Source organism: Allotamlana fucoidanivorans (assembly GCF_006265225.1).
GTDB classification, from domain to species: Bacteria; Bacteroidota; Bacteroidia; order Flavobacteriales; family Flavobacteriaceae; genus Allotamlana; species Allotamlana fucoidanivorans.
The window spans coordinates 1-57,671 of record NZ_VDCS01000008.1; the positions used below are offsets into that span (position 1 = coordinate 1).

General features: G+C 35.0%; 51 protein-coding genes and 1 tRNA gene (1 of these 52 running past the window's edge). 30 read left to right on the forward strand and 22 right to left on the reverse strand.

Annotated elements, in window-relative coordinates:
* Nucleotides 1-577 precede the first annotated feature (577 nt).
* Nucleotides 578-659: transfer RNA gene (locus FGF67_RS08840), tRNA-Leu, on the reverse strand.
* 144 nt (nucleotides 660-803) lie between these two features.
* Between FGF67_RS08840 and FGF67_RS08845 the strand changes: the two genes are divergently transcribed.
* The 3 genes from FGF67_RS08845 to pth all read left to right on the forward strand — a co-directional run bounded on the left by FGF67_RS08845 (nucleotide 804) and on the right by pth (nucleotide 3,108).
* Nucleotides 804-1,745: a ribose-phosphate pyrophosphokinase gene (locus FGF67_RS08845; RefSeq protein ID WP_139696870.1), complete on the forward strand. Its 942-nt coding sequence runs from the start codon at nucleotides 804-806 to the stop codon at nucleotides 1,743-1,745.
* A 39-nt stretch (nucleotides 1,746-1,784) separates the two neighbouring features.
* On the forward strand, nucleotides 1,785-2,405 hold the full coding sequence (locus FGF67_RS08850) for a 50S ribosomal protein L25/general stress protein Ctc (RefSeq protein WP_139696872.1): 621 nt from the start codon (nucleotides 1,785-1,787) through the stop codon (nucleotides 2,403-2,405).
* Nucleotides 2,406-2,541: 136 nt separating this feature from the next.
* Complete coding sequence (pth, locus tag FGF67_RS08855) at nucleotides 2,542-3,108, forward strand: aminoacyl-tRNA hydrolase (RefSeq protein WP_139696874.1); 567 nt, start codon at nucleotides 2,542-2,544, stop codon at nucleotides 3,106-3,108.
* A 9-nt stretch (nucleotides 3,109-3,117) separates the two neighbouring features.
* Here pth and FGF67_RS08860 read toward each other — a convergent pair whose 3' ends face one another.
* On the reverse strand, nucleotides 3,118-5,811 hold the full coding sequence (locus FGF67_RS08860; protein ID WP_139696876.1) for a zinc-dependent metalloprotease: 2,694 nt from the start codon (nucleotides 5,809-5,811) through the stop codon (nucleotides 3,118-3,120).
* A gap of 84 nt (nucleotides 5,812-5,895) precedes the next feature.
* Here FGF67_RS08860 and FGF67_RS08865 point away from each other — a divergent pair, with 84 nt between their 5' ends.
* From FGF67_RS08865 to FGF67_RS08925, 13 genes are all read left to right on the forward strand, one after another.
* Nucleotides 5,896-6,834: a bifunctional riboflavin kinase/FAD synthetase gene (locus FGF67_RS08865; protein WP_139696878.1), complete on the forward strand. Its 939-nt coding sequence runs from the start codon at nucleotides 5,896-5,898 to the stop codon at nucleotides 6,832-6,834.
* Nucleotides 6,835-6,907: 73 nt separating this feature from the next.
* Entirely contained in the window at nucleotides 6,908-8,179 is a 1,272-nt protein-coding gene (serS, locus tag FGF67_RS08870; RefSeq protein ID WP_139696880.1) for a serine--tRNA ligase, read from the forward strand.
* Nucleotides 8,180-8,732: 553 nt separating this feature from the next.
* Nucleotides 8,733-9,161 (forward strand): hypothetical protein, encoded by a 429-nt coding sequence (locus FGF67_RS08875; RefSeq protein WP_139696882.1) that lies wholly within the window; start codon nucleotides 8,733-8,735, stop codon nucleotides 9,159-9,161.
* Between the two features lie 35 nt (nucleotides 9,162-9,196).
* Complete coding sequence (locus FGF67_RS08880) at nucleotides 9,197-10,975, forward strand: tetratricopeptide repeat protein (RefSeq protein ID WP_139696884.1); 1,779 nt, start codon at nucleotides 9,197-9,199, stop codon at nucleotides 10,973-10,975.
* A 10-nt stretch (nucleotides 10,976-10,985) separates the two neighbouring features.
* The gene (locus FGF67_RS08885; protein ID WP_139696886.1) at nucleotides 10,986-11,309 is read left to right on the forward strand and encodes a DUF4286 family protein; all 324 of its coding nucleotides are present in this window, start codon (nucleotides 10,986-10,988) and stop codon (nucleotides 11,307-11,309) included.
* A gap of 86 nt (nucleotides 11,310-11,395) precedes the next feature.
* Nucleotides 11,396-12,169, forward strand: a complete 774-nt coding sequence (rsmA, locus tag FGF67_RS08890) for a 16S rRNA (adenine(1518)-N(6)/adenine(1519)-N(6))-dimethyltransferase RsmA (protein ID WP_139696888.1) — start codon at nucleotides 11,396-11,398, stop codon at nucleotides 12,167-12,169.
* A 50-nt stretch (nucleotides 12,170-12,219) separates the two neighbouring features.
* Complete coding sequence (mgtE, locus tag FGF67_RS08895; protein ID WP_199240676.1) at nucleotides 12,220-13,596, forward strand: magnesium transporter; 1,377 nt, start codon at nucleotides 12,220-12,222, stop codon at nucleotides 13,594-13,596.
* Between the two features lie 92 nt (nucleotides 13,597-13,688).
* A complete protein-coding gene (locus tag FGF67_RS08900; RefSeq protein WP_139696890.1) occupies nucleotides 13,689-14,624 on the forward strand; it encodes a 2-hydroxyacid dehydrogenase in 936 nt (311 codons plus the stop codon).
* A 24-nt stretch (nucleotides 14,625-14,648) separates the two neighbouring features.
* The gene (locus tag FGF67_RS08905; RefSeq protein ID WP_139696892.1) at nucleotides 14,649-15,107 is read left to right on the forward strand and encodes a DUF1801 domain-containing protein; all 459 of its coding nucleotides are present in this window, start codon (nucleotides 14,649-14,651) and stop codon (nucleotides 15,105-15,107) included.
* Nucleotides 15,108-15,127: 20 nt separating this feature from the next.
* Nucleotides 15,128-15,499 (forward strand): VOC family protein, encoded by a 372-nt coding sequence (locus FGF67_RS08910; RefSeq protein WP_139696893.1) that lies wholly within the window; start codon nucleotides 15,128-15,130, stop codon nucleotides 15,497-15,499.
* Nucleotides 15,500-15,507: 8 nt separating this feature from the next.
* Entirely contained in the window at nucleotides 15,508-15,894 is a 387-nt protein-coding gene (locus tag FGF67_RS08915; protein ID WP_139696896.1) for a VOC family protein, read from the forward strand.
* 29 nt (nucleotides 15,895-15,923) lie between these two features.
* Nucleotides 15,924-16,688, forward strand: coding sequence for a sulfite exporter TauE/SafE family protein (locus tag FGF67_RS08920; protein ID WP_139696898.1), 765 nt, complete (start codon nucleotides 15,924-15,926; stop codon nucleotides 16,686-16,688).
* Nucleotides 16,689-16,743: 55 nt separating this feature from the next.
* Entirely contained in the window at nucleotides 16,744-17,091 is a 348-nt protein-coding gene (locus FGF67_RS08925) for a TM2 domain-containing protein (protein WP_139696900.1), read from the forward strand.
* 55 nt (nucleotides 17,092-17,146) lie between these two features.
* Here the strand turns inward: FGF67_RS08925 and bglX are convergent, their stop codons facing one another.
* A complete protein-coding gene (gene bglX / locus FGF67_RS08930; protein ID WP_139696902.1) occupies nucleotides 17,147-19,411 on the reverse strand; it encodes a beta-glucosidase BglX in 2,265 nt (754 codons plus the stop codon).
* Nucleotides 19,412-19,567: 156 nt separating this feature from the next.
* Here bglX and FGF67_RS08935 point away from each other — a divergent pair, with 156 nt between their 5' ends.
* The 3 genes from FGF67_RS08935 to FGF67_RS08945 are packed head-to-tail and all read left to right on the forward strand — an operon-like array spanning nucleotide 19,568 to nucleotide 21,051.
* On the forward strand, nucleotides 19,568-19,891 hold the full coding sequence (locus FGF67_RS08935) for an ArsR/SmtB family transcription factor (protein WP_139696904.1): 324 nt from the start codon (nucleotides 19,568-19,570) through the stop codon (nucleotides 19,889-19,891).
* Between the two features lie 49 nt (nucleotides 19,892-19,940).
* Nucleotides 19,941-20,432 carry a DUF6428 family protein gene (locus FGF67_RS08940; RefSeq protein WP_139696906.1) on the forward strand — a complete coding sequence of 164 codons (492 nt, stop codon included), beginning with the start codon at nucleotides 19,941-19,943 and terminating at the stop codon, nucleotides 20,430-20,432.
* 13 nt (nucleotides 20,433-20,445) lie between these two features.
* The gene (locus tag FGF67_RS08945) at nucleotides 20,446-21,051 is read left to right on the forward strand and encodes an arsenate-mycothiol transferase ArsC (protein WP_139696908.1); all 606 of its coding nucleotides are present in this window, start codon (nucleotides 20,446-20,448) and stop codon (nucleotides 21,049-21,051) included.
* A gap of 27 nt (nucleotides 21,052-21,078) precedes the next feature.
* Here the strand turns inward: FGF67_RS08945 and FGF67_RS08950 are convergent, their stop codons facing one another.
* Genes FGF67_RS08950 through FGF67_RS08960 form a run of 3 tightly spaced genes read right to left on the reverse strand, consistent with a single transcriptional unit; the run spans nucleotide 21,079 to nucleotide 24,657 of the window.
* Nucleotides 21,079-22,902 (reverse strand): GNAT family N-acyltransferase, encoded by a 1,824-nt coding sequence (locus FGF67_RS08950; RefSeq protein WP_139696910.1) that lies wholly within the window; start codon nucleotides 22,900-22,902, stop codon nucleotides 21,079-21,081.
* Nucleotides 22,903-22,925: 23 nt separating this feature from the next.
* The gene (locus FGF67_RS08955; RefSeq protein WP_139696911.1) at nucleotides 22,926-24,176 is read right to left on the reverse strand and encodes an aspartate kinase; all 1,251 of its coding nucleotides are present in this window, start codon (nucleotides 24,174-24,176) and stop codon (nucleotides 22,926-22,928) included.
* A gap of 1 nt (nucleotide 24,177) precedes the next feature.
* Nucleotides 24,178-24,657: a GNAT family N-acetyltransferase gene (locus FGF67_RS08960; RefSeq protein WP_139696913.1), complete on the reverse strand. Its 480-nt coding sequence runs from the start codon at nucleotides 24,655-24,657 to the stop codon at nucleotides 24,178-24,180.
* Between the two features lie 117 nt (nucleotides 24,658-24,774).
* On the opposite strand from FGF67_RS08960, the gene fbp reads away from it, so the two are divergent.
* Nucleotides 24,775-25,782 carry a class 1 fructose-bisphosphatase gene (fbp, locus tag FGF67_RS08965; protein ID WP_139696916.1) on the forward strand — a complete coding sequence of 336 codons (1,008 nt, stop codon included), beginning with the start codon at nucleotides 24,775-24,777 and terminating at the stop codon, nucleotides 25,780-25,782.
* Between the two features lie 74 nt (nucleotides 25,783-25,856).
* On the opposite strand, the gene FGF67_RS08970 is transcribed toward fbp, so the two are convergent.
* The 7 genes from FGF67_RS08970 to FGF67_RS09000 form a co-directional block, all read right to left on the reverse strand.
* The gene (locus tag FGF67_RS08970) at nucleotides 25,857-26,942 is read right to left on the reverse strand and encodes a zinc metalloprotease (RefSeq protein ID WP_139696917.1); all 1,086 of its coding nucleotides are present in this window, start codon (nucleotides 26,940-26,942) and stop codon (nucleotides 25,857-25,859) included.
* A gap of 148 nt (nucleotides 26,943-27,090) precedes the next feature.
* Nucleotides 27,091-28,305: an aminotransferase class V-fold PLP-dependent enzyme gene (locus FGF67_RS08975; protein WP_139697268.1), complete on the reverse strand. Its 1,215-nt coding sequence runs from the start codon at nucleotides 28,303-28,305 to the stop codon at nucleotides 27,091-27,093.
* A 93-nt stretch (nucleotides 28,306-28,398) separates the two neighbouring features.
* Nucleotides 28,399-29,712 carry a Fe-S cluster assembly protein SufD gene (gene sufD, locus FGF67_RS08980; RefSeq protein ID WP_139696919.1) on the reverse strand — a complete coding sequence of 438 codons (1,314 nt, stop codon included), beginning with the start codon at nucleotides 29,710-29,712 and terminating at the stop codon, nucleotides 28,399-28,401.
* Nucleotides 29,713-29,722: 10 nt separating this feature from the next.
* The gene (gene sufC / locus FGF67_RS08985) at nucleotides 29,723-30,475 is read right to left on the reverse strand and encodes a Fe-S cluster assembly ATPase SufC (RefSeq protein ID WP_139696921.1); all 753 of its coding nucleotides are present in this window, start codon (nucleotides 30,473-30,475) and stop codon (nucleotides 29,723-29,725) included.
* A 12-nt stretch (nucleotides 30,476-30,487) separates the two neighbouring features.
* Nucleotides 30,488-30,883 (reverse strand): hypothetical protein, encoded by a 396-nt coding sequence (locus FGF67_RS08990; protein ID WP_139696923.1) that lies wholly within the window; start codon nucleotides 30,881-30,883, stop codon nucleotides 30,488-30,490.
* 12 nt (nucleotides 30,884-30,895) lie between these two features.
* Nucleotides 30,896-32,344 carry a Fe-S cluster assembly protein SufB gene (gene sufB / locus FGF67_RS08995; protein ID WP_139696925.1) on the reverse strand — a complete coding sequence of 483 codons (1,449 nt, stop codon included), beginning with the start codon at nucleotides 32,342-32,344 and terminating at the stop codon, nucleotides 30,896-30,898.
* Nucleotides 32,345-32,359: 15 nt separating this feature from the next.
* Nucleotides 32,360-32,689: a HesB/IscA family protein gene (locus FGF67_RS09000; protein WP_139696927.1), complete on the reverse strand. Its 330-nt coding sequence runs from the start codon at nucleotides 32,687-32,689 to the stop codon at nucleotides 32,360-32,362.
* A 285-nt stretch (nucleotides 32,690-32,974) separates the two neighbouring features.
* On the opposite strand from FGF67_RS09000, the gene thiL reads away from it, so the two are divergent.
* Nucleotides 32,975-34,021 carry a thiamine-phosphate kinase gene (gene thiL / locus FGF67_RS09005; RefSeq protein ID WP_139696928.1) on the forward strand — a complete coding sequence of 349 codons (1,047 nt, stop codon included), beginning with the start codon at nucleotides 32,975-32,977 and terminating at the stop codon, nucleotides 34,019-34,021.
* Here the strand turns inward: thiL and FGF67_RS09010 are convergent.
* From FGF67_RS09010 to FGF67_RS09025, 4 genes are all read right to left on the reverse strand, one after another.
* Nucleotides 34,011-34,262 carry a hypothetical protein gene (locus FGF67_RS09010; protein WP_139696930.1) on the reverse strand — a complete coding sequence of 84 codons (252 nt, stop codon included), beginning with the start codon at nucleotides 34,260-34,262 and terminating at the stop codon, nucleotides 34,011-34,013. The two genes, thiL and FGF67_RS09010, sit on opposite strands and share 11 nt — an antisense overlap.
* A gap of 84 nt (nucleotides 34,263-34,346) precedes the next feature.
* A complete protein-coding gene (locus tag FGF67_RS09015) occupies nucleotides 34,347-34,613 on the reverse strand; it encodes a hypothetical protein (protein WP_139696932.1) in 267 nt (88 codons plus the stop codon).
* A gap of 59 nt (nucleotides 34,614-34,672) precedes the next feature.
* Nucleotides 34,673-35,452, reverse strand: a complete 780-nt coding sequence (locus FGF67_RS09020; protein ID WP_139696934.1) for an alpha/beta fold hydrolase — start codon at nucleotides 35,450-35,452, stop codon at nucleotides 34,673-34,675.
* Nucleotides 35,453-35,516: 64 nt separating this feature from the next.
* Nucleotides 35,517-36,173, reverse strand: coding sequence for a hypothetical protein (locus tag FGF67_RS09025; RefSeq protein ID WP_139696935.1), 657 nt, complete (start codon nucleotides 36,171-36,173; stop codon nucleotides 35,517-35,519).
* Between the two features lie 115 nt (nucleotides 36,174-36,288).
* Between FGF67_RS09025 and FGF67_RS09030 the strand changes: the two genes are divergently transcribed.
* On the forward strand, nucleotides 36,289-37,611 hold the full coding sequence (locus FGF67_RS09030; RefSeq protein ID WP_139696937.1) for an aspartate kinase: 1,323 nt from the start codon (nucleotides 36,289-36,291) through the stop codon (nucleotides 37,609-37,611).
* 81 nt (nucleotides 37,612-37,692) lie between these two features.
* On the opposite strand, the gene FGF67_RS09035 is transcribed toward FGF67_RS09030, so the two are convergent.
* Nucleotides 37,693-38,985 carry an aminopeptidase P family protein gene (locus tag FGF67_RS09035; RefSeq protein WP_139696939.1) on the reverse strand — a complete coding sequence of 431 codons (1,293 nt, stop codon included), beginning with the start codon at nucleotides 38,983-38,985 and terminating at the stop codon, nucleotides 37,693-37,695.
* 115 nt (nucleotides 38,986-39,100) lie between these two features.
* On the opposite strand from FGF67_RS09035, the gene FGF67_RS09040 reads away from it, so the two are divergent.
* The 5 genes from FGF67_RS09040 to FGF67_RS09060 all read left to right on the forward strand — a co-directional run bounded on the left by FGF67_RS09040 (nucleotide 39,101) and on the right by FGF67_RS09060 (nucleotide 45,538).
* Nucleotides 39,101-40,948 (forward strand): T9SS type A sorting domain-containing protein, encoded by a 1,848-nt coding sequence (locus tag FGF67_RS09040; protein WP_139696941.1) that lies wholly within the window; start codon nucleotides 39,101-39,103, stop codon nucleotides 40,946-40,948.
* Nucleotides 40,949-41,062: 114 nt separating this feature from the next.
* A complete protein-coding gene (locus FGF67_RS09045; RefSeq protein WP_139696942.1) occupies nucleotides 41,063-41,734 on the forward strand; it encodes a succinate dehydrogenase cytochrome b subunit in 672 nt (223 codons plus the stop codon).
* A gap of 12 nt (nucleotides 41,735-41,746) precedes the next feature.
* Nucleotides 41,747-43,759 (forward strand): fumarate reductase/succinate dehydrogenase flavoprotein subunit, encoded by a 2,013-nt coding sequence (locus FGF67_RS09050; RefSeq protein ID WP_139696944.1) that lies wholly within the window; start codon nucleotides 41,747-41,749, stop codon nucleotides 43,757-43,759.
* Nucleotides 43,760-43,769: 10 nt separating this feature from the next.
* Nucleotides 43,770-44,513, forward strand: a complete 744-nt coding sequence (locus FGF67_RS09055; protein WP_139696946.1) for a succinate dehydrogenase/fumarate reductase iron-sulfur subunit — start codon at nucleotides 43,770-43,772, stop codon at nucleotides 44,511-44,513.
* Nucleotides 44,514-44,614: 101 nt separating this feature from the next.
* Nucleotides 44,615-45,538, forward strand: a complete 924-nt coding sequence (locus FGF67_RS09060) for a M28 family peptidase (protein WP_139696948.1) — start codon at nucleotides 44,615-44,617, stop codon at nucleotides 45,536-45,538.
* On the opposite strand, the gene FGF67_RS09065 is transcribed toward FGF67_RS09060, so the two are convergent.
* The 4 genes from FGF67_RS09065 to FGF67_RS09080 all read right to left on the reverse strand — a co-directional run bounded on the left by FGF67_RS09065 (nucleotide 45,539) and on the right by FGF67_RS09080 (nucleotide 54,940).
* A complete protein-coding gene (locus tag FGF67_RS09065; protein WP_139696951.1) occupies nucleotides 45,539-46,690 on the reverse strand; it encodes an efflux RND transporter periplasmic adaptor subunit in 1,152 nt (383 codons plus the stop codon).
* A 3-nt stretch (nucleotides 46,691-46,693) separates the two neighbouring features.
* A complete protein-coding gene (locus tag FGF67_RS09070) occupies nucleotides 46,694-51,007 on the reverse strand; it encodes a CusA/CzcA family heavy metal efflux RND transporter (protein ID WP_139696953.1) in 4,314 nt (1,437 codons plus the stop codon).
* 77 nt (nucleotides 51,008-51,084) lie between these two features.
* Nucleotides 51,085-51,477 (reverse strand): hypothetical protein, encoded by a 393-nt coding sequence (locus FGF67_RS09075; RefSeq protein WP_139696954.1) that lies wholly within the window; start codon nucleotides 51,475-51,477, stop codon nucleotides 51,085-51,087.
* 40 nt (nucleotides 51,478-51,517) lie between these two features.
* A complete protein-coding gene (locus tag FGF67_RS09080; protein ID WP_139696957.1) occupies nucleotides 51,518-54,940 on the reverse strand; it encodes a hypothetical protein in 3,423 nt (1,140 codons plus the stop codon).
* A 166-nt stretch (nucleotides 54,941-55,106) separates the two neighbouring features.
* Here FGF67_RS09080 and FGF67_RS09085 point away from each other — a divergent pair, with 166 nt between their 5' ends.
* From FGF67_RS09085 to FGF67_RS09095, 3 genes are all read left to right on the forward strand, one after another.
* Nucleotides 55,107-55,868: an exodeoxyribonuclease III gene (locus FGF67_RS09085; protein WP_139696958.1), complete on the forward strand. Its 762-nt coding sequence runs from the start codon at nucleotides 55,107-55,109 to the stop codon at nucleotides 55,866-55,868.
* A gap of 17 nt (nucleotides 55,869-55,885) precedes the next feature.
* Nucleotides 55,886-56,845 carry an OmpA/MotB family protein gene (locus FGF67_RS09090; protein WP_139696961.1) on the forward strand — a complete coding sequence of 320 codons (960 nt, stop codon included), beginning with the start codon at nucleotides 55,886-55,888 and terminating at the stop codon, nucleotides 56,843-56,845.
* A 136-nt stretch (nucleotides 56,846-56,981) separates the two neighbouring features.
* Nucleotides 56,982-57,671: the 5' portion of an aldo/keto reductase gene (locus FGF67_RS09095; RefSeq protein WP_139696962.1), read on the forward strand. It continues 342 nt past the right edge of the window; the window shows 690 of its 1,032 coding nt (coding positions 1-690); the start codon lies at nucleotides 56,982-56,984; its stop codon lies off the right edge, out of view.

The window sequence follows — 57,671 nt, forward strand, 5'->3', positions numbered from 1 at the left end:
AGGGAGGGATAACGATGATTTTTTAACTTAATTATTATACTTATCATTTTGGTTTTATAAATTCTGGTTACAATATAATAACTTTCTTACAATGTATCAAAAGGATTTTTAATATCCATTAAATTAGTTGAAGATACATGTGTAAAATGTATTGCTTCAACACCTATGTCGTTTTCGTTTTCTGGATGTAATAATGTCATTTTTTAACCAATTATTCGTCTCAGATAAATTTCGCTAAATATTGCCTTTTTCACACTTGTTTTTCCATTAGTTTTATTTCATCATTTCGTTTGAGATGAATTTATTAATTATTTTAATATAAAAATTATGAGTTTAAATTCAGATTAAGATTACAGTCAAGAAGAGCTTGACAATCATGCAAATCAATTAAATCCTGAAAATGACGCTTATTGGTCATCAAGGGAGTAGTTAAACAAACCGTAGCATTAAATTGTTACGGTTTGTTTGTTTCGAAAATTAATTAAGAATATCGACATGTTTTCGGCAAAAATTCGGCAAAAAAATGAAATAAAAAACCGTAAAACGCTGTTTTTTAACGAATTACGGTTTTATCAAGTACTCAAGGTGGGAATCGAACCCACACTTCCGAAGAAACTGGATTTTGAATCCAGCGCGTCTACCAATTCCGCCACTTGAGCATTTCGGACAGCAAAAATATATATTTTTTCTAAATTATTCACAAAAATACTAGGCAATATACTTTTTAGGTTAAAATAAATCCATAAATTTGCACCTCGTTTAAAATAAGCTGGTGTTTCGCACTAAAAAACAATACGTTAACTATGCCAATTGTTATTACCGAAGCTAAAATTTTTGCTTGTACCCAAAGTAAAGTTCTTGGTGAAAAAATCGCTAAAGCCTTTGGGGCCGAATTAGGTAATGTTATTACTTCTACATACAGTGATGGAGAATTTCAACCATCCTATGAAGAATCTATTCGCGGTACTCGCATTTTCATTATTGGGTCTACCAATCCAGGACCTGAAAATTTAATGGAAATGTTATTAATGATTGATGCTGCTAAACGAGCTTCAGCAAGACACATTACAGCTGTTTTACCGTATTTTGGGTGGGCAAGACAAGATAGAAAAGATAAGCCACGTGTGCCTATTGCTGCTAAATTAGTGGCTAAAATGATTGAAGCTGCTGGGGCTACGCGAATTATCACCATGGATTTACATGCGGATCAAATTCAAGGCTTTTTTGAAAAACCAGTAGATCATTTGTTTGCATCAACTATTTTCTTACCATATTTAAAACGGTTAAATTTGCCTAATTTAACAATTGCCTCACCAGATATGGGAGGGTCAAAAAGAGCTTACGCTTATTCAAAGGCCTTACAAAGTGATGTCGTAATTTGTTATAAGCAACGTGCTAAAGCCAATGTTATTTCGCATATGGAATTGATTGGTGATGTTACTGGTAAAAATGTAGTGCTTGTTGATGATATGGTTGATACTGCGGGTACTTTAACTAAGGCCGCCGATTTAATGATGGAGCGTGGTGCGCTTAGTGTAAGAGCTATTTGTACACACCCCATTTTATCAGGTAAAGCGTATGATAATTTAAATAACTCAAGATTAGAAGAACTTATAGTTACAGACTCTATTCCTGTAAAGCCATTAAGTGATAAAATTAGAGTATTAAGTTGTGCTGATTTGTTTGCAGAGGTAATGGAAAAAGTACACAACAACAAGTCTATCAGTTCAAAATTTGTGATGTAAATCACTTGAATAAAGAATATTAATTTAATATATATATAAATGAAATCAATTACAATCAACGGATCTCAAAGAGAAAGCGTGGGCAAAAAAGCAACAAAAGCCTTACGTAATGCTGGTCAGGTTCCTTGCGTATTATACGGAGGAGATAAGCCAGTGCATTTCTCTGCACCAGAATTAGCTTTCTCTAAACTTGTATACACGCCTAATGCGCATACAGTTGTAATTAACTTAGAAAGTGGTGAAACATTTAATGCTGTATTACAAGACATTCAATTTCACCCGGTAACAGATAATATTTTACATGTAGATTTCTATCAGTTATTTGAAGATAAAGAAATTGCATTAAATATTCCTGTAAACTTAGTTGGTAACTCTAGAGGGGTTAAAAATGGTGGTGTGTTAAGAAAAAATCACAGAAAATTACGTATTAAGGCACTTCCTGTTAACTTACCAGATTTTATAGAAATAGACATTACACCTCTTAAAATTGGAGGAAAAGTTTATGTAGGTGATTTACCAAATGAAAACTACACCTTCTTGCATTCAGATAATACCGTAGTATGTCAAGTGAGAACATCTAGAAATGCTGTGGCAACTGATGATGATGAAGAAGAATTAGAAGAAGGAGCAGAAGCACCTGTGGCTGAAGCACAAGAATAGATACATTCTTAAGTAAAATATGAAGCATCCTAAAATATTTTGGGATGCTTTTTTATTTTTACAAAAACAAATGTAAATGGGGTCATTTTTTATGAGGTTTTTTGCTTCAAACTGTCATGAACAAGGAATAAAAGTTATGAAAAAGTTTTTAATTGTAGGTTTAGGAAATATGGGGGCTAAATATGAAAATACGCGCCATAATATCGGGTTTAAAGTGTTAGACTATTTTGCATCTCAAGAAGGGTTGTCATTTGAAACCCAAAAGTTGGGTGATGTTACAACCTATACTTTAAAAGGAAGAACATTTATTTTCTTAAAACCTAATACTTATATGAATTTAAGCGGAAAATCCGTTCAGTATTGGTTAGCCAAAGAAAAGATACCATTAGAAAATCTTTTAGTTATTACAGACGATTTAAATTTGCCCTTTGGCAGTATACGATTAAAAACTAAAGGAAGTGATGGCGGACATAACGGACTTAAAGATATTCAGGATAAATTGAATACCACAAAGTATAACCGTTTTAGGTTTGGTATTAGTGATGCTTTTAGCAAAGGCAGGCAAGTGGATTATGTTTTAGGAGAATGGACCGAAGAAGAATCGGAAACCTTAAAAGAACGATTAGGAACCTCGATTGAATTAATTAAGTCATTTGTTTTAGCAGGTGTAAATAATACCATGAATGCATTCAATGGTAAGTAATAGCCTTCTTTATTTAATTATAACTCTTTTGGTGAATTCTTTTACACCATTTGATATTTTGAGAATGTACATGCCTGAAAATATATTTTGCAATGTCACATTTTCTTCAAAATTTGTACTACCATTATACGTTTCTTGATATACCAATCTATTTCTAAGATCGTATAGTTTTATATCCACATTGTTTTTTGTAGGGTTGTATAGCTGAATAGTAAATTCACCTGTATTCGGATTAGGGTAAAGAACTAATTTGTTAGGGTCTCCAGGTTCTCCAATATCTAATAGTGTTTCAGTGGTTTCACATATTTCAACAAACCAGGAGTTAAGAGTGCCTTCGTCTCCAGCTTCGAAATCACCTAGTTGTATAGTCCAGTTTCCTGAAGAGTTTTTGTTATTAAACTTGGCTAGCAAATCATTGAACGATTTGGCTGATGTATTTAGTGAAGCACTCAGGCAATTAAGTAAAGGAGCCTGATCGTCAAAAATGCTAATCAAATTTTCTTCATTACCACAGTCGCTCGGTGATTTCAAAAGTACTATGGTGTTGTCAGGGCCTTGCACTCTTATGCCTAAATCTCCAATATAAGAATGCGTAATGTCTAAGCCTATATTTATATCTGTAATTGCTTTTGCGTCACCTATATTAATGGTATGCGATTGAGTAAAATCTTTTCCATTATCTGTAATATTGATGCCTAAATTAGGAGCTGAACTATATTGGGTACACGTTTTACTTACAATATAATTTATAGCAAAATCTGTGGTATTAATAGCAAAGAAGTTATTGTTGGTTGGCTCAATTAAAATTCTGCAATACGGAGCAGGTAAATGAGGTACCGTGATAATATGACTTCCATCATTGGGGGTGTTTGATGCCAAAGTATGTTCATAAGTCATACCACCGTTTGTAGATAATAGTATGTTAACATTTGAGGCTCCAGATAAGTTATTTGTATTGTTTACGTTCCATGTGATGGTTTCATTAGTGCCACTTTCCCAAAGAATATTGGGTGTGTTCTGTGAGGTTATACTAAACGGGCCATATGCAGAACTAAAGGTCACACGCATGTCGTCATGCGCATTATTAGCGCCACCTGGTCTATTATCTCTAACAGTAAGTCTGAAATCTGCGGTTCTATCTACATTTGGCACTTTTTCCCATTGGGTAGCATTAATACCAAAGGTTAAATCTTCCAAATTAGGAAAATACCTAATATTGCTTTCTGTTGGCGGATAAGACCTAAATAATACCGAATTTGAATTTGAGCTATTAGGATTGGGGTATGTTGTAACTGCATCATCTTCATTAAACTGTTCCCAACAGTACGTGAGCTGATCACCGTCTGCATCTGAAGCGTTTCCTACTAATTTAAAAGCGGTTCCAACAGGTAAAGTTAAATTAGAACCAGCATTAACAGTAGGTGTAGAGTTACCTGTGTTTTCAGTAGAAGGGCATGTGGTGGTCTTAATAAAAGTTGTAATTTGTTGTAAAGAAGCGGCATGAAAATAAGGGTCACTATGTCGTTGTACATTGGTAGAGCCTGTGATACCCGCATAAGCCATAATGGTTGATCCGCCACCAGGTTCCATTTGCGTATTTGTGCCTTCACTACCATCATGCGTCCAAGTATGGGTAGCACCAAATTGATGCCCAATTTCATGGGCTACAAAATCTAAATCAAAATTAATACCAGCAGGCGAAGGACTTGTGGAAAACCCAGAGCCTTTATGGTTTTTATCAGCGTAAGACCCTCCGTTATTACATACACACCCTATGCACCCTGCATCTCCTGTGCCATTGCCAGCACCATCATCAATACCACCAAGCAAATGACCTACATCATAATTAGCTTCTAAAATTTCTGTATCTAAGGTTGTGGCTAGTTGGGTGTTATAATTTCCTAAATTGGTATAAGGATCGGTACTCGGGTTTAAGTAAATCACCTTATCATTATTAGCCACTAATTGCAGAGAAACATTAAACTCATTTTCAAAAACCGCGTTAATATTGGTTAAGGTAGCGTTAATAGCAGCGTTAACAGAGGCTAAGGAACCTCCATTAAATTGTCCATATTCACCAGTAACAGAAAGCGCTATTTTATAAGTACGTTTTATGCTGTCATCAGCGTCTTTTAACTCGTCTTCCTTAAGTTGTGTTTTGAAAAAGGTATTAATGCGTTCACAAAGAAAGTTGCCTTGTGCTAAGTTTGCCTTGTGTATCACAACAATTTGATTTAAGTTATTGGCAGCAGCTTCAATAACCGTGGTGTTACTGGTGCCTAAAACAACTCCAGATAAACCATTATATGGCGATATACTAAAGCGCAGATAAGCCAACGGATTGTCTATACCATAACCTGTGTATGATTTTATATGGGGGTATTTAGCTTGTAAATCTGGATGCATAACAGAGGTCTCTTCAATACGGAAACGCTCAAAAGTCCCATGAGCATTAGGGAAACTTAATATTAAATCAGATGTTTCCGTAGTTTTACTGGTCTTATTAGATTGCGTCAATGCTTGAGTAAGGGTTTGTAAATTAAATTGATAAACGAGACCTTTGTTGCTGGCAGTTTTATGGGGCTTCGATTTTAAAAGTGTCTTGGTTGTTGCTATTTTTGTAAAGTAATTATCTTGAGCAAAACCTGAAAATAAACTTAAAAGTATTGCAGTTGTTAAAACATAATGTAGTTTTGCTTTCATAAATACGTTTTTCGAGGCTAATTTTAATATCAAATATAGCAATTCTAATTATTTAACCTGGTTTTATTTAATTGTACACTTTGCATGAGAAAGGTAAAAAACTTAGAGCATTATAAGGCTTCAGAGGCTACTGTGGTAACCATTGGTACGTTTGATGGGGTGCATATTGGACATCAAAAAATAATAAAACGGCTTATAAATACAGGAAAAGTAGAAGGTTTAAAATCCGTAATACTTACGTTTTTTCCACACCCAAGAATGGTCTTGCAAAAGGATTCTAATATCAAGTTAATAAATACCATTAAAGAACGTCATGATATTTTAGATGCTTTAGGCTTAGATTTTTTGCTTATTAAAAAGTTTACCAAAGCCTTTTCAAGACTATCTGCTGAAGATTTTGTGAAAGATATTTTGGTAGATAAAATAAATGCCAAAAAAGTAATTATTGGCTATGACCACCGTTTTGGAAGAAATAGAAATGCTGATATCAATGATTTAAAAGTTTTTGGAGAAACTTATGGTTTTGAAGTGGAAGAAATTTCAGCGCAAGATATCAATGAGGTCGCTGTAAGTTCAACCAAAATAAGAGCTGCTATAAATGATGGCGATATTCAAAAAGCGAATAAATATTTGGGCTATGATTTTATGCTAACGGGTGAGGTAAGTCAAGGTAGAGGTTTGGGCAAGCAATTAAATTTTCCAACGGCTAATATTGTTATAGAGGAAGATTATAAAATTATTCCGAAGCAAGGCGCTTATGTTGTGTATGCCAAAATAAATGACCTAACGGTATATGGCATGATGAATATTGGTATGAACCCAACAGTGAATGGGAGCGAGCAAACTATTGAAGTGCATTTTTTTGACTTTAATTCATCTATCTACGGAGAAATTATTCAAATACATTTATTAGAACGCTTAAGAGATGAGCAAAAATTTGAATCGGTTGAGGCTTTAAAAAAACAACTCGCTAAAGATAAAGAGACTGCTTTAAAATTCATCTCAAGCCATAAGCCGTCTTAACGGTTATTTTACAATAAAAACAAGAGCGATTATCTTGTTAATTCCTTAAATTTGTCGCTTAAATTTTCAAGACATGTTACAAGTTGCTTTTATTAGAGAGAACAAAGATTTAGTAATTGAGCGCTTAGCAAAGCGAAATATTGATGCACGTCAAATGATTGATGATGTTATTGCGTTTGATGAAGCAAGACGAAGCTTACAAGCAGAACTCGATAATACCTTGGCCGAATCAAACACTTTATCAAAAGAAATTGGAAATTTATACAAATCTGGGCAAGCTGAAAAAGCCAATGCCCTTAAGCAAAAAACGAGTGAATTAAAAGAGTCATCAAAAGTACTGGCTGAGTCATTAAATGCTAAAGCAGATGCTTTAAATGAACTACTTTATAAAATTCCCAACGTGCCCAATGCCATAGTTCCAGCTGGTAATACAGATGAAGATAATGAAGAGGTGTTTAGTGCGGGCGAGATTCCTAAACTCCATGACGAGGCTTTGCCGCATTGGGAATTAGCTAAGAAATATGATATTATTGATTTTGAATTAGGGAATAAAATCACGGGAGCAGGTTTTCCTGTATATAAAGGCAAAGGCGCACGATTACAACGGGCTTTAATAGCCTATTTTCTTGATAAAAATACGGCTGCCGGCTACACCGAATTTCAGTTGCCACACTTAGTCAATGAAGCCTCTGGTTTTGGCACGGGGCAGTTACCTGATAAAGAAGGACAAATGTATCATGTAACAGGAGATAATCTATATCTTATTCCAACAGCAGAAGTGCCAGGTACCAATATTTTTAGAGATGTGGTTTTAAGTGAAGCAGAATTACCAATAGGTATAACAGGTTACACGCCATGTTTTAGAAGAGAGGCAGGAAGCTATGGCGCTCATGTGAGAGGTTTAAACAGATTACACCAATTTGATAAGGTTGAAATTTTACGTGTAGAACACCCTTCAAAATCTTATGAAGCACTAGATGGGATGGTAGATCATGTGAAAACCATTCTTGAAGAGTTAAAGTTACCATACCGAATATTGAGATTATGTGGTGGCGATTTAGGGTTCACCTCTGCATTAACTTATGATTTTGAAGTGTTCTCAACAGCACAAGACCGTTGGTTAGAGATATCATCTGTTTCAAATTTTGAAACATTTCAAGCCAACCGCCTAAAACTAAGATTTAAAAACAGTGAAGGTAAAAATGAGCTGGCTCACACTTTAAATGGAAGTTCATTAGCACTACCTAGAGTTTTAGCTGGCATATTAGAAAATTACCAAACCGAGAAAGGTATTGTTATTCCTGAAGTGCTACAACCGTACACTGGTTTTAGTATAATTGATTAAACTAGTAAAAATCTTACAAATCAATAATCTTTTTTATCAAAAACATCGATTAAATGCGTGTTTTGGTTGATACATGACATTTTTAGGTCGTTTTACTTGCATTTTTTAAAGATATTTTTCAAGTTAGCAGCACCAAATCTATTAAACCTGCTGACCATGAAGAATATTAAGCGTTTAGTACTGTTAATTGCTCTGATTTTTTTCGCTACAAAAGTGTTGTCCTCAGATTTCGAACTGGTTAAATCTGACGATAATTCAACTACAATAGTGAGTAAATAGGAATTCTGTTTTCATAATATCTCTTGATGCACAAAAAGATGTTTTTGAAATAAATAATTGTGATTTTTCATTAAATTAAAGACTGTCCCCAATCGAGTTTTTAATTAACGGTAGTTAATAGAAGAATAATTTTTTGGTTGGTTGATGCCCGAATTTTTCGGGCATTTTTTATTATAATATTAGTAAAATTAACGAAGTAAACCTATTGTAGTGCCTTTAACGCAACCAAATGGTAATTATGCTATCTAAGAGTATAATATAAATATACATTGACATGAAAAGAGTATTGACTTTATTTTTAATTGGAATAACATTTTTAAGCTGTTCAAATGATGATGATGACAATGAAGATTCAACGAACTGTGATTTTAAAACCATAATAAGTGCTACTCAATATGAAAATGCACCTTCAGATGAACTAACCATAAATAGTTTAGAGATTAACGGTAACTGTATGACGATTAATTTTAGTGCAGGTGGTTGTAACGGAAATACTTGGGAAGTAGAACTAATTGATTCTGGTGCTACTTTAAAATCCTATCCGCCTCAAAGAAATCTCAGATTATCATTAAAGAATGAAGAGTTATGTGAAGCATATATTACAAAAGAATTGACTTTTGACATTTCAAACTTACAAGATGGTGGAGGTAAAGTACAACTGAATGTAATAAACTCCGATAAGAGCATTTTATATGAATATTAAAAACAAACCATACTCAAATACGCTATATTTACCGTATGAGATTTGTTTTTTTCATTGGAGTACTACTTTTTTCAATAGCTGGGGTTACTCAAGAAGATATTCTTGCTAAAGAGTATTTTAAAAATGGTGACTATGAAAAGGCTTTATTGGAGTATAAGGCACTTTATGCAAAATCGCCGTCCAACATCAACTATATTAATCAAATTATAAGTACACATCAGCAACTAGAACAGTATGATGAGGTGGAAGCCTTTTTATTAAAGTTGATGGAACGTATTAACTATCCAGCTTTTTTTGTTGAAATAGGGTATAACTTTCAGTTAAAAAATGATTTGAATACGGCAAAAGCCTATTATGAAAAAGCGCTTGCCAGTATTGATGACCACGTAAATAATGTCTATGGCGTGGCACGTACTTTTCAAAATCATTCGTTGTTAGAAGAAGCTTCTTTAGCGTATGAAAAGGCCATGACAATAAATCCTGAATTTAATTTTAATTTACAACTGGCACAGATTTATGGGGAGCAGGGTAATATTGAAAAGATGTTTATAGGCTATATTAATTTTATTGAGTCTAATCCTGAGCAGTTAGGTAATATAAAGCGAGCCTTGTCCGATTTTATTACTGATGATGCGTATAGTGAAAATAATACCTTGTTCAGAAAAATTTTATTAAAAAAGTTACAGCAAGCACCTAATACGCTTTGGAATGAAATGTTAAGCTGGCTATTTGTTCAGCAAAAGGATTTCAAAAAAGCATTCACCCAAGAGAAAGCTATCTTTAATAGAGAGCAAGTAGGGTTAAATAGAATTGTTGATTTGGCCATTTCAGCCGGTAATGACAATCAAACAGATTTGGCTAAAACCATTTATACTTATGTGATTGAAATAGCGCCAGACATAGACACCCAACTACAAGCGCATTATGAGGCTATTCAGCTTGAAATTAAAGAGAGTTCAAAAGACCAATATAACACTATAAAGGCAAAATATTTAGATTTGTTTAATAGCTATGGTGAGCAAAGTAAAGCCTTGAAACTTAAAATTTCATATGCCCATTTTTTAGCGTTTTATATGAATAACACCAAAGATGCCATTTCCTATTTAGAAAAGACCCTAAAGCTACCACTCAATAAAATGGAGCAAGCACAGGTTAAACTTGAATTAGGCGATATTTTGGTTTTGAACGAACAATTTAGTAAAGCTCTTATTTATTATACTCAAATTCAACGCCATTTAAAAAATAGTACCATATCTCAAGAAGCTCGATTTAGGGTAGCTAAAACAAGTTATTATAAAGGCGATTTTAAATGGGCAGAATCTCAGCTTAAAATTTTAAAAGCATCAACGTCTCAACTTATTGCCAATGACGCGCTTGATTTGAAATTGTTAATTACAGATAATAAATATGAAGATTCGCTTCAAACGGCACTTAAACTTTATGCAAAGGCCGATTTGCTTGCCTTTCAAAATAAAAAGGAGGCTTCTATACAGCTTCTAGATAAAATTTTAGAAGACCATAAAACAGAACCCATTATAGCTCAAGCCTTATACAAACAGGCGCAATTGTATGAAGAAAAGTTTGTATTTGAAAAGGCTCTGGCTAATTATGAACGTATCATTACCAATTACAGAGATGGTATTTTAGCAGATGATGCGTATTTTCATTTAGCAACAATTTATGATAAGTACTTAAATGAACCAGAAAAGGCCAAAGCGATGTATGAAAAGATAATTTTTAATCACGCCGATAGTATTTATTTTGTTGAAGCGAGAAAACGATTCAGAACATTACGCGGAGATGCCCTAAATTAAAAAGAAAGCTATGTATATATATAATGTTACCGTAAATGTTGATGAATCAATTCATGATGAATGGTTGGTTTGGATTAAAGAGCATATTCCGCAGGTTTTGGGAACAGGCAAGTTTAATAAAGCCACTCTTACACGAGTTTTGGTAGAAGAAGAAATGGGAGGCGTAACTTACTCTATTCAGTATAAATCATATTCCCGTGAAGCATTAGATGCCTATTATAAAGAAGATGCAGAACGCCTTAGAAACGAAGGATTAAAAAAGTTTGCCGATAAGATGCTTGCCTTTAGAACAGAGCTTCAAATTATTGATGAATACACGGTGAATTTTAAGTAATACCGCTTAAAATTCCTGTCAAATTTTAAAAACTTATTTTTGTGTCCTAAATAATGCTTAAGCAAAGGTAAAATCTATTTAGACTCATGACAGTAAAAGCTAAAAAACATCTCGGTCAACATTTTTTAAATGACGAATCTGTAGCGCAGAAAATAGCAGATACCCTGTCGTTACAAGGCTATCAAAATGTTTTAGAAATAGGGCCAGGTATGGGCGTTCTAACCAAATATTTGGTTAAAAAAAACATAACAACCTATGTTATTGAAATTGATCCAGAATCTGTAACGTATTTAAAAGCCAATTACCTAAACTTAGCGCCTAGAATTTTAGAACAAGATTTTTTAAAGTATGATTTAAACACCGTATTTAAGAATCAACCTTTTGCTATCATTGGCAATTTCCCATATAATATTTCAAGTCAAATTGTTTTTAAGGCTTTAAAAATGCGTAACCAAATTCCAGAGTTTTCAGGAATGTTTCAAAAAGAGGTGGCACAACGTATTTGTTCAAAAGAGGGTTCAAAAATATATGGCATTCTATCTGTATTAACACAAGCTTTTTATGAAGCCGAATACCTTTTTACAGTACCGCCAAATGTATTCAGTCCGCCTCCAAAAGTAGATTCAGGTGTTTTAAGATTAACCAGAAAAGAAGATTTTAGCTTACCTTGTGATGAAACGTTATTTTTTAAGGTGGTAAAAACAGGATTTCAACAACGTAGAAAAACACTTCGTAACAGTTTAAAAACATTCAATTTATCCGATAATTTAAAAGCAAATAGTATATTTGGCAAACGCCCAGAACAATTAAGTGTTCAGGAATTTATTAAACTTACACAGTTGATAGCAGAGGATAGTTAATACATCTTTGTAGGTGATTTTGATGAACTCAAAATTCAGGATTATAGTACATGTCGGAAGAAAAAGAAAACATACAATTTCAATTAACAAATCAACTTGTTGAAAAAGTAGAGCAGCTTATTGAATCCCAAAATGATAAGGAGCTTAAAAAGGTTTTAGATGAGTTTCATTACGCCGATATAGCCGAAATATTAGATGAACTTAATTTAGAAAGCGCCGTTTATGTGATTAAGCTTTTAGATTCTGAAACCACATCAGATATTCTGATGGAACTCGATGAAGATAATCGTGAGAAAGTTTTAAAAAGCCTATCTGCCCAAGAAATCGCCGATGAAGTTGAAGAGTTAGATACCGATGATGCGGCCGATATTATTGCCGAATTGCCTGAGGAACGTCAACGAGAAGTAATTTCCAGAATTGAAGATGAAGAGCATAAAGCGGAGATTACTGAACTTTTAGCCTATGCAGATGATACTGCAGGAAGTTTAATGGCTAAAGAATTGGTAAAAGTTTATGAAACATGGACAGTGGCTGGGTGTCTGCGTCGCATAAGAGGGCAAGCTAAAGATGTGACTAGAGTTCATTCTGTGTATGTTGTTGATAAGGAAAATAAATTGGTGGGACGCTTATCGTTAAAAGATCTTGTGGTTGCAAAAAACGATCAAAAAATAGCCGATATATACATCTCAAATGTTGATTATGTTAATGTGAATGAAGATGTAGAGGAAGTAGCCCGATTAATGGCAAAGTATGATTTAGAAGCCATTCCTGTGGTTGAGAGTGATGACAATAAAGTACTGCTTGGGCGTATTACTATTGATGACATTGTAGATGTTATGAAAGAAGAGGCAGAAAGAGATTACCAAATGGCGGCTGGTATTACCAGTGACGTAGAGGCCGATGACAGCATTTTGCAACTAACGCGTGCTCGATTACCTTGGTTGTTTTTAGGCTTAGTAGGTGGTGTTGGAGCGTTTTTAATTATGGAAGGGTTTCAAGAAACATTTAGTACCTATGCTGTTTTGTTCTTTTTTACCCCATTAATAGCTGCTATGGCAGGAAATGTGGGTGTGCAATCAAGTGCTATTATTGTTCAAGGTTTAGCCAATGACGATGTAAAAGGAAGTATTAATAGCCGTTTGCTGAAGGAAATGCTACTTGCAGCATTAAACGGGGTTATTTTAGCCATGTTTTTGTTTCTTTTTGTTTGGGCAACAAAGGGTGAGATGAATACGGCTTTTGCTATTTCGGTTTCGCTGGTGGTGGTTATTATTGTTGCTGGTTTAATAGGTACTTTTGTTCCTTTGTTTTTAGATAAACGTGGTATTGACCCAGCCATAGCTACAGGACCTTTTATTACCACAAGTAATGATATTTTTGGCATTTTAATCTACTTTTGGATTGCTAAAATGATTTTAGGAATTTAGAATGCTCGGTTCGCTGGGCTTGTTTCAGTATCACATACTTTTTTACTTTTAACAATAAAATGCATCTTCAGAAAATGAAGATTTTATAACTTATGAAGATCCTTCACCTTGATACCAATCACGACCTTTTAATCAATCAATTGCGAGATCTTGGGTTTGCCAATGACGAAGATTATACTTCATCAAAAGTAGATATAGAAAAGAAAATTTCAAGCTATGATGGTATTGTAATACGAAGCCGATTTACTATTGACAAGTCATTTTTAGATGCTGCGACCAATCTAAAGTTTATAGGTCGGGTAGGAGCAGGTTTAGAAAATATTGATTGTGACTATGCTAATAGCAAAGGTATTACACTTATTGCGGCTCCAGAAGGTAACCGAAATGCCGTAGGAGAACATGCTTTAGGAATGTTACTGTCGTTATTTAATAAACTTAATAAAGCCGACAGAGAAGTAAGGGAAGGTAAATGGTTGCGGGAAGCTAATCGCGGTGTAGAATTAGATGGCAAAACAATAGGGCTTATAGGGTACGGTAATATGGGAAAAGCCTTTGCTAAGAAACTCCGTGGTTTTGATGTACAGGTGTTGTGTTATGATATTAAGGAAGATGTAGGTGATGAGAATGCAAAACAGGTTTCACTTGAAGAATTTCAAAAAAAGGTTGAGGTGGTTAGTTTGCATACGCCGCAAACTCCTTTGACTCTGGGGATGATCAATGCACAATTTATCAATGATTTTAAACAGTCGTTCTGGTTTATTAATACAGCTAGAGGAAAAAGTGTAGTGACTGCAGATTTAGTTGAAGCATTACAATCTGGTAAAATTTTAGGAGCAGGTTTAGATGTTTTGGAATATGAGAAAGCCTCATTTGAAACGCTGTTCTCGTCTGAATTACCAGAGGCTTTTCAGTATGTAATTCAGGCAGAAAATGTATTGCTTACGCCGCATGTTGCGGGGTGGACTGTTGAGAGCAAAGAAAAATTAGCCCAAACCATTGTAGATAAAATAAAAGCAAAATTTTGTTAACTTTAGTATCTAAAGTTTTACAAGATGCAGTACCAAGCTAATTCTCCTGAAGATTATATTTCTCAAATTCCTCAAGACCGCCAAAGTGCTGCCAAACAACTTAGGGAAACAATAAAAAATAATCTTCCCGAAGGTTTTGAAGAGGGCATGCAATATGGCATGATTGGCTATTTTGTTCCGCACCGTATTTATCCAAACGGGTACCATTGCAATCCTAAAGAGCCCTTACCTTTTATGAGTTTTGCGTCACAAAAAAACTCTATAAATTTATATCACAGTGGTATATATGCTGTGCCCGAAATACAGGATTGGTTTGTTAAGGAGTATCCGAAGTATTGCTTGGGAAAATTAGATATGGGTAAAAGTTGTATTCGTTTTAAAAAGATAGACACCATACCCTTTGCCCTTATTGCTGAACTCTGTGAAAAAATATCGGTTCAGAAGTGGATTGCTATTTATGAATCTAATATCAAAAAGAATTAAACCATTAAACTTTAGTATTTATGAAACTAGGAGCATTTTCAGTCAGTTTAAATGTTAAAGACATTAAAGTGTCTAAGATATTTTATGAGCGTTTAGGGTTTAGCCTGTTTGCGGGAGATATTGATCAACATTATGTAATCATGAAAAATGGAAATAGTATTATAGGGTTATTTCAAGGAATGTTTGAGCAAAATATTTTAACCTTCAACCCTGGTTGGGATGAGAATGCTAATGCCCTTGCATCTTATGATGATGTAAGAAGCATTCAAGATCATTTAAAAAAACATAACATCACATTAGAGCGCGAAGTAGATAAAAACAGTTCTGGTCCAGGAAGTATTGTGTTGTATGATCCTGATGGTAATACGATTCTTATTGACCAACATGTATAACTAAAAAAATGAAAAAACGCGTAACTGGAATTGGCGGAGTTTTCTTTAAAACCAAAGATCCAAAAGCAACAAAACAGTGGTACAAAAAGCATTTAGGTTTTAATACAGATGATTACGGTTGTACCTTTTGGTGGAAAGATAAAGAAGGAAACGATTGCTCAACACAGTGGAGCCCTTTTTCAGAAGATACCGAATACTTTCAGCCTGTACAGAAAGACTTTATGTTTAATTATAGGGTTGAACATCTAAAAGAATTACTTGAAACATTAAAAGATGAAGGTGTTACCATAGTAGGCGACATGCAAGAGTTTGAATACGGTAAATTCGCGTGGATTTTAGATAATGAAGGGAATAAAATAGAACTTTGGGAACCAATAGACCGCGCTTTTTTGTAATTTTCGGCCGATACATTTAATCACAGCATTTGGCTTATTTAGATATTTTAAAATCCTATAACCTTAGTACAGTAGATTGGTTATTTGTTGGGTTTGCCGTTTTTTTATTGGGTATTTCAAAATCAGGTATCAAGGGCATTGGTATCATCATAGTGGTGATCATGGCCTTCGTTTTTGGCGAAAAAGCCTCAACAGGTATCTTGCTTCCTCAGCTTATTTGTGCCGATATATTGGCGGTAACCTATTACAACAGTCATGCCCAATGGAAATATATAAAAATACTCTTACCATGGATGATTATTGGTGTTTTGGTGGGTGTTTGGATTGGAAATGATATTTCTGAAACCTTATTCAAACGGTTAATGGCGGTCATTATATTGGCTTCAGTGGTGATTATGTTTGTTATGGAAAACCGCAAATCAAAGCAGATACCCACAAATACATGGTTTTCAAGTGGCACGGGATTTTTAACAGGATTTACCACTATGATTGGTAATTTAGCAGGACCTATTTCAAACATTTATTTTCTGGCCATGCGTTTTCCAAAAAATGAATTTATTGGTACGGCGGCCTGGTTGTTCTTCATTATAAATGTATTTAAACTGCCGTTTCATATGTTTGTGTGGAACACCGTATCAAAAGAAAGTTTGATTTTAAATGCGGTATTAATACCTGTGGTTACTACGGGTTTTTTTCTAGGGGTGTATATTGTAAAATTTATTTCAAATATTAATTACCGACGGTTTATACTTTTTGTTACTGCTCTTGGAGGTATAATTATGTTGTTTAGGTAATCAATTAGTAGTGAAAATTTATTAGTTTTGAAGTCTAATCAAAATCTTCACTATCATGTCAGATCACAAAAATACCAATGACAATTTAAAAGAAAAAGCCAATGAGTTTGCTAACGAAGCCAAAGAAACCGCTTCTGAATTTGCTAACAACGCTAAAGAAACATTTGCCTCAACAGACAATAAAAAAGTGTTGGCTGGCATTTTAGGCATTCTCTTAGGAGGTTTTGGTATTCATAAATTTATTTTGGGTTACAACAAAGAAGGTTTCATATTACTAATAGCTACCATACTTACATGTGGTGTTGCTAGTATCATTGGGTTTATAGAAGGCATTATTTATTTAACAAAATCGGACGCCGATTTTTATAACACTTATCAGGTAGGAAAGAAACCTTGGTTTTAATCCTGTGCAACCATTTACAAAAGGACTTCGCTTTATGAAGTCCTTTTTTGTTTTGTTACTTTATGGTTACCTCGGTTTCTAATACTGTATTTGAACTTCCTCCAATGAATATTTTAAAATCTCCAGGTTCAAATCGCCATTGACCCAAATTATTAAAAAAGCCTAATTCTTGCTCAGTCAGGGTAAACCTAATAGTTTTGGTTTCACCAGCTTCAAAGGCTACCAATTCAAACCCTTTTAACTCTTTAATGGGCCGCACTACGCTGGCCACTTTATCATGGATATAGAGTTGTACAACCTCTTTTCCATCAATGCTGCTTGTGTTGGTTACTTTTACTGAAACGGATAGTGTTGAATCAGCATTGACGGTAACGTTAAGGTCTTCGTATGAAAACTCAGAATAACTTAAGCCATGACCAAATACAAATTGAGGCGAATTTTCTTCGTCACTATAATGGGACCAAAAAACGTTGTCTTCTGCGTTTGCGGGTCGTCCTGTATTGTACCTGTTATACATAATTGGTACTTGTCCAACCGATCTTGGGAAAGACATTGTGAGTTTTCCGCTGGGGTTGTAATCCCCAAACACCACTTGAGCAATGGCATTACCACTTTGCGAGCCTAAGTGCCAAGCTTCAACTATTGAAGGTATATGTTGCGCGGCCCATGGAATTGCTAATGGTCTACCATTATTAAGTATCAATACAATGTTTTTATTAATTTCATATACGGCTTCAAGTAATTCTTGTTGAACACCAGGTAGGTTAATGTTGGCTCTACTTCGGCCTTCTCCACTTTGAAAACCGTGTTCACCCAAAACCATAACCACAACATCAGCCTTTTTAGCGGTTGCTATGGCGTCAGCAAAACCACTTTTATCATAGCTAATATTGGCTTTTCCAGTAAACCCGGGATTGCTTGTGAGTACTTTTACTCCTTCGCTGTAAATTATGGTATTTGCAGAGTGCTTTTTCAAGCCTTCTAAAACTGACACGGCCGAATTGGGTTCAGCTGCAGCACGCCAACTACCAATTGGGCTGTCTTTGTCATTAGCCAAGCTTCCTATTAACGCAATTTTTAAACCTTCCTTTTTAAGAGGAAGTTGTTTGTTTTCATTTTTTAAAAGGACGATGGATTTTTTCGCCATGTCTAAAACAGCTTCATGGTGTTCAGGCTTGCCTATAGTTTGTTCGCGCTCATACGAACAGTATCTATATGGGTCATCAAATAACCCAAGTTCAAATTTCACTTTTAAAATACGCTTGACAGCATCATCAACAAGAGCTTCGTTTACAACGCCATCTTTAACCAATTTAACAAGTTCATTAACATAGGCATAAGATTCCATATCCATATCCGATCCGGCTTTGACTGCTATTTCAGCAACTTGTTTTAAATCTTTAGCAAAACCATGAGATATCATTTCTTTTAACGACCCCCAATCAGAAATAACAAAGCCCTCAAAGCCCCATTTACCTTTAAGAATATCGCGTTGTAAGAACGCATTCCCGGTAGCTGGAATACCATTTAAAATGTTAAATGCGTTCATAAACGTTTTGACGTCACTATCGGCTGCAGCTTTAAATGGTGGGAACACTTGATTGTATAATGTAGATGTGCCAATATCAACGGTGTTGTAGTCTCGTCCTGCTTCTGGAAATCCGTAAGCAGCAAAGTGTTTTGCACAGGCAGCAATAGTGGTGTTGGCTGAGAGTTTATCACCTTGAAAGCCCTGAACTCTTGCTTGCGCAATTTTTGAACCAAGAAACGCATCTTCACCAGCACCTTCCATGACACGTCCCCAGCGCGCATCTCGTGAAATATCAACCATAGGAGCAAAGGTCCAGTTTATACCAGCGGCAGCAGATTCATCTGCCGCTACACTTGATGATTTTTTAATGGCTTCTAAATCCCAACTTGCTGACTCGGCCAAGGGAATAGGACTTATAGTTTTATAGCCATGAATAACATCAAATCCAATAATTAACGGAATGCCTAATCGGGTTTCTTCAACTGCTATTTTTTGAACTTCGTAAACATTTTTTACACCTCTTACATTAAGCATTGAGCCCACCAGGCCTTGGCGTAAATGTTCATATTTTTTTGCGGCATTTCCTTCTGTTGGAGCAGGGCCAGTAACTTCCCAAAACCCATTATATTGATTCATTTGTCCAACTTTTTCTTCCAAAGTCATTAGCGTTAATAATGAATCTACTTTTTTATCAATTGGTGATTGCAATGGTGTAGTAGGTTTATAATCAGATTGACTTATAGCAAAAAAGGGTAAAACTAATCCTAAGCAAACATGTAATAATCTCATTGGTCATGATTTTTAGTGATGTAACAAAATAAGGATTTTTTAGCGCTTTTTGAGGCTGTATTTTTTAAAAAGTAAAATACACATTCATAATTAAGGAATTAATTGTTTGTGAAATTTGATTTATTATCGTAATATTGCAATATGTAAATTATAAATATGGGATTAACAAAATCACAAATATATACAGATAGACAGAATGATTTGGCACAGTTTTTTAAGGTGTTGGGTCACCCAGCTCGTGTTGCTATTCTGCAGTATATAAGTCAGCAGGAAGCCTGTATATGTAATGATCTTGTTGAAGAAATTGGCTTAGCACAAGCTACCATTTCTCAGCATCTTAAGGAATTAAAAAGTTTAGGTTTACTTAAAGGTGAAATAGAGGGGAAGCGCATGTGCTATTGTATTGATATGGTTCGATGGAATGATATTCAAAATCAACTTAATTCATTTTTCAATACCACTAAGTCTAATTGCTGCTAAATCGCCTTAAGGGATCATAAAAACTGGAAATAGATTAAATAAAAATAACATGAAAACACAAGATTTTTTTGAAGTATTAGAAGCTCATAAAAATAAAGCACTATTATTTGAATATGCTCCTAAAAAACTAGTTGGAGCCAACTACCATATTACAGAAGTGAAGCATGTAGGGATTGATGCTGTAGATTGTGGAGCTCAAATGGATTCTTGGAATGAAACGGTGGTGCAATTATGGGAAAGCCCTTCAGAACTTAATAAAACAGAATTTATGGGTGTGTATAAAGCACTTGGTATTTTTAAAAAAGTCGGCACTATGAAGCCTTATGATTTGCATTCTGAAATAAAATTTGAATACGGTAATTCACAGTTTCATACCGCTCAGTTGTTTGTTAACAATTTTGAAATACATGGGGATAGGTTAATTGTTAAATTAGCGGCTGAAAAAACCGACTGTAAGGCGAAATCAACTTGTGGGCTTCCTGAGGAAGTGGAGATTGTAGATGCATCTGCATGTTGTTCGCCAGAAAGTGGATGTTGTTAATATAAGAAGGACTATGATTGAAAAAATTACCGAAGTTATCAATACGCTAAATACCGATAACATTACTGAAGAAAGAAAGCAAATACTTCAACCCGTTATTGAATATTTAAAGGAAAAAATAAAAGGAAAGACTCCTATACGTTTAAATTTTATTTGTACTCATAATTCGCGTAGAAGTCATCTGTCACAAGTCTGGGCACAGACTATGGCGGCACAATATGGCGTTAAAAAGATAAGCTGCTATTCTGGAGGAACGGAAGCAACGGCCATGTTTCCTAAAGTAGGAGAAACGTTGGTTAATCAGGGGTTTCAAATAAGTAATTTATCTGAAGGAGATAATCCTGTTTATGCCATTAAATTTGATGATAATGAACCCGCTATAGTAGCCTTTTCAAAGACCTTTGATCATGCTTTTAATCCGAAATCAGCTTTTGCAGCTATCATGACGTGTTCATCGGCCGATGAAGCTTGTCCTATGGTGTCTGGTTGTGATAAACGTTTTGCTATAATGTATGAAGACCCAAAAAAGTCTGATGGAACACCAGAACAAACGGAAACCTATTTCAATCGTAGTTTAGAAATTGCTACCGAGATGAAATATATTTTTTCAAGTCTTTAATACTTAAGGTTTGGGCTGAAAATAGAGTTATTTTGACTCTGTGAACTTACGTTCTAGTTCAGCCTGAAACTCTTCCATAACAGGGCGAACAGTACTTTCTGGTAAATCGGCAATTTTAATATACATCAAGCCATCTACGGCATTATTAAAAAGGGGGTCTACATTAAAGGCTACCAATTTTGCATTTTGCTTGATGTATTTTTTAAGTAAAACAGGTAAACGTAAAGCTCCTGGTTCAATTTCATCAATGAATTTATCAAACTTATTTAAGTCTGCCTCAGTTTCATCAAAAACAAAATCTTTATCAGCGTCTTTTAGTTTTACTTTAAACTCTTTTTTAGGCCGAACGTATTGCGCAATATAAGGGTCATAGTAATGCGATTTCATAAACTCAATCATCAACGATTTTGAGAAGTTGGAAAACTGATTACTAATACTCACGCCACCTATTAAATATTTATGTTCTGGGAAGCGAAGTGTGGTATGAACAATACCTTTCCAGAGTAAAAACAAAGGCATGGGTTTTTGCTGGTACTCTTTTATGATGAAAGCGCGCCCCATTTCAATAGATTGGCTCATCATTTTATGAAGCTCGGGTTCAAACCGAAATAAATCTTGAAGGTAGAAGCCATTTATACCATATTTAGCATAAATTCTGGAACCTAAGCCCATGCGGTAAGCACCAGCCAAAAGTTTTTTATCATTATCCCATAGGAACATGTGGTGGTAGTACTCATCAAAAGGATCTAGGTCAATGGCTTCATTGGTGCCTTCGCCTACTTCTCTAAAGGTAATCTCTCTAAGCCTACCAATTTCTCTTAATATATTAGGAATTTTGTTAGCTTCCGCTAAAAATACCTCGTAGTTTTTACTTTGTAGAAGCCTGCAATCCGATTTACGTAAAGCTTCCACTTCAAGCGTCATCACATTGCAATCAACAGGAGTTACAATGTTTTTGGGCGCTCTCGGTGTTTTTAGAGATGAAGACAAATTATCTAACATTTTTTTCTTGTCTTCAAAAGAATTGGCCAGCATATAGGTTTTACGCCTTAAAAACTCAGTGAATTCATGTAGTGTTGCATGCTCTTTTTGGTCGACTACAGACACGGGTTTTCCAATTCTAACCTTAATAACACGATTTTTTTGTGTTAATAATTCCGAAGGTAATTTAGCGGTTCTAAACGTATCACTGATTTGAGATAGTTTGTAAAAGAGCCTGCTGTTTTTAGCATGAAAATAAATAGGCACTACGGGTACACCAGCTTTTTGAATAAGTTTCATAGCGGCCTCTTCCCACGGTTTATCAACTACCAATTTTCCATCTTTATAAGTAGATACTTCGCCTGCTGGAAAGATACCTAAGGGATGCCCATTTCTTAAATGTAGAATAGCATTTTTAAACCCAGTCAAACTAGATTTAGCATCTTTTCTGTCTTCAAAAGGGTTAACAGGCATGATGTAGGGCTTCATAGGTTCAATTCTATGCAATAAAAAGTTGGCAATTATTTTAAAATCATCACGCTGCTCAAGCATCAATTTTAAAAGTAAAATACCGTCAATACCACCTAGCGGATGATTTGAAATGGTAATATACGCCCCTTCTTTCGGGAGCCGTTTTAAATCTTCTTCAGGAATTTCAAATTTAATCTGGAAATCACCCAGAATAGCATCAAGGAAGGGGACTTCACTTAAATGTTTATTTCGTTTGTATATTTTATTAAGGGTAGATATTTTTAGTACTTTCATTAAAAGCCAGCCAATAAACGTGCCAACAAAACCATACTTGTTTAACTGAATGGCTTTGGCTACTTCCTTAGCGTTAACTAATCCTACGTCCTGTTGTTTAGTCATAAGTGTAAATGTACTAAAAATGTTTATTTCGTTACTAGTTGAACGGTGTCTTGTGTTAATTGTTTTAGTAGTATGGTTTTTCCTAACTCTAATTGGTTAATAGTATTTTCAGTGTAATGTCTTATAGTATAGAGGGATACGTTTTCATGGCAGGACACTTTAAATTTTGCTTTTAAATGATGAATTAATTTATCCAGATTATTATAAACGTTATCTACGCAGACCGAAAAACTGATAGCTGAATTTTGTATCACATCCACTTTCATTTTATAGGTGTGCAATAAACCAAAAATTTCACTAATATTATCTTCTACGATGTATGAGAAATCTAATGAGGAAAGGGAGATAAGAACTTGATTTTTTTTCACAATAAAGCAAGGAATCATTGGACTTAGTGTTACATTTTTCCCAATTTGAGACCCATCAGATTTAGGGTTTATAAACGATTTAACGTACAAAGGAATTTCTTTGCGTTGCAGAGGTTGAATGGTTTTAGGATGAATAATTGAAGCGCCATAAAAGGCCAATTCTATAGCTTCACTATATGATATGTTGTTTAATAACTGAGCTTGTTCAAAATATCTAGGATCTGCATTTAAAACACCTGAAACATCTTTCCAAATGGTAACACTCTTAGCATTCAAGCAATAGGCGTATATCGCTGCAGTATAATCACTACCTTCTCTTCCTAAGGTTGTGGTGAAATTATTGGTGTCACTACCTAAAAATCCTTGTGTGATATTTAATACCGATGTGTCTAAACTATTTGTTATTAACGTTTGTGTGTCTTTCCAGTTAACACGCGCATTTCTATAGTAATTGTCTGTTTTTATTTGGGTTCTTACATCTATCCAATTATTTTTCAGACCTTTTGCGTTTAGGTATTCACTAACAATGGTTGTTGAAATTAATTCGCCAAACCCCACTACTTGATCATAAACAAAATTATAATCGGGTGATTTGTTCATGCGCATAAAAGTATTTAAATCATCAAATAGTGTATTAACCTTTTTAAATACAGGTGCATGTTCATCTTCAAAAAGATCTAAAAGAATGGCATTGTGAAATTTTTTAACCTCTTGAAGGGCACTTTGTAAAGCAGCCGTATTATCCAAATAATTTTTGATGACTGCCTCAAGTGCGTTGGTTGTTTTTCCCATGGCAGAAACTACAATAAGCGTATTTTTATAACCAACCTGAAGTAAGACAGAGAGGAGGTTTTTTACACCCTCGGCATCTTTTACAGAAGCTCCACCAAACTTAAATATTTGCATGTTATATGGTTGCTATGTAATTATTTATGGCCTCTTCGTTTAACTGCACTACATCCCAGTCACGCATCACTTTGGCGCCTTTACTTTCATAAAATTCAATGGCAGGTTCATTCCAGTCTAGAACTTCCCAATTGATTCGTTTTACACCAAGACTATGTCCATATTTAATCACTTCGTTGAGTAGCGCGGTTCCTATTCCAGTACCACGCATAGCTTCACTAACTATTAAATCTTCTAAATGAATGGCTTTGCCTTTCCAGGTTGAGTACCGGTTATAAATAAGAGCGATACCCACAATTTTTGAATCTACTTCGGCTACAAAACAATGAAATGCAGGATGGGAGCCAAAGCCATCATTTTCCAAATCGGTAACAGTAATTTCAACAGCATCTGGTTCTTTCTCAAAAATAGCAAGTTCTTGAATTAAACGAAGCACCTGATGCATGTCCTTTTTTTGCGAATCCCTTATTATAACGGCCATAGTTTTTATAATTGTTCAAATATAGTTTAAAGTTAAATATATTAGATAAATTACTGTTCCGAAAACGATATAGTTAATTAAATTTGTAAACATTCAAACACCACAAAACAAACTTTTATGTCTGAGCAAAAACAAACGTTAGGAGAGTTTATTATTAAAAATCAATCATCATTTCAGTATTCATCAGGGGAGTTATCCAGTTTGCTTAATTCTATTAGGTTAGCCGCAAAGATTGTTAACCATGAGGTTAATAAAGCGGGCTTGGTTGATATTATTGGAGCTGCTGGTGATACAAATATTCAAGGTGAAGACCAACAAAAATTAGATGTTTATGCAAATGATAAATTTATTCAAACCCTAACCAAGCGAAATATAGTTTGTGGAATTGCCAGCGAAGAAGAAGATGATTTTATTTCAATAAATAGTCAAGATAAAAACCATCAAAATAAATACGTAGTACTGATTGATCCTTTAGATGGGTCTTCAAATATTGATGTTAATGTATCTGTTGGAACCATTTTCTCTATTTACAGAAGAGTGACTCCAGTAGGAACCCCAGTACAATTAGAAGATTTTCTGCAAAAGGGTAGTGAACAAGTGGCTGCGGGCTATGTGGTTTATGGAACGTCAACCATGTTAGTATATACTACAGGGCATGGTGTTAATGGGTTTACTTTGAATCCTGCTATTGGTTCGTTTTATTTATCGCACCCAAACATGGAATTTCCAGAGGACGGCAATATTTATTCGGTGAATGAAGGCAATTATATTCATTTTCCTCAGGGAATAAAGAATTATATCAAGTATTGCCAAGAAGAAGAAGGGGATAGGCCGTACACCTCGCGGTATATTGGGTCTTTGGTTTCAGATTTTCACAGAAACATGATTAAAGGGGGTATTTATTTATACCCTCAAAGTTCAAAAAATCCTAATGGTAAATTGCGTTTACTATATGAATGCAACCCTATGGCTTTTTTAGCCGAGCAGGCTAATGGCAAATCAAGTGATGGTTTTACACGGACATTAGATGTTGAACCTACAGAACTACATCAACGGGTACCCTTTATTTGTGGCAGTAAAAACATGGTAGAAAAAGCTGAAGAGTTTATGAGAAATGCTCAGTAAGACATAATTAACGCAATAAAAATTAAGACGTCAACTTTTTGGCGTCTTAATTTTTATTGCGTTAAAACCTATTTTTAGTTCCCAACCAAAGCTGCTCTGGGACCACCAGAGGCAAATACAGCACGCATTCTAAATTTTTGACCATTTGTAAAAAGACCCATACAGCCATCATCTGAGTAATCCATATAGTTTTCTACCATATCCGTTGATTTACAACTCACTTCAAGCAAATCACACCTATAATTAGGCCCATCTGATGACGGTGTGTCACTCACAAAATCATCTTGTCTACATCTACCATCACCCCAAATATGTCGTAAATTCATCCAATGACCAACCTCATGCGTGGTAGTTCTACCTAGATCAAAGGGGGCATCTAAATAGAAGTTACCTTGAGTATCATATTCTGAAGAGCCAAAGTATTGTGGAGACATAACAACGCCATCTGTACTGGCTTTACCACCAGGAAACTGTGCATAACCTAAATATCCTGGAGTAATAGGAGCTACCCACATGGTTAAATAGCCATTTACTGCAGGGTATGCTGCTTTTACAGCATCATTTAAACCCCAATCTGTTCTGGAGTTATACTCTCTGTCAATAACTTGTAAGTTAAAATTAATATCAATGTCTGCACCTAAATTTTGAAATTCATGACGAACATCACTAAAATCCGCGTCATTAAAATCATTATTTAAAACAGTAATTTGTGAATTAATTTGGGCGTCACTTATGTTTTGTTGACTATTTGAGTAAATAACATACACATAAACAGGAATGTTTAAAGTTCCTAAACCATCATCAACAGGTTCTTCACTTCCACCATTATCACCATTATTTCCGCCATTATTGCCATTACCAACACCACTTGGTTTTTTTGAGGAAATAAACCTTCTCGTATGGTATTCAATTTCATACATTTTACGCTCTAAGCTTGGATTTTCCAGCAACTGTTTATTTAGCATTTTCATGGTGTAACATGTTTTTACTTTGTCTTTGCTGCTTACTGTTTTTGATGCAGAAGCATCATAATCATCAGTATAAACATAAAAATCACTCATATCAATATCTTGATTTATCGGTGTGATTTCGTTTTTGTTACTGTCACAGGATGTAAATACTAGCCCTACAGTCATAATGAAGAAAAGTAGTCTTTTCATTTTTGAAAGATTTGAATTAGTCAGAGCTTATAAGATAAAACAAATCTTTAAATCTTTAATTTTATTTGGGCAAAAAACGTAAAACAAGTGCCGAAAAGCATAATTGTTATAATGTGTTTTTCGGTTTTGGCGAAAAATGAAAGTTATTTTAAGACAGCATCATTTTTGCTTTCTTAACGCCTTCTACTAAGGCATCAATCTCAGCTTTAGTGTTGTAAAACGCTAGAGAAGCTCTTACGGTTCCAGGTATTTTATAAAAATCCATGATAGGTTGTGCACAGTGATGTCCTGTTCTTACGGCAATGCCTAGTTTGTCTAGGATGGTACCCACATCATAGGGGTGGATGCCTTTAAGGTTAAAGGAAATTACAGAAGTTTTTTGGGCAGAGGTACCGTATATTTTCAAACCTTTAATGGCTGATAATTGTTCGGTAGCGTAACTTAAAAGCTCATGTTCATAAGTAGCAATATTTTCAAAACCTATGGCGTTCATATAATCCAGAGCGGCACCAAAGGTAATACCTCCGGCAATATTTGGTGTACCCGCTTCAAATTTATGTGGTAAATCTGCGTAGGAGGTTTTTTCAAAGGTAACTTCGGCAATCATCTCACCACCACCTTGGTATGGGGGGAGTTTTTTTAGCCATTCCTCTTTCCCATAAAGCATGCCAACACCTGTAGGACCACACATTTTGTGCGCTGAAGCCACGTAAAAGTCAACATCTAGTTTTTGAACATCTGGTTTAATGTGCGGGCTAGACTGCGCGCCATCAATAAGCACAGCGGCACCAAATTGATGGGCTTTTTCAATGATGTATTCAATAGGGTTTACTGTGCCTAACGCATTGGAAACGTGGTTTACAAAAACAAGTTTTGTGTGTTTTGACAATAGTTTGTCATAGTCTGTCATGATGAGTTCACCATCTTCATTCATAGGAATGACTTTGAGTGTAGCCCCTGTACGCTCGCAAAGCATTTGCCAAGGCACAATATTGGAGTGATGTTCTAAGGCAGAAACTATGATTTCATCGGCTTTTTTTAGAAGTGAAGAAAAACCATTGGCTACCAAATTAATACCGTGTGTGGTTCCTGAGGTGAAAATGATTTCATGAGAAAACTTGGCATTAAAATGCGATTGTATTTTTTGTCGTGCTTGTTCGTATAAATCTGTAGCTTCCTGACTTAGGGTATGAACCCCACGATGAATATTGGCGTTGTAGTTTGAATAATAATCTACAATCGCTTTAATAACTTGCTTTGGGGTTTGTGATGTTGCAGCATTGTCAAAATACACTAATGGCTTGCCATTAACTTTACGAGAAAGAATGGGAAAGTCTTGTCTTATGGTTTCTACGTTGAACATAGCAGTTTGGTCTAGCCCCGATAGTAGCGGCATCCTTTTTTGAGGGACGAAAAAAAGATATAGCGTATAGCGGGAATGAGCTTCAAAAAAATATTACAAATCAAACCCAATATTTACACCTAGTTTATTGGCTATGATTTTGTTGATACGTTGTTTTACCTCTGGAATTTTTACCGAGCTAAGTACATTGTTACTAAAAGCATACATTAATAACGCCTTGGCTTCCTTTTTTGGAATTCCTCGAGATTGCATATAGAACAAGGCACTTTCATCAAGTTGCCCAATGGTACAACCATGAGAGCATTTTACATCATCGGCAAAAATTTCAAGTTGCGGTTTGGTGTTAATAGAAGCTTTATCGCTTATTAAAATATTGTTGTTTGATTGAAAGGCGTTTGTTTTTTGTGCTTCTTTTTCAACTATAATTTTTCCGTTGAAAACGCCTGTGGCATTATCCCCAAAAATACCTTTGTAGTCTTGATGACTCTCACAGTTTGGTTCAATATGATGCACCAAAGTATTGTGGTCAACGTGTTGTTTGTCTCCTAAAATAGTGACACCTTTTAAGGTAGAATCTATGCGTTCACCGTTTTGATAAAAATTAAGGTTGTTGCGTATTAATTTACCACCAAAAGAAAAGGTATGTACTGAGGCGATGCTTTCGCGTTCCTGATTGATAAAGGTATTATCAATTAAAGAGGCGTTCGCTGTGTCGTTTTGTATTTTATAATAATCAACAATAGCACGTTTTCTTGTGAAAATTTCGGTAACACTGTTGGTTAAAACCGGATTGTCTGTTAAACTTTGATGACGCTCAATAATTTGAACATGACTATTTTCTTCTACAACTATAAGATTTCTAGGTTGTAGCATAGTGGCCGATTCATTACCTGTTGAGAAATGAATAATTTGAATGGGCTTATCGGCAATAGTGCCTTTAGGAATATGAATGTAAGCGCCTTCACTTGAAAATGCGGTATTTAGAGAGGTTAAACTGTCTTTTGAGGCTGCTTTATTGAAGTATTTTTCAATAACCAAACGATACTTAGGCTTGTTAAGGGCAGCTGACATGAGGCAAACATCCATCCCATCATGCGTTGTTCTAGATAGGTGTGATGAGTACTTACCATCAATAAAAACAATGTTGTACGTGTCTATCTCATGAATAAGATATTCTTTAACATCTCTGTGTTCTAGTGCATTTTCTTGCTTTGGAAACACACTGTAGTCTTCTTTTAAAATGCTGTTTAGAGAAGTATATTTCCAGGCTTCTTCCTTTTTGGTAGGGAATCCTTTTTCTTCAAATACTTTGATAGCCTCAGATCTTACACCGTGAACATAGCTTTCTACATCAACTTTGTTCTCAAATGCTAAAAATGATGATACTAATTTGTCTTTTAAATCCATTGGCTTGGTATTAAGCGTTCACTTCTTCTTTAATCCAGTCGTATCCTTTTTCTTCAAGCTCATGAGCCAATTCTTTGGTGCCCGATTTCACGATTTTTCCGTTGTGCAAAACGTGAACAAAGTCTGGCACAATATAATCTAACAAGCGTTGGTAGTGAGTAATAACCACAACCGCATTGTCTTTACTTTTTAATTTATTAACGCCGTTAGCCACAATTCTTAGCGCATCAATATCTAAACCAGAGTCTGTTTCATCAAGAATGGCTAATTTAGGTTCAAGCATGGCCATTTGGAAAATTTCGTTACGTTTCTTCTCACCACCAGAAAAGCCTTCGTTTAAAGAACGCGATAAGAATTTACGATCTATTTCAAGTAATTCAGATTTTTCTCTAATAAGCTTCAACATATCTTTAGCCGGCATTTCTTCTAAACCTTTTGCTTTTCTAGATTCGTTGATAGCCGTTTTCATAAAGTTTGTAACGGAAACCCCTGGGATTTCTACAGGATATTGAAAGGATAAGAAAATACCTTTGTGGGCACGTTCTTCAGCTGCTAATTCTTCAATATCTTCACCTTCAAATTCAATAGTACCATCGGTAACTTCATACTCTTCTTTACCTGCTATTACTGATGAAAGTGTGCTTTTTCCTGACCCATTTGGCCCCATAATAGCATGAACTTCTCCTGGTTTTACTTCAAGGTTTATGCCTTTCAAGATACTTTTCCCTTCAACACTTGCGTGTAAATTTTCAATTTTTAACATACTATTGGTTTCCTATAATTTTACAATATTTTCTTCTTTTGGGGCTGGCTTTACACTTATTATTTCAACCACTTCTATTTTGTTTTCCCAAAGAATTTTTTCGTCTTTTTTATTTGTGATATGTCCTTTAATTTCAACCAAAACCATATCTGTTGGTTCAGTCTTTAGGGTTTTAGCTTGTTCGTTAAGTTCAAGCATTTTGTCGGTTACTAAAACACCGTATATTTCGTTATGCGTTTGTAATACGGCTGCGCCATCAAAATACACAAATTCACCTTTTATGATCTGTGGTGCGTTTTTTTCGGCGATTACCTGCTCTTCAATTAATTTAGCATCCGTGGATTTCGACTCGTTTTTACAACTCATAAAGAGCAGTGAAATAAACGTGATGAGAATGACTTTTTTCATGTTTTGAAACGATTAACCAACACTACCTTCTAAGCTTATTTCTAAAAGTTTTTGAGCTTCAACAGCAAATTCCATAGGTAGTTTATTTAAAACTTCTTTGCTAAAACCATTTACAATTAACGCAATCGCTTTTTCGGTGTCTATACCACGTTGATTACAATAAAAAATTTGATCTTCTCCAATTTTACTGGTGGTGGCTTCGTGCTCTATTTTTGCTGTTTTATTTTTTGCTTCTATGTATGGGAAGGTATGCGCACCACATTCATTGCCCATAAGTAAACTATCACATTGTGAAAAGTTGCGTGCATTTTCAGCCCTTGAACTTACTTGAACCAAACCGCGGTAACTATTTTGTGATTTACCAGCAGAAATACCCTTTGAAATAATGGTTGACTTGGTGTTTTTACCTAAGTGAATCATTTTGGTTCCCGTATCGGCTTGTTGGTAATTATTAGTCACTGCGATTGAGTAAAATTCACCTACCGAATTATCTCCTTTTAGTACGCAGCTTGGATATTTCCAGGTCACTGCCGAACCAGTTTCAACTTGGGTCCATGAGATTTTAGCGTTTGTCTCGCATAACCCACGTTTGGTTACAAAATTGTAAACCCCGCCTTTGCCTTCGGCGTTTCCTGGAAACCAGTTTTGTACGGTTGAATATTTTATTTCAGCATCATCTAAAGCGATTAATTCAACAACAGCGGCGTGAAGTTGATTTTCATCTCTACTTGGTGCTGTACAACCTTCAAGATAGCTTACGTAACTGCCTTCATCGGCAATAACAAGAGTTCTTTCAAATTGCCCGGTACCTGCTTGATTTATTCTAAAATAGGTAGATAGTTCCATAGGACATCTTACCCCTTTAGGAATGTAACAGAACGAACCATCACTGAATACCGCAGAATTTAAGGCCGCGTAAAAATTGTCTTTTTGAGGTACCACTGTACCAATATATTTTTTTACCAGGTCAGGGTGTTCTTTGATAGCTTCCGAAATACTCATAAAGATAATGCCTTGCTCGGCTAGCGTCTTTTTAAATGTTGTTGCTACAGAAACCGAATCAACCACTACATCCATAGCTACCCCAGCTAATTTCTTTTGTTCATCTAAAGAAATACCTAGCTTTTCAAATGTAGCCAGTAATTCAGGGTCAACTTCATCTAAACTATCATATTTAGGTTTGCTATTTGGTGCTGAGTAGTAAGATATCGCTTGAAAATTAGGCTTTTCATAATGTACGTTAGCCCATTCAGGTTCAATCATTTGCTCCCAAGCACGAAAGGCTTGCAAACGCCACTCCGTCATCCATTCTGGTTCTTCTTTCTTTTTTGAAATGGCTCTTACAATATCTTCATTTAAGCCATTAGGAAAGGTGTCAGATTCTATATCGGTATAAAAACCGTATTCGTATTCTTTGGTTTTTAGCTCTTCGCGTAAATCATCCTCGGTATACTTAGACATAATTTGGTTTTAATTTTAAAGTGAAAATGACTCACCGCAACCACAAGTTCGGTTAGCGTTAGGGTTGTTGAAAACAAATCCAGTTCCGTTTAATCCACCAGAATACTCTAAAGTGGTACCAACTAGGTATAAAAAGCTTTTTTTGTCAACAATTATTTTTATCCCATTGTCTTCAAAAACTTTATCATCGGCTTGTTGATCTTTGTCAAATTTTAAATCATAAGACAAACCAGAACATCCACCGCTTTTTACACCAACACGAATATAGTCGGTTGTAGCATTATAACCATCTTCAGTCATAAGCTCAACTACCTTTTTCTTGGCTGTTTCAGAGACTTTTATCATATTAATTTTTTATTAAATTTAGTTGTGCTTTAATAATTTTTATTAAGACAGTTTCTAAATAGAGCACAAATATACAATATAAGTCTTCTAATACAATATAACCTAACATTATATTAATATATGGTTTTATAGTTTTTTATTATTAAATATACTAGGTGTGGTGAATAATCAATAATGATTTGATATAGCCGAAATTTTGAGGAATCTATGACTGAGGTTGTTAGCATACTACAGGTTTTGTAGGTAATGATAGCAAAAACAAATTATGGTTCTTATTTTTGCAGCATGATAGAAGATAAAAACCAACAGAGAACCCAGTTAAGTGATTTAGGTGAATTTGGACTTATTAATCATTTAACGGAACATTTTGAAATAAAGCAATCATCGACCCTAAAAGGAGTTGGTGATGATGCGGCGGTATTGAAATTTGAAAATAAAAAAGTTGTTGTTACAACAGATTTACTTCTTGAAGGGGTGCATTTTGATTTGAGTTATGTGCCATTAAAACATTTGGGATATAAGGCTGTTGTAGTGAATTTATCTGATGTTTGCGCTATGAATGCACAAGCGAGTCAAATTACGGTGTCTATTGCAGTGTCCAATCGTTTCCCTTTAGAGGCCTTAGAAGATTTATATGCAGGTATTCAAACCGCAGCAAAAATTTACAATGTTGATTTAATTGGTGGAGATACCACGTCTTCTACCACAGGGTTGTTAATTTCAGTAACGGCAATTGGTGAGGTTGAAGATGAAGAAGTTGTTTACAGGGATGGAGCAAGGCCTAATGATTTGTTAGTGGTTTCTGGCGATTTGGGTGGTGCTTATATGGGGCTTCAGGTCTTAGAACGCGAAAAGGAAGTGTTCAAGGTAAATCCGAATAATCAACCAGATTTAGAACCGTATACTTATATTGTTGAACGGCAGTTAAAGCCAGAGGCCAGAAAAGATATTGTACAATTATTAAAGGATTTAAAAGTTAAGCCAACTGCTATGATAGATATTAGTGATGGTCTGTCTTCAGAAATTATGCATTTGTGTAAAGCCAGTGATGTAGGTTGCGATTTGTATGAAGAAAAAATACCGTTAGATCCTCAGGTAATTTCTACCTGTGAGGAGTTTAATATTGATAGTACCACCATTGCTTTAAATGGAGGTGAGGATTATGAGTTGTTAATGACGATTTCTCAAGACGATTATCCAAAAATAAAAGCCAATCCAAATTTAACTGTTATAGGGTATATGAAAGCCTCAAACGAGGGCATGCATTTAGTGACCCGTGCTGATACACGCATACCTTTAAAAGCTCAGGGTTGGAAAAATTTTAATGACTAAAAACAAGCAAATCAGGATTGAGCGGTGTAGATTTTATTCTAATTCTGTTCTTTTTTTGATGAACACGCTCTAGAACATCATTGATTTCTTTAAACTTTGGTGTAAGTTCAATTAAGGAACCATTTCCGTTGGTGGTTAACTGTTTTTTGCAGTGTTTACAGGTGTACTCTTTAACATGATAGGTAACTTGACGAGAGGTGAAAAAATCGTGACCAAATACCTTACAATGGATGTGCTTCATTTCGCTTTTTTTCTTAATTAATTCTTTGACTAACGGAGAGGCAATGAAAATAGAAAAAAGCTAAATAAAAATGTTAGAAAGGGTTTAGCAAATCGATGAAGCGATTGATTTCCTCTTTAAACGTTCTGTTCTTGAGTTGTAAATTCTTTCGAGAATAGAGTTGATTTCTCTGAATTTTGGCGTAAGTTCAATCAAATTCCCATTACTATCTGTGGTTAATTCTTTTTTGCAATGACTACAGGTGTATTCTTTCACATGATAGGTTACGCGTTTACTTACCTGATAGTCATGACCAAAGAGATTACAATACATTTTTGGAATTAAAGCAGGTCTGTTGGTAGTTTTTTTCATGATTTTGCACTTTGGTTGTGCTAAAGATAGAAAAATAAATGTAATAAATCGTTAAAACGTTATTTTTTTTCGATGAAAAACATTATTTCATGTAATAATTCGCCTTCATTTTCAATAAAGCTCATATGTCCATCTAAAAATTGTACAAACTTTACCTCAGTATTTTGTGTTTGCTTTACAAGGTTATCAAAATTAAGCACAGGGTCTTTTTTGCTAGCAATCATCATTTTTTTATAGGGGGAAAAATGTAACAGAGCCTCACGATCTTGCCTTATTTTCATGCCTTCAAGAGCAGCTACAATACCTTGTACAGGAGTATTAAGCGCTTCTCGGATAAGATGATTTATTTGGTTTCTAAACAGTTTTCTGTTTTTGGGGCGAAATAGATTTCTTATAGCAATACGTATAAAGGTTTTGTGGTTTTGCTTAACGGCTTCAATGGCACGGTCTCTATTTATTTTTCTTTCAGGAGAATCTGCCTGCGATGTAGAATTTATAAGACATAAACCTTTTAAAAAATCAGGATTTTTTTCGGCAAAGGCAAGTGCTACATAACCACCCATAGAATGTCCAAAAATATAAAACCGCCTGATTCTTAAATGCTTTAAAACCGCTTCAACAACGTTTGACATGAGTTCCATAGAGTGAATATAACCAAGGCAGTCTGTTTTACCATGACCAGGTAAATCAATACAGATAACCCGATGCTGTTTTGATAACTTTGTAATAAAAGGTTGCCAAATCATAGACGTTTCTAAGAAACCATGTAAAAAAACTAGAGCTTGTCCTTTGCCCGAATCAGAATAGTAAACCTGTATGCCTTTGTGTTCAATATACATAGGTTAAAACATTGTTCGGCAAAGATAAAATGATTCTTAAATTTTTATGCAGTGATCCGTTGTTTTATGTTTTAACACGTTTAATGGCAGTAAAGGCTTTATCAACAAATTCGTCTTCAACTAGAATAGTAAATTCATTGGTGGTTGAAATTACTTCATAAAGTACAATACCTTCCCATGCCAACCGCTTAAAAAAATGATAATACAGTCCGGCAATTTTAGAATTATCCTGTGGCAAATTAATGGTAATTGCCGAAAGACCATCCTGAATGGCCAACATAGTTTCGTTTACCAATTGTTCCTTTATAAAATCACTTAAACTGCTAGAAATAATAATGTTGCTTTCATGGATGCCTCTGGTAAAAGTGTAAAAGAGTTTCGTTTCTAAATTGATGCGTTCAAGAATTTTAGAATGATTATCTATGAGTGTATCTGAATTTCTAACCGTGAAATCTGTTAGATTTGAACGTACAGTAATATCACCTAAATTCTGTATGGCGCGTTTCATTTTTACAGAATTGGAAAGCGTTGGTGGCGGACTGTAACGTCTTAAAGCCATCATGATAGCGCCAGGTTTAACCTCTTTTTTCAGCATTTTACTTATGGGGTCGGTAAGTTCAACCGCAAGAGCACTGAAATTTATAATGTTTCTTGAGAGCGCCTCCTCTAAATACGGTTGGGTTATTAAAATGTCTTCAACGCAATTTGATACAGTCTTCATGATTTCTAATCGTTAACTGTTAATTATTTAACATTATGTGTAAAAATAAACTTTTTTTTTAATAAATAAAGATGTTAACCAAATGAGTTTTAGTTTTGCGCTCAAATAAATGAAAATGAAAGTATTAAAGTTTGGTGGTACATCTGTAGGTTCTGTTGAGAACATGACTAATGTAAAAAACATTATCAATGATGGCGAAAAGAAGATAGTGGTATTATCGGCCATGTCTGGTACAACAAATCAATTGGTCGCTATTTCAAAAGATATTGAAGACGGTTATAAAGCTATTGCTATAGATAAAATTAACACATTACGCCTTCATTATCTAGTTACGGTTGATGCTTTATTACAGGAGCAAGAACTTAATGTTGATGTAAAAACATATGTGGCTAGTATTTTTAATGTTTTACTTAGCTGTGCTGAAGAAACTGCTTCAGAATTATTATATAATAAGATTGTTGCGCAAGGTGAGTTGTTGTCTACCTATATGTTCAATGCTTTTTTAAGGCAAGAAGGCATTAAAGCTTCATTACTTTCTGCATTAGATTTTATGAAGATTGATGAGTTTAAAGAGCCTGATTTAGATTATATAAAAGAAAATTTTGAAAAGGTTTTTAATGATACCCCAGAGTCTGACATATATATTACTCAGGGGTTTATTTGTTTAGATGAGGCAGGAGAAATCTCAAACCTTCAACGTGGAGGTAGTGATTATACAGCAACAATTATTGGGGCGGCTTTTAAGGTCGAAGAGGTGCAAATTTGGACAGATATTGACGGCATGCATAATAACGATCCTAGATATGTTGAAAACACACACCCAATTTCAAATTTATCTTTTGATGAGGCCGCAGAGTTAGCTTATTTTGGAGCAAAAATTCTACATCCACAAACAGTAACACCTGTGCGAAAAGATAATATTCCAGTGCGATTAAAAAACACCATGGATCCTGAAGCTCATGGTACTTTAATTTCAAATAAAACATCTGAAACAGGTATCAAGGCCATAGCTGCAAAAGATGGGATAACAGCAATAAAAATCAAATCGGCACGTATGTTGCAAGCCCATGGATTTTTAAAGAAAGTGTTTGAAGTCTTTGAAACTTACAAAACCTCTATTGATATGATTACCACGTCAGAGGTTGCTGTGTCCTTAACTATCGATAACGATAGCAATTTAGAACCTATTCTTACCGAACTTGATAAAATTGCGGTTATTGAAGTTGATAAAAATCAAAGTATTGTTTGTCTGGTAGGGCATTCAGTGGTAAACCATCAAGATACCTTTAAGTTATTCCAGATTTTACAAGATGTTAAGATAAGAATGATTTCTTATGGAGGAAGTAAAAATAATATCTCTTTGTTAATTGATTCAAATGACAAAATAAATACGCTGCAAAAACTAAACGATTATTTATTTGAATTAGTCACTCATTAAAATATCTATATTTAGCATAGTATGCAGCAAAAAGGCGTTTTAAAAAAACGCCTTTTTTATTTTTATCTATGAACTATCGTTTTAAGCGTTCATAATTTCTTCAATTTCTTCAATTTCAATTGGAATGTTTTTCATTAAATTGATCGGTTCTCCTGTTGGTTGAATTACAACATCATCTTCAAGTCTAATGCCAAAACCTTCTTCAGGTATGTAAATACCAGGTTCAACAGTAAACACCATATTAGCCTGCATAGGCTCCGTTAAAATACCATAATCATGCGTGTCAAGCCCCATATGATGCGAGGTGCCATGCATAAAATATTTTTTGTAAGCAGGCCATTCAGGGTTTTCATTTTGAATATCCGCTTTGTTAAGCAGTCCTAAATCGAGTAACTCACTAGTCATTAGCTTGCCAACTTCTGTGTGGTATTCAGCCCAGTCTGTACCTGGTAAAAGCATTTTAGTAGCCTCTTTTTTCACCCTATTCACGGCATTATAAACAGATTTTTGTCGGTTTGAGTATTTGCCAGATACGGGTATGGTTCTACTTAAATCACTAGAATAATTAGCATATTCGGCTGCCGTGTCAAATAAAATTAAATCACCAGTTTTACATTGCTGGTTGTTTTCAATGTAATGCAACACATTGGCGTTATTTCCAGAAGCGATAATGGGGGTGTAGGCAAAGCCTTTTGAGCGGTTTCTTAAAAACTCATGCATAAATTCGGCTTCTATTTCATACTCCCAAACACCTGGTTTTACAAATTCTAGCACTCTTCTAAATCCTTTTTCGGTAATATCACACGCCTGTTGAATTAAGGCAATTTCAATGTCTTCTTTTACAGAACGCAGGCGTTGTAAAATAGGGTTGCTTTTGGCTACGCTGTGTGCAGGGTAGCGTTCTTTAATCCATTTTGTAAACCGATCTTCGCGCGTTTGGGTTTCTACGTTTGAACGATAATGCTCATTGGTGTTTATATAAATAGTGTCGCATTGCGTCATGATTTCAAACAAAACCTTTTCCATGTCCTTTAACCAATAAACGGTTTTAATGCCGCTGGTTTCAAAGGCTTTGTCTTTAGTAAGTTTTTCACCTTCCCAAATAGCAATATGCTCATTGGTTTCTTTTAAAAAAAGAATTTCTCTATGCTTTTCTTTAGGGCAATCTGGGAAAAGTACTAATACGCTTTCTTCTTGATCTACACCGCTTAAATAAAAAATATCGCGGTGCTGTTGAAAAGGCATGGTACTATCGGCACTAATAGGGTAAATGTCATTGGAATTAAAAACAGCCAAGCTGTTAGGTTTCATTTGTGCTGTAAATTTTTGTCGATTCTTTATAAATAGTTTATTATCAATAGGATGGTATTTCATAAGAAAATAAAATTTGAACCATAAAAGTAGTGAATATTCGCATTGTGAAATGCTAATAATTTGTTATATCTTTGAAAGGCTCCGCTTAGAACTTCCTATATAAAGAGGCTTGAAAATGAGAAATATTAGAAAATTATTGGTAGTAATTTGTTGTTTTTTATTAAATCAACAAATTAATGCTCAATTTGTAAAGGAGGTGCCTCTCGATAGGCAAGTAGATAATTCTGTTATGATTATTGAGGGTGTAGTAACCTCTCAAAAGTGCATGTGGGATATCAATAAGTTAAATATTTATACAATAAGTACGGTCTCCGTAGCAAAGGTTTTTAAAGGTAAAAGTTTGAATACAGTTGAGGTGGTGACTGTTGGTGGAACGGTTGGTGCGGAAGCATTGATTGTATACCCCAATTTGAAATTATTTTCAGGAGATAGAGGTTTATTTATTTTAAGACCAAATAAAGTTTCCTTAAGCCTTACTAGTAAAAGTCGGTTAGAGCGATATAATCCAGTAACCTCTACCCAGAGTTTTTTTAAATATGGGCTACTTAATAGAAACGAGGTTAGTTTGTATGGTAAAGGCAAATCTACAAGGCAAGCTTTGTATGATAAAATTATGAAGTTAACTGGCGAAGCTTTTCTGGAGATTAAAGAGTTTGAGACGAAATCATTGGTAAACAATAAAACTAATGAAAGAGCAAAAATATTAGTGCCTAGCAATATTAGTTTTAGTCCAGCCGAAGTGACAGCGGGAACAGGATTTGAACTCACTATTACAGGTTCTGGGTTTGGTAGTAACGACAATAGAGGTAAGGTTGGCTTTAAAAATGCTGATGATGGAGACCCAGGAAGTTTTATTTTTGCTTTAAATACACAGATTAAAGAATGGTCTGATACTCAAATTATAGTTGAGGTGCCTCATAACGCTGGAACAGGAAAAGTTTTGGTACAAGACAATAATGGAAACAATGCTGCTTCTATAAATAACTTGATAGTTACTTCGGCCCAGTTTAATGTTTCTATTGATCCTGATGATGCTACAACTCAAGATCCTCCAGGAGTTAATGGACCGCTAGACATGTATGCTTATCAAACAAGACATATTAATGATGAGGGAGGAGGCTACGTTTGGGAAATGTATACCGATTTTTTTAATGACACAAATTCAAAAACTGCATTTGAAACTTCTTTAGAAAAATGGCGTTGTGAAACAAAAGTTAATTGGGTGATAAGTAATTCTCCTACCACTACAAATGCAACGGTAGCCGATGGGATAAATGTTGTAAGATATGATGACTTAGATGATGACGTTTTAGGCAGGTGTTATAGCAGAATAGCTGGTTGTGGAAATCTTGGAGATCCTGATTCCTGGTACGCTCACGTTTATGAGCTTGATATTGTTTTTGACAATGGTACTACGGAATGGTATTTTGGAGAAGATCCTATAGAACTTCCTGATTTGGGAAAGTTTGATTTTGAAAGTGTAGCATTACATGAATTAGGGCATGGTCATCAATTAGGTCATGTGGTAGATGAATCTGGAGGAGATAATGAAGGTGAAGTTATGCACTTTGCGTTACAAACTGCGGAGCAACAGCGGGTGTTGAACGTTAATAATATAGCTGCTGCTCAAGCGGTGCATAATCGAAGCAAAACCATTTCAGAATGCGGTGTGTTTCCCATGACAGATTCAAATATTTGTAACTTAAGCACAAATGAGGTTGATTTGGTGTCACAACTAAAAATTTACCCCAATCCTTCAACAGGATTTTTTTATATAGACTATCCGCTTCCTTTAGATAAGGTAGTTGTACATGACCTAAGGGGACGAAAAGTACTGGTAACTCATTTTAGTACCAACGAAATTGATTATCAAATAAATTTGCAGGGTGTTGCTAAAGGCGTTTATGTGATTAAGATTTTTTCTAAACAAGCTTCAATTACACAAAAGCTAGTTAAAAACTAAGTATTTTTACTTAGTTAATTATAACGATTCTAAATAGTGAAAACATGACATTTGTTATTTGTCTGTAATGTTTGCCTAAGGTATATTTGCTGGAACTTAAAATAACTTCAAAAAATGAGCGGATTTTTTAAATCTTCGATAGGAAGAAAAGTAGCTATGGCTCTTTCGGCGTTCTTCCTTATGTTTTTCTTAATAATACATTTAACAGTTAATATCACCTCACTTTTTAGTGAAGATCTGTTCAATGAATTATCCCATTTTATGGGGACAAATCCTTTGGTGCAAATTGGGCTACAACCTGTTTTAATTGCTGGTGTAGTCTTTCATTTTGTTATGGGTTTTGTTTTAGAATTAAAGAACAGAAAGGCCATTGGTGTAAAATATGTGCAAAATAATGGCGCGGCAAACTCAACTTGGGTCAGTAGAAACATGATTTTAAGTGGTGTTGTTATTTTAGCCTTTATCATGTTACATTTTATTGACTTCTGGATTCCAGAAATCAATACAAAGTATATTCTAGGTGATATGTCTGGAATGCATGATGGTGGTCTAAGATATTACCATGAATTGGTTGAGAAATTTCACAATCCTATTCGTGTGGTTGCTTACGTTATTGCTTTTGTGCTATTAGGGTTGCATTTAGCCCACGGATTTACTTCGGCATTTCAGTCTATGGGTATTTCTGCAGGCAGAAAACAAACCATGCAAAAAATAGGTAAAGCCTATGCTATTATTATTCCATTAGGATTTATAATTATTGCAATTTTTCATCACTTTAACCATTAATCTTAAATATATATGGCTTTAGATTCAAAAATACCAGAAGGTCCAATTCAAGATAAATGGACAAACTATAAAAATAAGATCAATTTAGTTAATCCAGCGAACAAGCGTAATATAGATATTATTGTTGTGGGTACTGGATTAGCAGGAGGGTCTGCTGCAGCTACATTAGCAGAATTAGGATATAACGTAAAAGCTTTTGCTTACCAAGATTCACCGCGTCGTGCACACTCTATTGCGGCACAAGGAGGTATTAATGCGGCTAAGAATTATCAAGGTGATGGTGATTCTAATTACAGGTTGTTTTACGATACCGTAAAAGGGGGTGATTACCGTTCTCGTGAAGCTAACGTATACCGTTTGGCTGAGGTGTCTGGAAATATTATCGACCAGTGTGTGGCTCAAGGTGTGCCTTTTGCGCGTGATTATGGTGGATTATTAGATAACCGTTCATTTGGTGGGGTATTAGTATCAAGAACGTTTTACGCTAAAGGACAAACAGGACAGCAATTATTATTAGGCGCATACTCGGCTATGAACCGTCAAATCGCTCGTGGTAAGATTGAAATGTTCAATCGACACGAAATGCTAGATGTGGTTATTGTTGATGGAAAAGCAAGAGGAATTATAGCAAGAAATCTTATTACAGGAGAAATTGAGCGTCACTCAGCACATGCAGTAGTAATAGGAACAGGAGGTTATGGAAACGTATACTTCTTATCAACCAATGCTATGGGGTCTAACGCCACTGCAGCGTGGAAGATTCATAAAAAAGGGGCGTATTTCGCAAACCCTTGTTTTACGCAAATTCACCCAACATGTATTCCGCGTTCAGGAGATTATCAGTCTAAATTAACATTAATGTCTGAGTCTTTACGTAATGACGGACGTATTTGGGTGCCAAAAAACATGGATGATGTTATTGCGATTCGTGAAGGTCGTAAAAAACCAACCGATTTATCTGAAGAAGAGCGCGATTATTACTTAGAAAGACGTTATCCTGCATTTGGTAACTTAGTACCTCGTGATGTGGCTTCTAGAGCAGCTAAAGAACGTTGTGATGCTGGTTACGGTGTTAATGCAACGGGCGAAGCGGTGTATTTAGATTTTGCTTCAGCAATACAACGTTACGGAAAAGAGCAAGCTAAAATTCATAATATAGCTAATCCTTCAAAAGAAAAGATTTACGAATTAGGACAAAAAATTGTTGAGGCTAAATACGGAAACTTATTCCAAATGTATGAGAAAATCGTTGACGAGAATCCATACAAAACCCCAATGATGATTTATCCTGCTACGCACTATACTATGGGAGGTGTTTGGGTAGATTATAACTTAATGACTACCATTCCTGGTTGTTACTGTATCGGTGAAGCGAATTTCTCAGATCACGGTGCAAACAGACTTGGAGCTTCTGCATTAATGCAAGGTTTAGCAGACGGTTATTTTGTGTTACCATATACCATTGGAGACTATTTATCTGATGATATTAGAACAGGTAAAATTCCAACCAACTCACCAGAGTTTGATGAAGCTGAAAAAGCAGTTAAGGATAGAATCGATTTCTTTGTAAATAATAACGGTACTAAATCTGTAGACCACTTCCATAAACGCTTAGGAAAAGTGATGTGGGATAAAGTTGGTATGGCACGTAACGAAAAAGGTTTAAAAGAAGCTATGGCTGAAATTAAGCAAATTCGTGAAGAATTCTGGAAAGATGTTAAAGTACCTGGAAGTGCGAACGAAATGAATCCAGAATTAGAAAAAGCTGGTCGTGTGGCAGATTTCTTAGAATTAGGAGAGTTATTCGCAAAAGATGCTTTAATGCGTGAAGAATCTTGTGGTGGTCACTTTAGAGAAGAATCTGTAGAGTTAGATGGTGAGCAAAAAGGTGAAGCAAAACGTAACGATAAAGATTTTGCGTTTGTTGCAGCTTGGGAATACAAAGGAGAACCTGCTGATGCGGTATTACACAAAGAACAATTAGAATTTAAAGATATTGAACTAAAACAACGTTCATACAAATAAGATTGACATTATGAATTTAACACTTAGAATTTGGAGACAAAAAGACTCGAGTGCAAAGGGTCAAATGGTCGATTATAAAGTTAACGATATTTCAGAGCATATGTCATTTCTTGAAATGATGGATGTTTTAAACGAACAGTTAGTAAATTCTGGAGAAGAGCCTGTAGCCTTCGATCACGATTGTCGTGAAGGTATCTGTGGTATGTGTTCACTTTATATCAATGGAGAAGCACATGGCCCAGACAGAGGGGTTACAACCTGTCAGTTACACATGAGAATGTTTAACGATGGCGATACCATTACGATCGAACCTTGGAGAGCCGCTGCCTTCCCTGTTATTAAAGATTTGGTAGTTGATAGAACATCTTTTGAACGTATTCAGCATGCTGGAGGATACATTTCTGTAAACACCTCAGGAAATACCCAAGATGCTAATGCAATTCCTATTTCAAAGCATGCTGCTGATGAGGCCATGGATGCCGCCACTTGTATTGGGTGCGGGGCTTGTGTGGCCACTTGTAAAAACTCATCTGCTATGTTATTTGTAGGCGCAAAAGTGTCTCAATATGCCCTATTACCTCAAGGACAAGTAGAAGCTGCCGATCGTGTTAAAAACATGGTAGCTCAAATGGATTTAGAAGGTTTTGGTAACTGTACTAATACTGGTGCTTGTGAAATAGAATGCCCTAAAGGTATTTCTCTTGATAATATTGCTAGAATGAATAGAGAACTTATTAAGGCTGCACTTAAGTAGTTTATTAATCACATTTTCATAAAACCCGCACTAATCCATTGGTGCGGGTTTTGTTTTTTTTAAAATGCATTACTTATCTTGAAGGCCTATTAATGTGTTACATGCTTAATCATTTAAAATTACTTGTTTTTTTTATCTTGTTTTTTTCTTTACAGGTAGGAACGGCGCAAGATTATATTTCAATTCCAGAGAGTTATTTTAGTAAAACCTCGTTGCTTAAACATCTAAGGTCATTATCCTCTGATGCTTTTGAAGGCCGAAAAACAGGAACTGTTGGAGCAAAAAAGGCAAGAAAATATATAATTAATCAATTTCATGCGCTTAAAGTTGAGCCATTGGAAAAATCATATGAACAATTTTTTAGTTTTTATGAAGATAGAAAACAATATCAAGGGGTTAATGTTATTGGCTTAGTAAAAGGAAAGGAGTTTCCAAAGGAGTTTATTGTAATAAGTGCGCATTATGATCATGAAGGTGTTAAAGGTGATGACATTTATAATGGAGCAGATGATAATGCTTCAGGAGTTAGTGCGCTGTTTGCCTTTGCAGAATATTTTAAAGAGCACCCGCCTAAGCACTCGGTCATTTTAGCGGCCTTTGATGCTGAAGAATTAGGACTTCAGGGTTCTAGGTTTTTTATAAATAGCGCTATGGTGCGTAATAAAAAAATAGTCTATAATATAAATATGGATATGATTAGCCGAAGTGCGGAAAATGAATTATTCGCAGCGGGTGCTTTTGAAAATAAAAACTTAAAATATATTCTAAATATGGTTAATACATCACATCAAGTTACAGTTGTTCCTGGGCATGATGGTTTTGATGGATTAGATAATTGGACGTATGCTTCAGACCACGCCAATTTTCATAAAAAAGAAATACCTTTTCTTTATTTTGGTGTAGAAGATCATGAAGACTATCATGAGCCCACAGATACCTATGAAAATATTCATCCCAAATTTTATGTAGAAGCTGTAAAAGCCATCATAGATACATTCAAGCAACTTGATAACTTGTCACTTTAGTTAGTGCTGATGTCCTCCTTGACTCCCTTCATTAATAAGCATAAAACCGCCTTTTGTTAAAACAGATTTGTTTGTAAAATCTTTAGTATTTAATATTTCTGCATGATTTTCAGTTTGCAACCCTATTTCTATATTACGTTTTTCAAAATGATAGGTATTGTTGTTTTCGTTTTTTAAAACTAGGGCAAAATGACTATTATCACTATCAATAATCGCTGTTTTAGGTAGTGCCATCTTTGTTGAAGTGTCTGTAATAATTTTTGCTTCTACAAACATACCAACTATAAAGCGACTACTAGATTCATCCTTTATATGCGCATGTACTTTAACAACTCTTGAGGTTTCATCTATAGTGTTCCCAACTAAATGTACTTCAGCTTCAAAAGTTTCAAATGATGCTTCAGGAATGGTAAATACAATATTTTGGCCTTTTTTAACATTCAGTATATCCTTTTCAAAAACAGATAATTCTAAATGGATATGGTCGGTATCTACAATTTCTAGAATCACATGAGACGGGGAAACGTACATGCCGTGGTTTATATTAACACGACTCACATAGCCATCAATAGGCGAATATAAATGTATAGTTGATGTTATGTTGCCTTGCTTGACTTGAGATGGGTTTATGTTTAACATGTTAAGCTTTTTTTCAAGACTATTATAACGTGCCAGATTACTTTTATAATCGCTTTCTGCTTTTAGAAACACCTTTTGAGAACTGATATTTTCATCAAATAATTTCTTTTGCCTTTCAAATTCAGCCTTTAGGTATTTTAGTGTTTCGTGAACTTCTAAATACCGCTCCTGTAATTCAACATATTCAGGATTTTCTAAGGAAACCAAAAGCTGTCCTTTTTTTACATTATCACCTTCAAGAAGTATGGTGTTTGTAATATAACCGCCAATAAATGTACTAATCAAGGCTTTGTTTTTTGGAGGTACATCTATGGTGCCGGTAGTATGTATTGTTTGATTAAATTGGTGAGGTTCTATTTGCCCTAGCGCCATATCTTGGCCACTAAATTGCGATGAAGTTACAGCAATGGCATTGGAACTGTTAGGCTCCTCAATTACAATTTCTTTTTTTTGCTCAGATGTACCACAAGATAGTATAGAAAGCAAACAGAATAGTATATATAGATGTTTCATGTTTTAAAGGATTAAATAGTTAATAGCAATAATAGTTTGATTGTAAGCATTGAGATTTTCAAGATATGTAAGCTCAATGCTGCTGGCTGTTTCAATACTTTGTATGTATTGAAAAAAGTTGATGGCGCCTTCTTGAAAAGAACGTTCAGCCGTTTTTATAATTTCAAAAGCAAGTGATTTGCCCTGGTTTTCATAGTAGCTCAGTAATTCATCATATTGGTGAAGCTTCGTTAAAAGCGATTTGTATTCTGAATTTAACTTTATACGATAATCATATGCCTCGGCTTCAGCAGATTCTTGGGCTATTTTTGATGCTTTTATCTTTGATGCTTGGCCGCTAAATAAAAGCGGAATTTTTAAGCCAAATTGATACCCTATGATGTTGCCATTTAAAGTGCTATTGGTTCCTTGAAAATATTCAGCACTTAAATCGGGTAAGAGTTGTTGTTGTTCTTTGTGTCTTAATGCTTCGTAGTACAGGCTTGTATTCTCATAGACAGAAAAACCAATATTATTGCCAATGCTCATGGTTTTCAATTCTAGTTTTTGTAGGGTTTCATCTAGAATAGAAATAGAGTCTGTTTGGATCAATCGTTTTAATTGTTCCTGAGCTAAAAGCACCTCCTGTTGTGCTTTTTTATAATCGGTTTCTAAAAGTTTCTGCTTAGATTTTGCACTAATCATTTCTAGGTAATTCGTTTCACCTAACTCAAACCTTCGTTCTGAAGCGTGGGAAAAATGCTGATACAAACTATCCAGAAATTTGTAAACTTTTGTTTTAGTCTTTACATAGCTCAGATAGGCATAGGTTTTGTAAACATCTCTTTTTAAGGTTTCTAGGTTGATGTTGAAATAAGACTTCTGTAAATTATATTTGGCCTTATTTACTTTCTTATCGGCAAAATATAAAGTAGGGAACTTGAAATCTTGAGAGATTCCAAAAACCTGTAATGGCCTATTGTTTATGGCTATATTATTTTCATCATAATGATAATAAATGGACGTTTTATCAAAGCTAAAGGCACTTCCAATAAGCGCTTCGTATTCATTAGTTTTTAATGATTTGGCTTTTAAATGTGCATTGTTTTCAATAGCCAAATTAACAGCTTCTTCGGCCGTTATGGCTTTTGTTTGTGCCTGTACAGGTAATGCTATTAAAATTAGAATTATAACGCTTATGTTTTTTTGTTTCATTTTAAATGGTGTTTTTTCTTCAAACCACGCGTACAGAACTGGTAGTACAACCAATGTTAATATAGTGGCTGTGACTAAGCCTCCTATTACAACTGTGGCAAGCGGACGTTGAACTTCGGCACCCACATTAGTTGAAACAGCCATGGGTAAAAACCCTAAAGCTGCTGCTAATGCGGTTAAAATAACAGGTCTTAAACGTTCTTTTGTGCCTTTTTTAATGCGCGCCTCAATATTTGTGATTCCAGCTTGTTTCAAATCTTTAAAATGCTCAATCAAAACAATGCCATTAAGTACGGCAATACCAAAAAGCGCAATAAAACCAACCCCTGCCGAAATGCTGAAAGGCATATCTCTTAACCATAACAGCAAAATGCCACCAACGGCCGCCAACGGAATTGCAGAATATACCATAAGCACTTCTTTTACAGAACCAAAAGCGAAGTAGAGCAGGATGAAAATCAATACGAGGGCTACGGGTACAGCGATTAAAAGTCTTGATTTGGCACGCTGTAGGTTTTTAAATTGTCCGCCATAAGATACGGTATACCCAACAGGAAGTTGCACCTGTGTTTTTATAATATGCTGTACATCATCAACTACCGACTGTAAGTCTCTTTTTCTTACATTGATACCTACTACTATTCTTCGTTTTGTGTCATCTCTTGAAATTTTAGCTGGACCTGTAGTGTATTTTATTTCAGCCAATTCATTTAAAGGAATTTTTATGCCATTAGGAGTATCAATATACAAGGTTTTTAAATGTTCAATGTTTTTTCTGTTGGAGGCTTCTAGTCTAGCCACTAAATCAAATCGTTTTTCGCCTTTAAATACTTGTCCGAGCGTTTTTCCCGCAAACCCCATGGTTATAATATCGTTGATGTCTGAAATGTTTAAACCATAACGTGCAATTTTGTGCCGGTTATAATGCACGTTCATTTGCGGTAATCCTTCTACTTTTTCTACAATGATATCAGAAGCACCATCTACATCTTGAATTAATGATTTTATTTCATTGGCCTTTTGGGCTAAGACGGATAAATCCTCTCCAAAAATTTTGATAGCAATATCGGCTCTAACCCCAGTAATAAGTTCATTAAAGCGCATTTCAATAGGTTGTGTAAACTCAACTTCCATTCCTGGAATACTATGTAAGGCTTGCTTGAATTTATCAGCTAATTCGTCCTTACTTTCTGCTGAAATCCATTCACTTTTAGGCTTTAGCTTAATAATAACATCGCTTTCTTCCATGCTCATAGGGTCGGTAGGGACTTCGGCAGCACCAATCCTACTCACTACTTGATCTACCTCAGGAAAGTTTTCAAGAAGAATGTTTTCAATTTGAGTGGTGATCTCAATTGTTTTTTCAAGAGAGGTTCCCGTTTTTAAAACGGGCTGAATAACAAAGTCACCCTCATCCAGGGTTGGAACAAATTCACCTCCCATTTTGCTGAATATCCAAATACTTAAAGCTAATAATATACCCGCACTAGAAAGTACAATTTTTCGGTGTTCAAGCGCCCAATGAATAGTAGGGTTATACAAGTTATTTATGAAATGCATTAGTTTGTAAGAAATACTTTTGTTTTGCTGCTTGTTAGGCTTTAAAAACATTGAAGATATAACAGGAACATAAGTAAGACAAAATAACATAGCTCCTATTAAGGCAAAACTAAAGGTAAGTGCCATGGGTTTAAACATTTTGCCTTCCACACCGTTTAATGACAAAATGGGGATAAAAACAATGAGAATGATAAGTTGTCCGAAAATAGCAGAATTCATCATTTTTGAGGCACTTTTCAGAGTAATACCGTCAACGGTTTGCTGCAGTTGATTTTTAGACAGCAAACCAATTTTTGAGCTTTGCGTATTAATTTGAAAGGCTATAAACTCAACAATAATGACCGCACCGTCAATGATAATACCAAAATCAATGGCACCAAGACTCATTAAATTAGCATCAATACCAAACATATTCATCAATGAAATGGCGAAAAGCAAACACATAGGAATCACGGATGCTACCACAAGTCCAGATCGCCAATTTCCAAGCAATAAAACCACCACAAATATCACTATTAGTGCTCCAAGTATTAAGTTTTCTGCTACAGTAAATGTGGTTTTACCTATAAGTTCACTGCGTTCAAGAAAGGCATTTATGTAAACACCTTCGGGCAAACTACTTTCAATAGTAGCTACGCGTTCCTTTACGGCGTTTATAACTTCTTTAGAATTTTCGTTTTTCAGCATCATCACCTGACCCAGTACTTTTTCGCCCTCTCCATTTCCCGTTATGGCGCCAAATCGTGTAGCGTTACCATATCCTACTTTAGCTATGTCTTTAATGTAAATTGGGAGCCCTTCGTTTTTAACAACAATGTTTTTAATATCATCTAAAGTGTTAATTAACCCCTCGCCGCGAATAAAAAACGCTTTGTTGGTTTTTTCAATATAACCACCTCCAGCAACACTGTTATTTTTTTCTAAGGCTTCAAAAACAGCCATATAATTGATATGCATCGCTTTTAGTTTTTGAGGATTTATGGCAACCTCATATTGCTTTAAGTAGCCACCCCAAGTGTTGACTTCAACCACACCAGGAATACCCGAGAGTTGCCTTTTTACAATCCAATCTTGAATGGTTCGTAGCTGTGTTGTTGAATACTTATTTTTATATTTTGGCTTAACATCTAAGATATACTGGTAAATTTCTCCTAATCCTGTAGTAATTGGTCCCATTTGTGGTGAACCAAACCCTTCTGGGATTTTTTCTGAAGCCGATTTTATTTTTTCAGCAATGAGCTGTCTTGGTAAATAGGTGCCTAGCTTATCTTTAAAAACAATGGTAACAACCGATAATCCGAATTTTGAAACAGAACGAATCTCTTCAACTCCAGGTATGTTGGCCATTTCTAATTCAATAGGATAGGTAATAAATTGTTCAACATCTTGAGTAGACAGGTTTCTTGATGTGGTGATAACTTGTACTTGGTTATTGGTAATATCTGGAACAGCTCCAATAGGAATTTGGGTTAAGGAATATATTCCGTAGCCAATAACAAAAAGTGAAAATAGTAGAATAATGAGCTTATTCTTTAAGCTGAATTTTATAATATGTTCAAGCATAATTCAATAATGAATGATTAGTTATAACCATAAAAACGTTATGTTTTGAATGGTTTATAAAATATTCTTAGTAAGAATTATGTTAATTTTGGTGGTTGAAAAACAGAAGGTTTCTCAAATAAGGAGGTTGATTCCTTATAGATAAAATTAAGCGGAATGTCTTTATAGGTTGGTGTATTGTGCGGATACAAATAAAAAGATGTTAATATAAAAGCACTGTTTACATGACAAGTTAAATGTTGGTGTTTTTTAAAAGGTAAATTGTCATGCTCTTTGTGGTCATTTGGGTGCGTTGCCACTTGCTCACCATAATGTTCCATCAGAAATTCAAAAAAAGAATCACCATACATGTCTTTATGATAATTGGCATGTTCTATCAATACATTGAATTTTGAAAAGTCTTCAATGTTGATATTAGCACTTTGAATGAGAATCAAAGTAGAATACAATATGGCTATCATTTTACTCATACCGAGCATAAAAGTACAAAAAAATACAAGTTAAAAACTGTTAAAAATAAGCCTTTAATTGAATCGAGCCTGTGTGTATGGTTTTGCTTGTAGGTGTTTTTCTTCCAAAGTAGTTTAAATTTAAATCTAAAAACCTGGTTAGTTTTCTCTGTGCCAATACGCTCCATGTGAAGTTTTTACCTGGTTGAAGACCTTCTAAAATTTGATAGGCTACGGGAGTGTTTGTGTCCCCATTGTAGGTGTTTGAAAAATAATTAAATATACCATTAAAAGCACTTTTATCACCACTGCCAAGGGTAAAAGAGGCTCCGTAATTATGTTGCTTTAATTGTTCTAAACTTCCTGTTGTATTGTTTTTGTTGGTGCGTTGATAAAAGATGTCAAAGCTTGAATTGTTGTTAAATAAATATGAAATTTTAGGGTTAAGTCGGGTTTCTTTTAAATTGAAGTTTTTGCTTGTAAAATTCTCACTTTTACTATTGTTGGTATGCCATGCGCTCAATAAATTAAAAAGCCAGTTAGTAGCTATTTTATGATTAAAATGAAGCTGATGACTTTGTGTGCTATTTTCAATAAAACCAACAGAAAGCACATTTCTTGTTGTGTTTTTTAAGTATGTGTATGAAGATGTATAATGTTGCTTACCGCGATTAAAGAACAACACGTTTCTAAAGTTGAGCAGCAAACCTAATAGGTCGTCTTCATCGTCTTTAAACGGGTTTAAATTAAAACCGTTATTATTTCGTTTTAACTTTCTGTCAACCAAATAACTGGTTTGATTATAAAAATGTGACCAAAATAGTTTTGACTTACTTTTAGAGACTGCCCATTGGGCAGGGTTTATGGTGAGCGTTTGGCTCAGTCTGTTTTGGTGAGTTTTTACAAATACTCTATTGGGTAGCAAAACTCTAATAAATTTACCTTGATCTTGAAATTGTGCTAATTCAAACTCTTCCAATTCTTGAATACCATTATTATTGTAATCAATCCAAGTGTAGGCGCCTTGCCCGGGTTCTACTTCAACATAGGTGAAATCTTGAAGTGGGAGTGTGCCCGAATTGGTTTCAAAAATGGTATGCCATAGTATAATTTGTTTGAAAAATTTTTGACTAAACTGAAGTCTTGAATTGATTGAGTTTTCGTCCTTTAGGTCTGCTTCCTTACTTTTTAAAGTTCTGTAATTGGCAAAAACAGACAAGTTGGTGTTTTTGTTTTGAATAAGTTTTGATTTCAGATAAATGGTATTTGAGGTATTTACCTTAACAAGATTGTTGTATCTAATACTGTCATTCGTTCTGTTTTTGTAGCCTACTTCGGCAAATATTTTAGTGCTGTCACCTATCCCAACAAAGGTTTCGTATGCTTTAAATTGCTGACTCAAAGGGGTTAAAGAATCATTATGTATTATCCGTTCTTCATTGTTTTCTAAAGATAATTTTCCTCCAACCCAACTCTTTTTTAAGGGGTAAATGAGTTGGTTGTGTGACCGTATAAAATTTGAAGTTTTTGTGTTTGAAGAGGTGTTTAAAAAACTTGAATTAGAAGATATGATAAATTTATTGAGCTTAAGATTTAGGTTAGTAACATGTCTATTGCCCTTAAAACCATTAGAGAATTTTAAAAGTTGAAATTGATAGCTTATCATGCCTTTTTCTTTATGAAAAAGATTCAGACCGCTATAGGTTAAGAACTGATCACCAAAATCTCTTGGGATTTGTCGCCCAGTGGATTGATCTAAATTCCAGTCTCTCTTAAATTCAACATTATATAAGCCTTGAACATTTCTAAAATTTGAACTTACATAATCGTTGTCTGTATAAAGATCAAGATTCCAAGACGTCTCACTATGTATTAAAGATTGATTTATTTTTAGTTTTCCTGCTAATCCGTCGTTGTTATTATTGTCAATAGTTGAAAATAAATTTTGATCAAATTGGCTTCCAGCGGCTTCAAAAATGATATTGGTTTTATTTGAAGGTTTGTAACGCCCGTTAACTACAGCAATTTGTAATTTTTTTGGAGCTACAAGTTGAATGACTGGAGCAAAATTGCCTTGATTTGGGCCAGCGTATTCATAAATATTACTGATGGCATTAACACTACTTAAAATATAATCGCCCTTATTGTCTCCAATCAGACTGAAGGTAACACTATACAGCTCTTCATCAGGGTTGTTTGAAAACACAAAAATGTCATTGCCATTTATAATGTCTTTTCTGTAAAGTATTCTATTTTGGTTATAATCGCTTCTTGTGGCTGATGGTGCTACCATTTTAGTTTCATCATCTCCAGCATTTTTAAGAATATCAACCTGTTCTTCCGATAAGTTTTGTTGTAGAGGCTGGTTTTTAGCATCGTTTTCTGAATATACTGAAACACCAATATCTAACTTTTCGCTGGAGTAGGTGCTCCCGCCAAAACCAACAAACCGAGTATAATTACGTTCGCTATATTGATAGTCAACCGAAATGCGCATTTCTGAAGTAATAGGAAATGTAGCATTAAAAATAATTTCACCCGCGTTATAATCAATAATATAGTCTTGGTCTTCACCACGTTTAGCAACAACACCATTTACATAGACCGTTTCGCTACCAGAAACAATAAGTACAAATAGTTCGCCATTTGGTCCCTTTAATTTGTAAGGGCCTTGGTTGCCCTCTTGCGCAGTAAATTGATCGGTTGTAAATTGCCCTCTTACAATGGCTCCTGCCGCAAATATGCTGGTTTGTGATGTGTCTTCGCCAAGATTGATATTAAAGTTCAAGCCTTGAACACGCTTAGAAAAACTAGAGAAGTATGAATGCTCATTTACTAAATCAATATCTCCTGCCCGAATATTCCATTGGTCACTAAACAACTCAATAAATACTTGGTCAAATTCATCCAGACGTTGTGAATACCCGCTCTCTTGAAGCGGAATATTAGCATCTTGAATAGAGGCTCTTAATGATACTTTATGGTTCAGCTTTCCTGATATTTGAAGGTCTAATTCACTATTTAAAACAGAATTTTGGTTGTTTCCAACAGTAACACCCCTTGAAATACTACCTGAGGTAGATAGCCCATCAAAGGGGATAAATTTTTTTGAAAAGTTAGGTTGTGACAGCTTGTAAAGTACATCATTGTTGGCAGCACTTTCAACAATAATATTTTCGTCTAGTTGTTTGTAAGTCTTTGTTAAGAAATCAGGAAATTTTAAATAATCAATATAAACAGAATCTGTTTCTGGGAGTTTTTTAAAGCTTAGTAAGGCCTTAGCAAAATCTACCGAGTAAAAAGTAGAATCTATAACACGGCCAGATGTTGTTCTTACTGTAAATGTGCTGGAATTAATACTAACACTATCTATTTGAATGTGGTCTTTTACCTCAAACGTTTTGGTTTTATAATTTGAAGGCAGATTCTGCGAATACCCAGAAAAACTAACAAGAACCAAAAGAATATAGGCAAAACATTTCATCAGATAATTAAACTACAAAAAGTTTAAATTATTTTGCAGCACGGCTTGTTAAAACTGCTGTAAAATAATAGTGTAAAAGTAAGCTATTATTTATTTTAGCTGAAATTTAAAAGTTCAATGTCATTGGAAGCGCAACTCGGGCTGAGAACTTCAAATTTAAACATACATGAAAATAATATCATATAACGTAAACGGTATAAGAGCCGCAATTAATAAAGGGTTTATAGATTGGGTTAAAGCCGCTAACCCAGATGTCATTTGTTTGCAAGAAATAAAGGCTATGAAAGAGCAATTAGACCTCGGTCTTTTTAAAGAGGTTGGCTATACGTATCAGTATTGGTTTAGTGCCGAAAAAAAAGGATATAGCGGTGTGGCTATTTTAAGTAAAAAAGAACCCAAACATGTTGAGTATGGCACGGGAATTGCTTCAATGGATGCGGAAGGACGAAACCTACGCGTTGATTTTGAAGGGTTTTCGGTTATGAGCTTGTATTTACCTTCAGGCACGAATGATGCCAGACTGAATCATAAGTTAGAATACATGGATATGTTTCAAGACTATATAAACAACCTTAAACAAAATATACCAAACTTGGTTATTTGTGGTGATTATAATATTTGTCATGAAGAAATAGACATTCATAACCCTAAAATGAAAGGTGTTTCAGGGTTTTTACCTGTAGAGCGAGAATGGATAGGAGGTTTTATAGATAGTGGATTCATTGACTCTTTCAGATATTTACATCCTGAACAACAACAATATAGCTGGTGGAGTTATAGAGCAAATGCTAGAGCCAATAATAAGGGATGGCGTTTAGATTATGCTATGGTTTCGCAACCCCTACAAGAAAATATTAAAAGAGCCGTTATACTTACAGAAGCGGCTCATAGTGATCACTGTCCCATATTAGTAGAAATAGATAAATAATTAATAAACTGAAAAACATGATAAAAAAGAGCGTATTTGCCTTATTAACAGTGCTGGTTTTAGCATCGTGTGTCTCTCCTAAAATATATAAAGATCTTGAAGCTAAATATGCCGATCTAAAAAATGAAAACAGAAAGCTTACAGAGGCTTATGAAGAGTTAATGTCGTCAAAAGCAGCTGCTGAACACGATTATAAAAGAACAAAAAAGGCTTATGATGAAGCGGTAGCACAGCGTGATAAATTGCAGGCTGATTATAATGCTACCAGTGCGAATTTAGAAAACTTGAAATCGTCTTATTCGGCTTTAGAAAAGAATAGCTCGGCGGCTATATCGGCTAATTCTCAAAAAAACAGAGAATTGTTAGCAGAACTGGAAGCTAAAGAGCAGGCCTTATCTGCAGAAATTACCAGACTTGCGGTATTAAAAAAGGAACTGGAAGACCGTTCAAACCGTGTGGCAGAATTAGAAAGTCTTATTGCTGCTAAAGATGCTGCTATGAAATCGTTGAAAGATGCTATATCAAGTGCTTTAACAGATTTTGAAGGTAAAGGTTTAACGGTTGAACAGCGAGACGGTAAAGTGTATGTGTCTATGGAGAATAAGTTACTCTTCAACTCAGGAAGTTGGGCCGTTGGCTCAGAGGGTAGAAGAGCTGTTGAGCAATTAGGAAGTGTGCTTGCCCTGAATCCTGATATTGCTGTTTTAATAGAAGGTCATACCGATAATGTGCCATATAGTGGTAATGGTCCATTAACCAGCAATTGGGATTTGTCTACAAAACGAGCAACCTCTATTGTGAATATTTTAAATGAAAATTCAAGTATTAATCCAGAGAATTTAACAGCTGCGGGGCGTGGGGAGTTTGCGCCAATTGCAACCAATTCATCACCCATTGGAAGAGCGAAGAACAGACGTATTGAGGTTATTTTAACACCTAAATTAGATGAGCTTTCTAAGCTGCTAAATGAGCAATAATGTATAGAGATTTTTATCAAAGAAAATAAATAGAAGTTTTAATAAAAACCTTTCAAATTCTAGTAATTTTGAAAGGTTTTTTATAATTGGCAGACATTTAATGAACGTATTTTTAAATGTCTTATAAAAATAGAATATGAAGTATACCACCATACCAAATACCAGTATAAAAGTTAGTAAAATTTGTTTGGGAACCATGACTTTTGGTAATCAAAATACAGAAAGCGAAGGTCATCAGCAATTAGATTACGCATTTACACGAGGTGTGAATTTTATAGATACAGCCGAATTGTACCCTGTGCCAGCCAATGCCAAAACCCAAGGCGCTACAAGTAGAATTATAGGCACTTGGTTAAAAAACTCGGGTAAGAGAGATCAGGTAGTTATAGCTTCAAAAATAGCAGGACCAGGAGATTATACGGCTCATATACGAACCACTGGATTTAGTCCAAAAGCAATTGAAGAAGCTATTGATTCAGAATTACAGCGTTTACAGACAGATTATATTGATCTATATCAATTACATTGGCCAGAGCGCGATACGAATAGATTTGGGATACGTGATTTTAAGTTAGATACTCAATGGGTTGATAATGTTAATGAGGTGTTACGTAGTTTAGATACGCAGATTAAAGCAGGTAAAATTCGTCACGTAGGGCTGTCTAACGAAAACTCATGGGGAACCATGCGTTATTTACAGGAAGCAAAACAATACAATTTGCCAAGAATGCAAACCATTCAGAATGCTTATTCCTTAATTAATCGGGTGTTTGAAGGTGATTTAGCAGAAGTTTCTATGCGAGAGCATATAGGTTTATTAGCCTAT

Excerpts from the sequence above, each read along its gene's own strand:
- rsmA (WP_139696888.1), top strand. The coding sequence starts at position 11,396 with ATGACAGTAAAAGCTAAAAAACATCTCGGTCAACATTTTTTAAATGAC.
- FGF67_RS09010 (WP_139696930.1), bottom strand. The coding sequence starts at position 34,262 with ATGAAGCACATCCATTGTAAGGTATTTGGTCACGATTTTTTCACCTCT.
- FGF67_RS08880 (WP_139696884.1), top strand. The coding sequence starts at position 9,197 with ATGAGATTTGTTTTTTTCATTGGAGTACTACTTTTTTCAATAGCTGGG.
- FGF67_RS08945 (WP_139696908.1), top strand. The coding sequence starts at position 20,446 with ATGATTGAAAAAATTACCGAAGTTATCAATACGCTAAATACCGATAAC.
- FGF67_RS08900 (WP_139696890.1), top strand. The coding sequence starts at position 13,689 with ATGAAGATCCTTCACCTTGATACCAATCACGACCTTTTAATCAATCAA.
- FGF67_RS09080 (WP_139696957.1), bottom strand. The coding sequence starts at position 54,940 with ATGAAATGTTTTGCCTATATTCTTTTGGTTCTTGTTAGTTTTTCTGGG.
- FGF67_RS09015 (WP_139696932.1), bottom strand. The coding sequence starts at position 34,613 with ATGAAAAAAACTACCAACAGACCTGCTTTAATTCCAAAAATGTATTGT.
- FGF67_RS09020 (WP_139696934.1), bottom strand. The coding sequence starts at position 35,452 with ATGTATATTGAACACAAAGGCATACAGGTTTACTATTCTGATTCGGGC.
- FGF67_RS08940 (WP_139696906.1), top strand. The coding sequence starts at position 19,941 with ATGAAAACACAAGATTTTTTTGAAGTATTAGAAGCTCATAAAAATAAA.
- FGF67_RS08975 (WP_139697268.1), bottom strand. The coding sequence starts at position 28,305 with ATGTTCAACGTAGAAACCATAAGACAAGACTTTCCCATTCTTTCTCGT.
- FGF67_RS09060 (WP_139696948.1), top strand. The coding sequence starts at position 44,615 with ATGCTTAATCATTTAAAATTACTTGTTTTTTTTATCTTGTTTTTTTCT.
- FGF67_RS09055 (WP_139696946.1), top strand. The coding sequence starts at position 43,770 with ATGAATTTAACACTTAGAATTTGGAGACAAAAAGACTCGAGTGCAAAG.
- FGF67_RS09090 (WP_139696961.1), top strand. The coding sequence starts at position 55,886 with ATGATAAAAAAGAGCGTATTTGCCTTATTAACAGTGCTGGTTTTAGCA.
- bglX (WP_139696902.1), bottom strand. The coding sequence starts at position 19,411 with ATGAGATTATTACATGTTTGCTTAGGATTAGTTTTACCCTTTTTTGCT.
- FGF67_RS08850 (WP_139696872.1), top strand. The coding sequence starts at position 1,785 with ATGAAATCAATTACAATCAACGGATCTCAAAGAGAAAGCGTGGGCAAA.
- pth (WP_139696874.1), top strand. The coding sequence starts at position 2,542 with ATGAAAAAGTTTTTAATTGTAGGTTTAGGAAATATGGGGGCTAAATAT.
- FGF67_RS08955 (WP_139696911.1), bottom strand. The coding sequence starts at position 24,176 with ATGCAAATATTTAAGTTTGGTGGAGCTTCTGTAAAAGATGCCGAGGGT.
- fbp (WP_139696916.1), top strand. The coding sequence starts at position 24,775 with ATGTCTGAGCAAAAACAAACGTTAGGAGAGTTTATTATTAAAAATCAA.
- FGF67_RS09075 (WP_139696954.1), bottom strand. The coding sequence starts at position 51,477 with ATGAGTAAAATGATAGCCATATTGTATTCTACTTTGATTCTCATTCAA.
- serS (WP_139696880.1), top strand. The coding sequence starts at position 6,908 with ATGTTACAAGTTGCTTTTATTAGAGAGAACAAAGATTTAGTAATTGAG.
- FGF67_RS09045 (WP_139696942.1), top strand. The coding sequence starts at position 41,063 with ATGAGCGGATTTTTTAAATCTTCGATAGGAAGAAAAGTAGCTATGGCT.
- FGF67_RS08925 (WP_139696900.1), top strand. The coding sequence starts at position 16,744 with ATGTCAGATCACAAAAATACCAATGACAATTTAAAAGAAAAAGCCAAT.
- FGF67_RS08865 (WP_139696878.1), top strand. The coding sequence starts at position 5,896 with ATGAGAAAGGTAAAAAACTTAGAGCATTATAAGGCTTCAGAGGCTACT.
- sufB (WP_139696925.1), bottom strand. The coding sequence starts at position 32,344 with ATGTCTAAGTATACCGAGGATGATTTACGCGAAGAGCTAAAAACCAAA.
- FGF67_RS08960 (WP_139696913.1), bottom strand. The coding sequence starts at position 24,657 with ATGGCCGTTATAATAAGGGATTCGCAAAAAAAGGACATGCATCAGGTG.
- mgtE (WP_199240676.1), top strand. The coding sequence starts at position 12,220 with ATGTCGGAAGAAAAAGAAAACATACAATTTCAATTAACAAATCAACTT.
- FGF67_RS08915 (WP_139696896.1), top strand. The coding sequence starts at position 15,508 with ATGAAAAAACGCGTAACTGGAATTGGCGGAGTTTTCTTTAAAACCAAA.
- FGF67_RS08860 (WP_139696876.1), bottom strand. The coding sequence starts at position 5,811 with ATGAAAGCAAAACTACATTATGTTTTAACAACTGCAATACTTTTAAGT.
- FGF67_RS08970 (WP_139696917.1), bottom strand. The coding sequence starts at position 26,942 with ATGAAAAGACTACTTTTCTTCATTATGACTGTAGGGCTAGTATTTACA.
- FGF67_RS08950 (WP_139696910.1), bottom strand. The coding sequence starts at position 22,902 with ATGACTAAACAACAGGACGTAGGATTAGTTAACGCTAAGGAAGTAGCC.
- FGF67_RS09050 (WP_139696944.1), top strand. The coding sequence starts at position 41,747 with ATGGCTTTAGATTCAAAAATACCAGAAGGTCCAATTCAAGATAAATGG.
- FGF67_RS09000 (WP_139696927.1), bottom strand. The coding sequence starts at position 32,689 with ATGATAAAAGTCTCTGAAACAGCCAAGAAAAAGGTAGTTGAGCTTATG.
- FGF67_RS09085 (WP_139696958.1), top strand. The coding sequence starts at position 55,107 with ATGAAAATAATATCATATAACGTAAACGGTATAAGAGCCGCAATTAAT.
- FGF67_RS08885 (WP_139696886.1), top strand. The coding sequence starts at position 10,986 with ATGTATATATATAATGTTACCGTAAATGTTGATGAATCAATTCATGAT.
- FGF67_RS08910 (WP_139696893.1), top strand. The coding sequence starts at position 15,128 with ATGAAACTAGGAGCATTTTCAGTCAGTTTAAATGTTAAAGACATTAAA.
- FGF67_RS09035 (WP_139696939.1), bottom strand. The coding sequence starts at position 38,985 with ATGAAATACCATCCTATTGATAATAAACTATTTATAAAGAATCGACAA.
- FGF67_RS08905 (WP_139696892.1), top strand. The coding sequence starts at position 14,649 with ATGCAGTACCAAGCTAATTCTCCTGAAGATTATATTTCTCAAATTCCT.
- FGF67_RS09070 (WP_139696953.1), bottom strand. The coding sequence starts at position 51,007 with ATGCTTGAACATATTATAAAATTCAGCTTAAAGAATAAGCTCATTATT.
- FGF67_RS08875 (WP_139696882.1), top strand. The coding sequence starts at position 8,733 with ATGAAAAGAGTATTGACTTTATTTTTAATTGGAATAACATTTTTAAGC.
- sufC (WP_139696921.1), bottom strand. The coding sequence starts at position 30,475 with ATGTTAAAAATTGAAAATTTACACGCAAGTGTTGAAGGGAAAAGTATC.
- FGF67_RS08990 (WP_139696923.1), bottom strand. The coding sequence starts at position 30,883 with ATGAAAAAAGTCATTCTCATCACGTTTATTTCACTGCTCTTTATGAGT.
- FGF67_RS09040 (WP_139696941.1), top strand. The coding sequence starts at position 39,101 with ATGAGAAATATTAGAAAATTATTGGTAGTAATTTGTTGTTTTTTATTA.
- sufD (WP_139696919.1), bottom strand. The coding sequence starts at position 29,712 with ATGGATTTAAAAGACAAATTAGTATCATCATTTTTAGCATTTGAGAAC.
- thiL (WP_139696928.1), top strand. The coding sequence starts at position 32,975 with ATGATAGAAGATAAAAACCAACAGAGAACCCAGTTAAGTGATTTAGGT.
- FGF67_RS09025 (WP_139696935.1), bottom strand. The coding sequence starts at position 36,173 with ATGAAGACTGTATCAAATTGCGTTGAAGACATTTTAATAACCCAACCG.
- FGF67_RS09030 (WP_139696937.1), top strand. The coding sequence starts at position 36,289 with ATGAAAGTATTAAAGTTTGGTGGTACATCTGTAGGTTCTGTTGAGAAC.
- FGF67_RS08935 (WP_139696904.1), top strand. The coding sequence starts at position 19,568 with ATGGGATTAACAAAATCACAAATATATACAGATAGACAGAATGATTTG.
- FGF67_RS08845 (WP_139696870.1), top strand. The coding sequence starts at position 804 with ATGCCAATTGTTATTACCGAAGCTAAAATTTTTGCTTGTACCCAAAGT.
- FGF67_RS09065 (WP_139696951.1), bottom strand. The coding sequence starts at position 46,690 with ATGAAACATCTATATATACTATTCTGTTTGCTTTCTATACTATCTTGT.